Genomic DNA, 57,671 nt, shown 5'->3' with positions numbered 1-57,671 from the left:
CAACATCTTGGTCAAGCCCCAATCTCGTGTGTTTTTGTGAACGGGCGAACGGTCCGCTTGTGGATTTTTCTCCACGATAGGTTCGAGGGGTCGGAATACTGCGCCGCTGGTCAGGCTCGTGCGGCAGAAATCGGACCCTCCCACGGTGCAACCGAACGATGAGTGCTTGCGAAAAAGCACATTGCGCGTGACCTGCAAAAACACAATATGTAGTGTCGACCGTTCGGGCCTCTTACACTATCTAGTGAACAAGCTTGACGTATAGTAGGTACCCGGCGCTGCTCGCCATAGGGGTTCGGGCCCGTTGCACGGGTTTGAGGGCAGGCACCCGCATTCACGCAGGCAATCTACTCTGAGAGGTAGCGTACATGAAGATCATCAAGCGCAACGGCACCGAGGTGGCTTTCGACATCGACAAGATCTCGAATGCGATTCGCGGCGCCAATCGCGAGGTGAAGGAAGAGGAGCGCATGACGGAGCGCGAGGTCATCTTCGCGTCCCAGAATGTTGCCGAGGCATGCGAGAACGCCGGCCACACCGTGTCGGTCGAGGAGATCCAGGACCTCGTCGAGGACGAGATCATGGCGCTCGACCACTACGAGGTCGCCCGCCACTACATCATCTACCGCTACGTTCAGAGCCTGAAGCGTCAGAAGAACACCACGGACGACAAGATCCTGTCGCTCATCGAGTGCAACAACGAAGAGGTCAAGCAGGAGAACTCCAACAAGAACCCGACCGTGAACTCCGTGCAGCGCGACTACATGGCCGGCGAGGTCTCCAAGGACCTCACGCAGCGCGTGCTGCTGCCGCAGGATGTGGTCGAGGCGCATCGCGAGGGCCTCATCCACTTCCACGACTCGGATTACTTCGCGCAGCACATGCACAACTGCGACCTCGTGAACCTCGAGGACATGCTGCAGAACGGCACCGTCATCTCCGGCACGCTCATCGAGCGTCCGCATAGCTTCAGCACCGCCTGCAACATCGCCACGCAGATCATCGCCCAGGTGGCCAGCTGCCAGTACGGCGGTCAGTCCATCTCGCTCACGCACCTCGCGCCCTTCGTGGAGGTCTCCCGCCAGAAGATCCGCGGCCAGGTCGGCCGCGAGCTCGAGGAGCTGGGCGTCGACGCTACCGAGGAGAAGATCTCCGCGGTGGTCGAGGACCGTCTGCGCGACGAGATCCGCCGCGGCGTCCAGACCATCCAGTATCAGGTCGTGACCCTCATGACCACCAACGGCCAGGCGCCGTTCGTGACCGTGTTCATGTACCTCAACGAGGCCCGCTCCGAGGCCGAGAAGCACGACCTCGCCATGATCATCGAGGAGACCCTGCGCCAGCGCTACGAGGGCGTGAAGAACGAGGCCGGCGTGTGGATCACCCCTGCCTTCCCCAAGCTCATCTATGTGCTTGAGGAGGACAACATCCACGAGGATTCGCCGTACTTCTACCTCACGCAGCTCGCGGCCAAGTGCACCGCCAAGCGCATGGTGCCCGACTACATCTCCGAGAAGATGATGCGCAAGCTCAAGCTCTCCAAGGGCGAGACCGAGGGCAACGGCGATTGCTACACCTGCATGGGCTGCCGCAGCTTCCTGACGCCCGACCGTTCTGGCAACGGCTTCGATAACGTGGCGCGCGCCAAGAACTACGAGCCCGGCAAGCCCAAGTACTACGGCCGTTTCAACCAGGGCGTCGTGACCATCAACCTCGTGGACGTCGCCTGCTCGTCCCGTGGCAACCAGGACAAGTTCTGGGAGATCTTCGACGAGCGCCTGGAGCTCTGCCACAAGGCGCTCATGTGCCGTCACGAGCGCCTGAAGGGCACGCTTTCCGACGCCGCTCCGATCCTGTGGCAGTACGGCGCGCTCGCGCGTCTCGACAAGGGCGAGACCATCGACAAGCTGCTGTACGGCGGTTACTCCACCATCAGCCTTGGCTACGCGGGCCTGTACGAGTGCGTGAAGTACATGACCGGCGCCAGCCACACCGACGAGCGTGGAAAGGGCTTCGCGCTGGCGGTCATGCAGCACATGAACGACAAGTGCGCCGAGTGGAAGGCCGAGAGCAACATCGACTTCTCGCTGTACGGCACGCCGCTCGAGTCCACCACCTATAAGTTCGCCAAGTGCCTGCAGCGCCGCTTCGGCATCATCCCGGGCGTGACGGACAAGGGATACATCACGAACTCCTACCACGTCCACGTGAGCGAGGAGATCGACGCCTTCGACAAGCTCAAGTTCGAAAGCGAGTTCCAGCAGCTGTCGCCCGGCGGAGCCATCTCCTACGTCGAGGTGCCCAACATGCAGGACAACCTCAAGGCCGTCATCCGCGTCATGCAGTACATCTACGACAACATCATGTACGCGGAGCTCAACACCAAGAGCGATTACTGTCAGGTGTGCGGCTACGACGGCGAGATCCGCATCGTCGAGGACGACGGCAAGCTCGTGTGGGAGTGCCCCAACTGCGGCAACCGCGATCAGGAGAAGATGAATGTCGCGCGTCGTACCTGCGGCTACATCGGCACGCAGTTCTGGAACCAGGGCCGTACCGAGGAGATCCGTGACCGCGTGCTGCATCTGTAGGTTGCGACAAGATGGGGCCAGGTACAAACTTGTCGCCCTGTGCAGGAAGGCATGCGCGTGAACTACGCTGAGATCAAGTATTTCGATATCGCTAACGGCGAGGGCGTGCGTACCACGCTGTTCGTCTCCGGCTGCACGCGCGGGTGCCCAGGCTGCTTCAACTCCGGGGCCTGGAGCTTCGAGGCGGGAAAGCCTTTCACGCGCGAGGTGGAGGACAAGATCATCGAGAGCATGGCTCCCGATTATGTCGATGGCCTCACGTTGCTGGGCGGCGAGCCCATGGAGCCGCAGAACCAGGCAGGGCTCGTGGGTTTCGTCGAGCGCGTGCGTGAGCGCTATCCGCGTGGGTGCGGCAAGACCATCTGGTGCTTCACCGGCGATATGCTCGATGAGCTCATGCCGGGAGGACGTCACCACACCGAGGTGACCGACCGCCTGCTCGACTGCATCGATATCCTGGTCGATGGGCCGTGGGTGCAAGAGCTCTACGACATCAGCCTGCGCTTCCACGGGTCGTCCAACCAGCGCATCATCGATCTAAATGCCACGCGCGCCGCAGCGGCGGAGCAGGGGGTCTCGCTCGCGGACGCCGTGTGCCTCTGGCGTGACGAAGAGGTCTACAGCACCCACACGATGTGACGTGCATGACAGTTAGGACGGGGCCCAGTGTCATGTTTCCGTGGAAACATGACACTGGGCCCCGTCCTACCTGTCATGGTTCGCGGGCTGGCGGCATTCGAGCTTGTCTTGGGAAGTGGTGGTTAACGGAACCTGGACAATCTGACCAGATATGTACTATTTCCCGACTGTTCCCCGTTGTTGTGACGGGCGAAAAGGAGCACGAAGAGGCCCGTTGACAGCTTCGGGCCGTCCCGCCCTGTTAAATCGCAGCATCTTATATTGCGCCTGCCCGTTCCTTCGCCTTATGATGCCGGCAGAAAAGTACATATCTGGTCAGATTGTCCGCACGTGGCCGCCGCACTGCCGATACCGGGGCAGACTGGGGCGAATCGTCGGCGAGGCACGAGTGGGAAGGCTCCTATCCGGCGAAAGCCTTTGTTGAGTATTCTCGGGCGCCGCTATCAGCGTGGTACGATAGCGGGCATGTTACGCGTTTGTTCGGGAGGGTCCATGGTCGATCAGGAAAAGGTGCGACAGGCGGTTCGCCTGCTGCTTGAGGGCATCGGCGAGGACCCCGATCGCGAGGGTCTTCTCGAAACCCCCGATCGCGTGGCGCGGATGTATACCGAGCTCGCCGGCGGCATGGACCAAGATGCAGCGACGCATCTTTCCAAGACGTTTGCGGTCGATGCCGACGACATGGTCATCGAGCGCGATATCACCTTCTACTCGCTGTGCGAGCACCATCTGCTGCCGTTTTACGGCCGCGTGGCAATCGGCTACGTTCCCAACGGACGCGTGGCGGGCCTCTCCAAGCTCGCGCGCACGGTCGAGGTGTTTGCCCGTCGCCTGCAGCTTCAGGAGCGCCTGACCGCGCAGATTGCCGACGCGCTTATGGCGGACCTCGGCTGCGCGGGCGCCATCGTGTTCATCGAGGCGGAGCACATGTGTATGACCATGCGCGGCGTGCAAAAACCCGGCACGCAGACCGCTACCTGCGCGCGTCGCGGAGTCTTTGAGGACGACCCGACTCTCGAGGAGCGCTTCTTCCGCATGCTGGGACGTGCGTAGTGGGGGAGTGTCCGCCGCCGATGCCGCGCGTCGACGCCATCTGGCGGCATCCTGTGTACCAAGAGCAGCTCAAGCGCATCGATGAGCTCGAGCGTGATCGCGCTTTCTGCAGGCACGGCTTGCCGCACCTGCTCGACGTGGCGCGTATCATGTGGATCGACGCGCTGGAGGAGGGGCTTGCGGACGAGCTGCCCCGCGATGTCGTGTACGCCGCCGCCTTGTTGCACGATATCGGCCGCGCGACTCAGTACGAGATGGAAGAGCCGCACGATATCGCCGGCGTGCGCATCGCGCGCTCGATTATGGGTACGGTAGAAGACGGCTGTGCATTCTCGCCTGCAGAGCAGGATCTTATCGTGGGCGCCATCGGCGCGCATCGCGATGGCGCGGACGCGGCCTCGCCGCTCGCGCGTCTGCTGTATCGTGCCGACAAGCTGTCGCGCCCGTGTTTTGCCTGTGCCGCCCGTCCCGAATGCAACTGGCCGGAAGAACAACAGAATCTCGCCGTTCGCGTATAGGTGCCGCTGTCGTCTGCGCGCAATGCGTGAACGCGAGCACGAAGGAGACGATTCGCTATGGGCAAAAAGCATCAGAAGCATCTGCCGGAAAACGCCACGCCGGTCGAGAACGCCGAGCTCGCATGTCGCGAGACGGGTCTGCCGGCGACGCGCACCGCGCTCGCGCGCGTGACGCATGAGGACCTGTCGCGCGCCGACAAGATCCATATCGATGGGCTCGAGGTGTTCGCGAACCACGGTGTGTATGCCGAGGAGAACGCGCTCGGCCAGAAGTTCGTCGTGTCGCTCACCCTGTATGCAGACCTGCATGCCGCCGGCAGAAGCGACGACCTTGCGGCATCGATCGATTACGGCAAGGTGTGCCACGATGTCGATACGTGCCTGCGCGAGCATACGTTCAAGCTGATCGAGGCGGCCGCCGAGGGCGTGGCCGCGCAGCTGCTTTCGCGCTACGACGCGCTGCTCGGCGTGCGCGTGCGCCTCGAGAAGCCGTGGGCGCCCATCGGCCTGCCGCTTACCACCGTCTCCGTCGAGATCGAACGCACCCGATAGCGACAAGATGGGGCCAGGTTCAATCTTGTCGCGGTGACGCCTCGGCGCTCGCGACCTCGCGCGCGCTACGCCTGAGCAGCGCCGATGCCTCGCGGTTGCGCGGGCAGTAGGTATCGAGCAGCGCGTGGAAGCGGGCGTTATGGCTCGGTTCCATAAGGTGCACGAGCTCGTGAGCCACGACCATATCGAGGCAGAAGCGCGGGTAGGCGGCGAGGTTCGTGTTGATGCGAATGGCACGGGTCTTGGGCGTGCAGGAACCCCAGCGGCTCTTCATGCGGCGCAGGCTCCAGCGGCTTGCCCGCATGCCCGTTATCGCCTCGGCACGCGCGGTGGCTTCGGGTAGTGCGCGGGCAAGCTCGCGCCGGTAGAGCTCGGCGACCAGGCTGTCGTATGCCTCGGGGGAGAGCGCGGCGAGCTCATCGGCCTCCGCCTTGGGCGCAGTGCCGAACGTGCCCGGCCGTGCGGCGGCGCCGAAGCGAACCCCCGCGCGCTCGAGCGCATCCGCGAACGAAACAAGCTGGCCCCACAGCGGGACGGTCTGCAGGTCCTCCGCACGGCGTGGCACCTCGTTCGCCTGGCGTCGGCGGCTCACGCGCTCGGCGATCCACCTTGCCTTCCGGTCCAAAAACTCCTGCGCAGTCGCTACGCTCGTGCGCGTGGGGATGCTAAGCGAGACGGTGCCGTCGCCGTGGACGCGCAGGTTGAGGTTTCTCACGCGCTTGCGCGTGACGGTGACGGGGATGCGCGCACCGGCGGCATCGACATGCAGTGTGAATGTGGACGATGCTGCCATGCTCCTCCCGTCTCGATATCTGGCATCAGACTCAAGCATGTAAGTATAAGTGACAAGTTGGGGCCGGGTTCAATCTTGTCGACGATGGTTATGGGCCCTGCGTGCAGCGGGCGGGTCGGCGCGTGGCCGCGTGCCCGCTTGGGATCTGTAGCTATACAATGACTTGCTACGGTCATCTACGACAGCCGCTCCGCATCGCATGCCGGGGCTGCACGCGTTTCGAAAGGACACGTCCCATGATCAAGGTCGCCATTCTCTTCGGCGGTATCTCCACCGAGCACGATATCTCGCTCAAATCTGCGGACAACGTTATCGCGCAGCTGCCGCGCGATCGCTTCGAGCCGGTGCTGATCGGCATCGACCGCGACGGCGCGTGGTTCCACTACACCGGCGATGTCGCCGATGTCGTCACCGGTGCGTGGGAGGAGCACGACGCGAACCCGATCGTTCTTTTGCCCGGTCGCGGCGAGGGCATCGCGCGCGGTGGCATGCTCGAGCTTGTCGACAACGAGTTCGTCGAGCTCGAGGTGGACGTGGCGTTGCCGGTGCTCCATGGCCAGGGCGGCGAGGACGGCACGGTTCAGGGCACGCTCGAGGCCTGCGGCATCCCGTACGTGGGCTGCGGCGTTCTGGCTTCCGCCGTGTGCATGGACAAGGACGCCTCGCATCGCCTCGCCGCGGCTGCGGGCGTGCGCTCGCCCAAGTGCGAGGTGCTCTGGCGCGGCGCGTCCGAGGAGGATTGCCTTGCCGCGGTCGATACGTGCGGCGGCTACCCCGTGTTCGTGAAGCCGGCGCGCGGCGGCTCGTCGATCGGCGTTTCCAAGGCGGCTGACGAGGCGGCCTACCGCGAGGCGCTCGACGCCGCCTTCGCGCTCGACGAGAAGGTTGCCGTCGAAGAGGCCATCACGGGCGTCGAGGTCGGCTGCGCCGTCATGGGCGACACCGTGCACGGCATCAAGATGGGCGAGGTCGATGAGATCGTCATCACCGGCGACGGCTTCTTCCGCATTCATCTGGAGAAAGATCCCGGCGCCAACACCGAGTTGCGCTGCCCGGCCGATCTTTCCGATGACATCATGGCGCGCGTGCGCAAGGCGGGCACCACGGTCTACGAGGCGCTCGGCTGCTCCGGCTTCGCGCGCGTCGACCTGTTCGTGACGCCCGAGGGCGAGGTCGTCTTCAACGAGGTCAACTCCACGCCGGGCATGACCTACTACTCGCGCTTCCCGCAGATGATGCGCGTCGCCGGCCACGAGCTGGGTGAGGTTCTCGCCGAGCTCATCGACGCCGAGCTTGCGGAGTAGAAATCGCGTACCCCTCTTGGCCTCATTGGGGACGTAGCCAACAGGTGCCAATAGCGTCCTTCTCGGGCTGTCCTCTTTGGGGATGTGGCTCTGGCAGGGCGTAGCGGCATGCGTTTTCGGGTATAGTGACCACCACATGTCCGCATCCACGAGGGATGCGGCAGAGATAGAAACGAGGGACATACATGTCCAACAACGGCAAGAAGGTCCGTGCGCATTATCGCGGCACCCTTGACGACGGCACCCAGTTCGATTCCAGCTACGACCGCGGCGAGCCCATCGAGTTCACCTGCGGCGCGCACCAGATGATCGCCGGCTTCGATGCCGCGGTCATGGATATGGAGGTGGGCGAGAAGAAGACCGTCCACATCCCGTGCGCCGAGGCCTATGGCGAGCGTCGCGATGATCTGATTCTGCATTTCCCGGCGGCCCAGGTGCCCAATATCGAGCAGATCAAGGTCGGTGACCGTCTGTTCCTGTCCGGCCCGGGCGGTCAGCCCGTCCCGGTGACCGTGGTGGCGGTGGACGCTGAGGGCGTCGACCTCGATGCCAACCACGAGATGGCCGGTAAGGACCTCAACTTCGAGATCGAGCTCGTCGAGGTGCTGGGGTAACCTGAATTTCCATATGAGTGTATGAGTACACGCGCCCGCTTTGCCTCCATGCGAAGCGGGCGCTTTCTTGTGCAGGAGCGGTTCAAATCCGCGTTACGGTTTGACACGGTGAACTTGTTGGGTTAGGTTAGTTTTAGTTAACTATTCTGCCTACGGAGAGGACACGCCATGCGCTTGCGTGAATCGGGTGAGGACTACCTGGAAGCGATTCTGGTGCTGCAGCAGAAGAGCGGCGCGGTTCGCGCCATCGATGTCGCGGGTTACCTAGGAGTCACGAAGGCAAGCGTGTCCAAGGCGTCCTCCGTGCTGGAGGACAAGGGTCTTATCGAGGTCGTGAAGCGCGATGTCCGCCTGACCGAAGAGGGGTCGCGGGTGGCACACGAGATCCTGGAACGCCATGTGTTCTTCCGCGATCTGCTCATCGCCGCTGGCGTCGATGCCGACACGGCCGCCGAAGAAGCCTGCCACATGGAACACTGCCTCTCCGAAGACAGCTTCCAAAAGCTGCGCTCCCACCTGTCATAGCGTTTCCGACCAAACCGTGCGCAGCACACCCCACACACAAAGAGGGCGAGCCCAAAGGCTCGCCCTCACCATATTTGTTCCCGCCAGCTCGGTTCGGTGGATGGCCGATGGCGGCTTCGTCAACGTAGGGAGGCCCCACGTATTCCCCATGCGCGCAATCCCGCAGGCGAAGCCGAGGACGCGCGCATGGGGAATACGTGGGGCCTCCCGGTGGGGGCCTATACCCCCTTCACCCGCATAGCCCTCATCGCATTCAAAATCGCTATCATCGCCACGCCCACATCGCCAAACACCGCGAGCCACATGTTTGCAATGCCGAGTGCCGCAAGCACCAGGATGCCGATCTTCACCGCAAGCGCGAAGATGATGTTCTGCCACACGATGCGCATGGTCTTGCGCGCGATGCGGATGGCGAGCGAGATCTTGGACGGCTTATCGTCCATCAGCACGACGTCGGCGGCCTCGATGGCGGCGTCGGACCCCATGGCACCCATGGCGATGCCCACGTCGGCGCGCATGAGCACCGGCGCGTCGTTGATGCCGTCGCCCACGAAGGCGAGCTTGGCATCGCCGCGCTCAAGGTTGAGCAGGCGCTCGACGGCGCTCACCTTGTCGGCCGGAAGCAGCTGCGCGTGCACCTCGTCCAAGCCGAGCTGCTTGCCCACGGCCTCCGCGACATCGCGACGGTCGCCGGTGAGCATGACGCACTTGGCCACGCCGGCCGCGTGCAGATCGCGGATCGTCTGCGCGGCGTCGTCTTTCACCACGTCGGCGATCACGATATGGCCCACGTAGGTGTCGTCCACCGTCACGTGCAGGATGGTTCCCGTTAGCTCGCAATCGTGCCAATCTACGCCATGCTCCGCCATGAGCTTGTCGTTGCCGACCATCACCACGTGCTCATCCACCTGCGCAGAGACACCGTGTCCCGATTCCTCATGCGCATCGGCGATGCGCGCCTGGTCGATCTCCCCGGAGTAAGCCTCGCGGATGGAGACCGCGATGGGGTGGTCGGAGAACGCCTCGGCGTACGCCGCGTGCGAGAGCACGTAGTCGGGGTCAACGCCGGCTTCGGGGTGAATCGCCACGACGTTAAAGGTGCCGTTGGTGAGCGTGCCCGTCTTGTCGAACACGACGGTATCGACCTTCGAGAGCAGCTCGAGGTAGTTGGAGCCCTTCACGAGGATGCCCAGCTTGGAGGCACCGCCGATGCCGCCGAAAAACGACAGCGGCACCGAGATCACCAGCGCGCAGGGGCACGAGACCACGAGGAAGGTCAGGCCGCGCAAGATCCAGTCGGACCAGGCGCCCATGCCGAGGATGGGGGGCACCACGGCGAGCACCACGGCGGAGATGGTCACGATGGGGGTGTAGACGCGGGCGAAGCGCGTGATGAAGTTCTCGGTGCGCGCCTTCTTCTCGCTCGCGTTCTCCACGAGCTCGAGGATGCGCGAGACCGTGGACTCGCCGAACGGCTTGGTCGTGCGGATGTGCAGGATGCCCGTCATGTTGATGCAGCCGGAGATGATGTCGGCACCCGGTTCCACATGGCGCGGGACGGACTCGCCGGTGAGCGCCGCGGTGTCGAGCTGCGAGACGCCCTCGGTCACGATGCCGTCGATGGGCACGCGCTCACCAGGTTTGACGACGATGATGTCGCCGACCTGGACCTCGTCGGGATCAACCTCGACGAGCTGGCCGTCCTGCTCGATGTTGGCGTAATCGGGCGCGATATCCATCATGGCGCTGATGGATTTACGGCTCTGGCCCACAGCGTAGCTCTGGAAGAGCTCGCCGACCTGGTAGAACAGCATGACCGCGGCGCCTTCGGCCATGTGCGGCTCGGTTTCGGGGAACAGCACCATGGCGAACGCGCCGATGGTGGCCACGGTCATGAGGAAGGCCTCGTCGAAGGCCTGGCCGCGGCGGATGTTGCGCCACGCCTTGTAAAGGACGTCGTAGCCTGCGATGAGGTAGGGGATAAGGAAGAGCACGAAGCTCGCGTATACGTCGCCCGGCGTGCCGAACAGCGCGGTCAGGGTGCCGGTCTCCTCGAGCGCGAAGATGGCGGCGAAAATGGCGAGCGCGATAAGGATACGGTTCCTCCAGCGCTTCTGCTTCTTGTTCATGATTCGATCACCTGGGATGTTCTATACTCGATGGGTCAACGGTATGAGTTGTGCCGGTTGATTCGAAGCCGCCCGCGCCTGCCCGCGCGGGCGGCTTTTTGGTTCGCATGAAAGTTTGGGACCTGTCCTCAAACTTTCATTAGCGAAGGATCTCGCAGTCGGGTTCGATGTCGGCGGTGAGCTTGACCACGCGCTCGAGCACGTCATCGAACTGGTCGTCGGCGGCGGTGAGCGTGAGCTTCTGCGTCATGAAGTTCACGCTGGCCTTTTCGACGCCCTCGAGCTTGCAGATGGCGTCCTCGAGCTTCTGGGCGCAGTTGGCGCAATCGATCTCGTCGAGTTTGAATGACTTACGCATGGTGGTTCCTTTCTGTATTTGCTATTCGCAGATGTGGCTCATGCCCTGGTTGAGCATGGTGTAGACGTGGTCGTCGGCAAGCGAGTAGTTGATGTTGCGGCCGTCGCGACGGAATTTCACCAAGTGCGACTGCTTCAAGATGCGCAGCTGGTGGGAGACCGCCGATTGCGAGGTCGAGGTGGCCTCAGCGATATCGGCCACGCACAGCTCGCGGCCCATGAGGGCGTAGAGGATCTTGATGCGTGTGGTGTCGGAGAACACCTTGAACAGGTCAGCAAGGTCGTAAAGAAGCTCCTCATCGGGGAGGTCTTCCGGCGAGCAGCTGGTTGCGAGCTCATCGGGCTCATGGGCCATGGTGAAGGCCTGTTCCTCGCCGGAATGTTCTTGAGAAGCGTTCATTTGTGCCTCCTTTCAACATATGAACAATCGTTCATACTTCTATCATCTCCGATTATATGAGCGCATGTTCATATGTCAATGGTTTTCCGATTTCTTTCGCCGAACGGTTCCTTCGTCTGTGAAGGAGTGAAATCAAATGAAAAGATTTAATGATAGTCGTTAAATCTGGGTATACAGATAGCGAAACCCCATCGGGGGGGCAAACATGTTCAGCCCAACGAATTGGCAGCGCATCGACCTGCGCAAACTGGACCGCGCGCAGACGCTTGAGCGCATGGCGAAGGAGGTCGGCGGAGTGGCGACGGCATTTCGCGTCATGGGCGGGCTTCTGCTGCTCTTTCTTGCCTGCGGCGCTCTGTTCGTTGCGGCTCTGATCGTCCCGAAGCTTATCGGCGCCGGATGCCAGATTCAGGGGATGCCCGGTGGGGCGGATGATCCCTTTACCGGCATCGAGTTCGCAACTGCCACGCGCGATGCTACGTTTACGTTGGTATTTCCCGACGGACAGACGATGATTGCAGGCACTGGCATGTGGATATGCAGCATCGTTATCTGCCTGCGTGCCAGCAGGATGCTCCGCGCGATCGTTCAGACCAAGCGGCCGTTCGATGGTGGGCGCGTGCGCGATCTGATGGAAATCGGACAGCTGCTGATGTTCCAGGGCCTCGTGCTGCCCATAGCCGGCTCCGCTCTTACTTGGGCGCTGCTGCGGATTATCCAGTACCAGGGGAATCTCGAGCTGAGCATCATCGGTCCCTATCAGGGATGCTCCATCATCGTGGGCCTTGTGCTCATGGCCATCGCACGCATCTTCGAATACGGCTGCATCCTGCAGGATCAGGACGACCGACTGCTGTAGGATGGTCCCATGATCGTGACGAGACTCGACCGCGTGCTCGCGGATAGAAAAGTGACCAGTAAGGAGCTGTCGGAGCGCATCGGCATCTCACAGGTGAATCTGTCGCGCCTGAAGACCGGCAAGATCAACGCCGTGCGCTTCTCGACGCTTGAGGCCATCTGCCAGGCGCTCGACTGCCAGCCCGGCGATTTGCTGGAGTACATCCCCGATGAAGAGCTGTCGGAACGCCTGGGGATGACAGGGGAGTAGCGGCGTAGTATTCGGTCGATGCTATCCGGCATTCGATAGTATCGATCTCCAGTTTTCTGGAAATCCCATCGGCAGAAGGGATACGTCCGGACGCTGCTCGAATGCGTTCAAAAGGTCTTCGTATAGGTGCTATTGCATTCCACATCCAATTGCGGAGGTCGGCGTCAAGTTCATAGGTGTCCCAGATTTGCTCGAAAGTGACACCGGGTTTGAATCGGTTGTCTCCTTCGTAGGTAAGCCAGTAGCCACGAAGTCGGTAGTAATTCGATTCGGCGAGTCCTCTTGTTGCAAGAAGCCTGTCATTGACGATAAGGCCGCGGCCAATCATGAGGTCGAGCTGCTCTTCGAAGGACAGGGGCGGTTTCATCGAGATAGAAAACGACCCCGCCTGGTTCGCTCCATATTCATGGGTCGCGTGCGGGGTACTGTTCCCAAGAATAGTATGCATCCCGTCTCCTTCAAGCAATGCCGCTCACCGAATACGCAGAGCGTACGAATCAATTCTTGAAGATTATATATACTATATAATATGAGTTATCAATACTTAAAAAAGACTACTCTATCATTTATAGATACGGGGCCGGCTCCATATGAAGCCGGCCCCGCCAGAATGCGTTGTGTAACTGCAGCCTAAGCCTTGAACATGCTCTTCCTATTGAACTCTGCCTGCACGGTGCGCAGCATGAGGTCGGTGTCCTCGAGGCCCAGATGGCGCTCGTCGGCATCGGCGGCCAGCGTGCCGCGGCGGCGCGCCCAGTTCTCGAGCGAGGCCGGTGCGCTCTCGCGCGGAAGGGTGCGGACCTCCTCGTCAATGGAACGGCAGATCTGGCGCGTATCGATGGGGATGATCTTGCCCGCGCGGCGAAGCTCAGCGTAGCCGGGCAGGTGCATCATGAACCAGGAGTCCTCGAACGCGGCGTTGTGCGCCATGTAGGGATACTTCTTCATGAGCTTGAGCAGCGTCTTGTGAAGTGCCGTGTTCTGACGGAACGGGATCTTGCCGTCGATGTCCGCCCACTCGATGTGGTGGATATCGGCCAACGGCACGCCGGCTTCGCGGTACATCTCGGGCAGGCCGCAATAGTGGGCCTCGGCGTCGTGCGGCGTGGCGTCGCTGGTCATCTCCATGATCTCCCAGCCCACGTTGATGATGTAGCCGCGCTCGGGCGCGCGGCCGGTGGTCTCGATGTCGATGCCTAGCACGCAGCCCTTGATGGGCTTGCGCACCCACTCGACGGCGTAGGCGTCACGGTCGCCGCGGACGGCGCGCGCGATCACGTTGGCGCCGCGGCCCTGCAGCTTGCCGATGCCGGCGCAGGTGTCGTCGTCGGAAAGCGAGCGCGCGAGCAGCGGGGAGGAGAGGTTGCGCAGACGCGCCTCGCCGATCTGGTCGCACAGCTCGCGGTTGCGGTCGGCGAGTTCCAGGATCACGTCGAAGGAGAAACCGGGCTCGTCGTTCGCGCGCCACTCATCGATGAGGGCCTTCATGGCCTCCTCGCCGCGCTGGCGCTCGGATTCCATGGCGTCGTAGTCGCCATAGATGAACATGGGTATAAAGGGCTGCATCGAGTACTCGAGTGCCTGGTTGACGTTCACGCTTCATCTCCTGTTCTTGTGAATAGTTTGCCTTGTGAAACTAACGTAGCTACAATACCGGAACCCAAGCCGGCGGAGGAACTTCGCTCGCATTCCACACATGGCAGGCAAAAGGGGACTACCCTTATCTGCCGGGAAACGATTATACGAAAGGGAGCGCCGCTCCATGGAACATATAACCCATTTCGTTCTGCATGCATGGGAGGACACGCTGCCGCTCGTGCCGTTCCTGCTGGTCACCTACCTTGCGCTCGAGGCGCTTGAGCACGCGGCGGGCGATCGCGTCAACGCGGCGGTACGGCGCGCGGGTGCGGCGGGGCCTGTGGTGGGAGCGCTGCTGGGCATCGTGCCGCAGTGTGGGTTTTCCGCCATGGCGGCCACGCTGTATGCGGGTCGCGTGATCACGCTCGGCACGCTCGTGGGCGTGTTTCTGTCCACGTCCGACGAGATGCTGCCGATGCTTCTGGCCGAGCGCACCGATGCGGGCTCGCTGGCATTCGTCCTGCTGGTAAAGGCGGCGATCGCCGCGGTGACGGGCCTGCTGATCGATATCGTTTTGCGCGCGCTGCGTCGTAATGCACGGGCCCACGAGTCGCTGCGCCGGTTTGCGCGCGGTTCCGGTCGCGCCGGCGCCGCTGCCGACGAGGACCTGATCGACGAGATGGCAGGCGCCGGTGAGTCGGCTGACCATATCCACCGCCTGTGCGAGTACGACCATTGCGGCTGCGACGACGATGTCGCCGAAGAGCGCGACCGTGCGGGACACGATGATGCCCACGAGCATGCGGGGCATGACCATCATAGCCATGATCATGGCCATGGCGGCCTGCGCTCCATCGTGAAGAGCGCGCTTTCGCATACGATTCAGGTGAGCGTGTTCATCTTCCTGGTTACGTTTGCTCTGGTGGCGCTGCTCGAGACGGTGGGGGAGAACGTGCTTTCGGACTTCCTGTCCAGCAATGCGACGCTCGCCGTGTTCGCAAGCGCGCTTGTGGGCCTCATCCCCAACTGCGCTGCGAGCGTGGTCATCACGCAGCTGTACCTCGAGGGCGTGCTGGGTTTCGGTGCGCTCATGGCCGGCACGCTCGTGTCTGCTGGTGTGGGTTTCCTCGTCCTGTTTCGCACCAATCGCAACGTGCGCGAGAACGTCATCATCATCGTGATGCTGTACGTGATCGCAATCGTATGGGGGTTGATCCTCGGTGCGTGATGCGCCGGTCGGCGCCGCCGATCGCTTTCTATGCGGACTCGAGCCCTTCAGGGCTTGCCGAGGTGGTTGGAGGCGCGCCTTTGGGTCTGCCCGGGCGCTGCCGGAGTGATCCGAGGGCCCCCGCAGGCTTTATTTGGGCACTGAGTGGGTCAATATAATCAAGTTAGTTCAGATATGCGTTACCTACGTGGTCGATAGGCTGACAATCTCAGGCTGCAAAAGAGCATTTGGCCGTATCGTGGGCCCAAAAGGCGGGCGTTTCGAGCATCTAAGGTGCAGAAAACAGCCAATACGGTCTCGGTTATAATCCCATCAATCCGGTGTACTTACGCATATCTGAACTAACTTCAGCACAGGGCTCCTTTTCACTGGCAAGGTGCGCAACGAGAAGGCTCAATCAGCTCTTTTTTCGAGTGCTGTGCGCACCTGGCAACGCGAGATGCTGCGCTGCGGCCGGGCTACCTCAGCTCAAGAGCTCGGTGAGGTTGCGGACAAAACGCTCGCGATCCTCATCGGTAAATGCCGCGGGGCCGCGCGTGCGCCCTCCGGCGCGTCGGACCCTCTTTTCCTCGTGGCGGATGAAAAGGTCCATGTCGATGGTCGCGCGCGAGTAGATGCGCCCGCGCACGCCGATGGCGGCCGCCCCGCGGCCGAGTACCATGCTGGCAAGCCCGATGTCCTGCGTGACCACAACGTCATCGGGCTGCAGGCGCTCGACGATGGCGAAGTCCGCGCTGTCGGCGCCGATGGACACATCGAGGACCTCGACCCAGAAGCCGGCATGCGTCGCGTCGCGCCCGCGGGCGTGCTCGGCATCACGCGGGTCGTCGCGACGGACATGCCGCGCGAGGTTCTGCGTGGTGTTGCCGGCGATGACGGCGGGCACGCGCGCACGCCGCGCGCAGGCAAGCGCTTCCCGCGTGACAGGGCAGGCGTCGGCATCGATGTAGAGGGTGCGGGCTGCGCTCACGTTTGCTCCTTGCTCGGATGTATTCCCGAGGTATTCTCACATACCCGCGTGCGCGAGGATGGCGTCGCGCAGCCAGTCGGAGGCGCCGGGCGTGGCGCGATCGTAATAGGCGCGGAACCGCTCGTCGGCCACATAGCTCTCCGCGAGGCCGCGGTGCGCCTCGGGCGAGTAGGCCGGCCAGGTATAGCTGAGCCATCTGCGGTGCAGCTCGCAGATGTGGGCGCCCTGCGGGCCCGCGGGATCTTCGCCCTCACGCACGGCGTCGGCGAGCGCGTCGAGGATCTCGGTCTCGAGTACACGCCAGGCCTCGTAGTCGTCTTTGCTCATGTTCAACATCTTCCGGTTGCTCTCGTCCGCAGCGTCGTTTCCGTAGCGCTCGCGCGTCTCAGTGCCGTAGCGACGCTCGTTGTCCTCGACAAGCTCGCGCTTGAAGCCTTCGAACTTCTCGTTATCTGCCATGTCCATCTCTCCTTTCAGATGCGCAAGGGTGCGCTCGACGGTTTCGATCAGCTCATCCAGGCGGGTGCGCTCAGCCCGGAGCTCTGCGAGGTGTCGGCTGAGAGCCTGCCGCCGCTCGCCTGCAGACCTGCTCAGCAGCGGTCCGATATCGCGCACCGCCACGCCAAGATGCCGCAGCAGCAAGATTTCCTGCAGGCGGTCGACGTCTTCGCTCGTGTAGCGGCGGTACCCGTTTTCCGCCTCGCGCGCCGGTGCGAGCAGCCCTGCCTCCTCGTAGAAGCGTAGGGTGCGCACGGACACGCCGGAAAGCTGTGCGAGCTTGCCTATGGTGTAGCTCGTTTTCATCTCGACACCTCCTTGCGCATACGATAAACCCTTACGTAACGGAGGGGTCAAGCATCAGCGCACAGGAGAACGTGTTTTTAATCGAGCGTTTATTCGTCGCGCACGAGGTTGCGGTCGTAGTCGCGCATGAGCAGGATCGCGCACGCGACGCCGAGCGCAAGCGGGCGGGTAGCATCGTCGACGACTTCGAGCGAGAAGGCGAGCTGCGGCCCCGCCGGGAGCGCGCAGACGCGCACGAGTGGCCTGCCCTCCCGCGTCACGCCGAACTCCGGTCCCAAGACGTTGCCGTCGAAGGCGAGGGACTCGCCTTCGAGGCGATAGACCGTCGCGATGCCCTCGTCAACTTTGAGGTCGCGCTTGAGCTGAACGCGCCCGAAACCGTCCATGCGTATGTCGTAGTACGGGTAGAACAGCGCCCGGCCGCGTCGGATACCCCCGATGGAGCGCCCGCCTTCCTCCATGCGGTACCCTGCCGCGTTGAACCATGTCCAGCGACGGACAAGGCGGATCGAGTCCGCCGTGCCGCCCGGTTCGGTGATGCCGATGGCGGGATAGGTGTCCAAGATGGGGTTGTCGGCGGGGGACGGCATATCGACGCGCCACGCCGGCATGCCGTCCTCAGGGTTCCGGCCGACCTGGACCGCCGCGCCGCCGACCATCAGCAGATGGTTTCGATCGCGCTCCAGGGCGCGGGCCATGACGTTGGCGTCTTCGTTCACCATTGTGTCGATGGAGATGCCAAACAGTGCGCTCATAAGGACGAAGCTCTCGATATCTGGGGTCGTGGCGCCGCATTCCCAATTCGAGATCGTGTTGCGCGACACCCAGAGCGCCTGGGCGAGCTGCGCCTGCGACATTCCGTATTCCTCGCGACAGCTGCGGATCCGCTCGCCGATGTTCATGGTTGCCTCCCTTGTTCGTCATCCCGCACGGATCGTATATCCGCAGTATGCCCCGTGCGTCCCGGCCGCGGGGCGAGAGACGTGCCCAATGTCTTTGGCATGCGGGCGCGAACGCCGTCGGGCTGCTGTCGAGCTGCTGCCCGAGCGTCTTCGGGTCATCGTTGAGCTGCGGTCAAACTACTGCTGACACGTCCTCGGAGTGTCAGCGGGCCGCCGAAAACCGCCCGCATGCGATAATGGGACCACCTCTTATGAGTCGGTCCCTTTCGAGCGAGGAGGTGGGCTGTGGCAAGGCGGACGATTGGTCGATGGGTCGCGGTGGCCGTGGCGGCGCTGGCGCTCGCGGCCGTGCTCGCGTCCCTCGTCGGGGCGGGTCAGCTGTGCATCACCTCGGCCGCGCGACCGCCGGACCGTTATGCGGGGGCGATTCCCGCATACGTGAGTCTTTCGGACCGCGACGGCGACGGTATCGACGACCAGACCGATATCCTGCGCGGCGCGCTTGCCTACGTGCAGATCCGGCCGCACTACAAAAGCGTCTACTATGCGGGCGGGTATCCGGATGACGGGTACGGCGTGTGTACCGACGTGGTGGCCGCGGCGCTGCGCGCGGCGGGCTACGACCTCATGCGCCTGGTGGCGGACGATATCGCCGCGGCTCCGGAGGCGTATGGCATCGAGACGCCGGATGCTGCCATCGACTACCGGCGCACGGGCAACCTCGAGGTGTACTTCGCGCGCAACGCCGAGGCGCTCACGTGCGAGGTGTCCGATATCGAGGCGTGGCAGGGTGGCGACATCGTGCTGTTCGATGGACACGTGGGCATCGTGTCCGACCGGCGCGACGCGCGCGGCGTGCCCTACCTCATTCACCACGGGAGCCCGTTTCAGCTCGCCTATGAGGAGGATCGGCTGGATTCGTACGGTACGATCGTCGGCCACTATCGCCTGGGACGCTGATGCCCTTCCTGGGGAAGGGTTGCCCTCCCTCGCCCCATACCCAGAGAGGACGCGTGCTTGCCGTCGTTGAGGGAACATGGCACCTCTTCGGGACGGGCCGCGGGCACCTCGGTGCCTGCGGCCCGTCCTCGCCCTGCGGACTTCTGCGAAAAAGCTGGTGTTGTGGGTTTGTAATTGCAAAAACTCGGGACTTCGGATGGATTTTGAGGCTCGGGTCCGCATCGGCTCCTTTTCTGCCTGCGGAAACGCGAGGTCAAAAGGCCGCTTGTCTGGACCCGGGCGGAAAAATCCGTCCAAACTCCCGGGTTTTTGCAATAGCGACCTTCGTGGGACAATGGGAGCGTGTTTTCTCAGGAGGTTGCATGCCGTTCATCTTCAACATCCAGCGGTTCTCGACGCACGACGGACCGGGCATCCGCACGACGGTGTTTTTCAAGGGCTGCCCGCTTGCGTGCGCGTGGTGCCATAACCCCGAGTCGCAGACCTTCGAGCCGGAGCTCATGGTGGACGAGGAGCGCTGCACGGGCTGCGGGTCGTGCATCGCCGCCTGCCCCGAGGGGGCCATCGCGCGCGACGCGGCAGGCCGCGTGGTTACCGACCGCGCGCGCTGCACGGCGTGCGGTGCCTGCGTGAACGCGTGCACAGGCGGCCTGCGCGAGATCGCGGGCGACCAGCAGCCCTCGGCATCCGCGCTCGCACGCCGCCTGCTGGCAGATCGCATGTTCTTCGAGCGCTCGGGCGGCGGCGTCACCCTGTCGGGCGGCGAGGTCCTGGCGCAGGATGGCGTCTATCTGGAAGAGCTCTGCCGCACGTTGCACGGCGAGGGCGTCCACGTCGCTATCGATACCTGCGGGCAGGCACCTTGGGGGAGCATCGAGCGATTGCTTCCCTATGTCGACCTGTGGCTGTTCGACGTGAAGGCTCTGGATCCGGACGTCCATGCGCGCTACACGGGGCTCACGAACGAGATCATCCTGTCCAATCTCGAGCGGCTGGCGCAAGTCGGGGCGCGCATCAATGTGCGCGTGCCGGTCGTGCACCCCGTGAACGATAGCATCGAGGACATGGAGGCGCTCACGGCCTACGTTACGAGTCGGCTTGCCGGTGCGCGCGTGAGCCTGCTGCCGTATCATGCAACTGGAAACGGAAAGTATCAGCGGTTGGGACGCGAGGCGCATGGCGGCTTCGCGGCGCCGACCGACGAGCAGATGGAGCGGCTGCGCCAGTTGCTCATCGACCGAGGAGTCATCGATGTGGAAATCGGAGGATAGCGATATGTCGGATATCGAGACGCCCGCGTCTGCGCCCGCGCGCGACGGCGGCTTCGCGGGGCTTCACGACCACGCGCTCGTCGCCATCGAAGGCGCGCTCGCTGCCGTCCGCTCGCATGCGGCGCCCACGCGCGCGACCTCGCATGCCACCTGGGCGGACGACCGCGGCATGAACGAGCGCGTGAAGCGCTTGCGCCATCAGTCCGAGACCACCCAGCCCTACCTCGATATGGAGCGCGCGCTCATCGAGACCGCGACTTACCTGCAGCATGAGGGCAGCGTCTCCACGCCGGAGCTGCGCGGTCTGGTGCTGCGCGACTACTTCGCCAACAAGACCATCTCCATCGAGCCCGGCGAGCTCATCGTGGGCGAGAAGGGGCGTGGACCCCAGGCGGCGCCCACCTTCCCGGAGCTCTGCTGCCATACGCTTGCCGACATGCACAACATGAACGACCGCGAGCAGGTGAACTTCCTCGTCACCGACGACGATCTCGCCGCGCAGGAGCATATCGTCATCCCGTACTGGCGCACCCGCGCCTCCCGCGAGAAGATCATGCGCGCGCAGACCCCCGCGTGGCACGATGCCTTCGAGGCCGGCATCTTCACCGAGTTTTACGAGCAGCGCGCGGGTGGTCACACCTGCTTGGGCTCCGAGCGCGGTGTGAGCGCCGGGTTCGACGAGATCCGCGCGGACATCCAGGCGGCCGTCGACGCACTCGACTACATGGTAGACGAGGACGCCGTTGCCAAGCGCGATGAGCTCTCGGGCATGCTGATCGCCCTCGATGCGGTCACGATCTTGGCCGAGCGCTACGCGGAACTCGCCGAGCGCATGGCCGCAGGCGAGCCCGACGCCGCGCGCGCGGCCGAGCTCAAGCAGATCGCGGACAACTGCCGCACCGTGGCGCACGGCCGTCCGCAGACCTTCTGGCAGTGGATCCAGCGCTACTGGTTCATCCACCTGGCTATCACGAGCGAGACCAACCCGTGGGACGCCTACACGCCGGGCCGCTTGGATCAGCACCTTATCCCGTATTACCGTGCCGACGTGGACGCCGGCAGGCTCGACCGCGAGCATGCGCTCGAGCTGCTCGAATGCCTGTGGGTCAAGTTCAACAACCAGCCTGCGCCGCCCAAGGTCGGCGTCACGCTCAAGGAGTCCGGTACCTACAGCGACTTCGCCAACATCAACACCGGCGGCATCACGCCGGAGGGCGGCGACGGCGTGAACGAGGTGTCCTACCTTATTTTGGACTGCATGGACGAGATGATGTTCATCCAGCCCAACTCCAACGTGCAGATCTCGCGCAAGACGCCGCGCCGCTTCCTGCTGCGCGCCTGCGAGGTCGCGCGCGCCGGCTGGGGTCAGCCGGCGTTCTACAACACCGAGGAGATCGTCGACGAGCTGCTGGCGGCGGGCAAGAGCCTGGCCGACGCTCGTCGCGGCGGGTCGTCGGGCTGCGTGGAGACCGGCTGCTGGGGCTACGAGGCATACCCGCTGACCGGATACTTCAACCTGCCGAAGATCCTCGAGATCACGCTGCACGACGGCGTCGATCCGCGCACGGGCAAGCGCATCGGCCTGGCTACGGGCGACCCGCGCACCTTTGCGACCTACGAGGAGCTCTTCGAGGCCTACCTCGCGCAGATGCGCCACTTCATCGACATCAAGGTTCGCGGCTCGAACGTCAACACGCAGATCTGCGCGCGCGAGAATCCCGTGCCGTTCATGTCGCTCATGACGGAGGACTGCATCGCGCGCGGCCAGGACTACAACGCCGGTGGCGCGCGCTATAACACCACCTACCTGCAGGGTGTCGGCATCGGATCGATCACCGACGCGCTCGCGTCGCTCAAATGCAACGTGTACGATGAGGGCCGCATGACGATGGACGAGCTCATGGGCGCCCTGGACAGCGATTTCGCGGGGGAGGAGGGCGCCCGCATCCGCGGCATCGTGAGCCGCCGCACGCCTAAGTACGGCAACGACAACGATTACGCCGATGACATCATGCGCGCGGTGTTCGACGCCTTCCGCGATTACGTGACGGGCCGCCCCAACATGCGCCGCGGCGAGTGGCGCGTCGACATGCTGCCCACGACCTGCCACATCTACTTCGGCGAGGTCACGGGCGCATCGCCATCGGGGCGCCGTGCGGGCGAGCCGGTGAGCGACGGCATCTCGCCCGAGGCCCACGCCGATGTGTGCGGCCCCACGGCGGTCATCGCGTCGTGCGCCAAGATGGACCACGCGTCGACCGGCGGCACGCTGCTCAACCAGAAGTTCGCGCCTGCTGCCATCGAGGGCGAGCGCGGCCTGTCCAATCTGGCGGATCTCTTGCGCACGTACTTCGACATGGGCGGACACCACATCCAGTTCAACATCATTGACCGCGCGACGCTCATCGACGCGCGCGCGCATCCCGAGAACTACCGCGACCTCATCGTGCGCGTGGCGGGCTTCTCGGAGAAATGGTGCAACCTGGGGCGCGAGCTGCAAGACGAGATCATCAACCGTACGGAACAGGGGTTTTAGCGACAAGATGGGGCCAGGTCCAATCTTGTCGGAGAGGAGATCGATATGGCTAAGGAACTGGCGCTGATCGGCTGCGGCAACATGGGCAGCGCGATCGCGAAGGGCATCGTGGGCGCAGGGCTCATCGCGCCGGGCGACATCGTGGTGTCCGACGTTGCCGAGGCTTCCCAGCAGCGCCTGGCGACCGAGCTGGGCTGCACGGGCACCTGCGACAACATCGAGGCGGTGCGTGACGCCAAGATCGTGCTCATCGCCGTGAAGCCGCAGTATCTGGACGACGTCGTGCGCGGGTTCGCGCCGGCGGTGGCCGACGACGCGCTGGTGGTGTCCATCGCCGCCGGCGTGACGATCGCGCGCCTGGAGGGCCTGCTCGGCGAGGGCCGCAAGATCGTGCGCGTCATGCCCAACCTGCCCGCGATGGTGCTCGCCGGCATGAGCTCGCTTACGCCCAATGCGCAGGTGTCGGCCGACGAGATCGCGCATGTGAAGGAGCTGTTCGAGAGCTTCGGTCGCGCCGAGATCGTGCCGGAGCACCTGATCGATGCCGTTATCGCCGCCTCGGGCAGCTCGCCTGCGTATGTGTGCGTGTTCATCGAGGCGCTGGCCGACGCCGCCGTCGCTGAGGGCATGGCGCGCGCCCAGGCGTACACCTTTGCGGAGCAGGCGGTGCTGGGCACGGCGAAGTACCTGCTCGAGACGGGTTTGCATCCGGCGGTGCTGAAGGACATGGTGTCGAGTCCCGCCGGCACGACGATCGAGGCCGTCGCCGCGCTCGAGGCGGGCGGCATGCGCGCCGCGGTGATCGACGCCGCTCGCGCGGCAGCCGCGAAGAACCGCGCGATGTAACGGCGACGCGCTGACAGGCCGTTACGGGGCGGGCCCATCCGACCGACATGCATCGGTCCGATGGGTCCGCCTCGTTGTATGAACTTCTTGTGGGCGAGCAGTTGCTCTCAATGAATTTTGCCATCGCCAGGTTGTCTGCGCGCGGAAAGCGGGCATATACTGAAGCAAGAAATGCAAACGTTTGCATAGTGGGAAAACAGCGCGCGAGACAGGGGATCGAGATGGTGTTCGGAACGAATCGTTCATTCGGCTTCAGGTGCGCGCAGATGGTTGTCGGCCTGCTGTTCATCGGTGCGGGCATCGCGCTTGCCAAGGCCACCGCAACCGGAACGTCTCCCATCTCCTGCATCCCCGCCGTCATGACCGAGATCTGCATCCGCTACGACCTGCCGCGCATCTCGCTTGGCGTCTTCTCGTTCCTCTTCAATGCCCTGCTGCTCCTGGGCGAGATCATCCTGCTGCGCGGCAAGATCAAGCCGACCATCTTTTTGCAGCTCGTTCCGTTGGCCGTCATGACCGTTTCGATCGACGTGTGGGCGATCCCGTTCGGCTTGCTTCCGCTCGACAGCTACCTGAGCTGCCTCATCGCGCTGTTCATCTCGGTCGTCTTCATGTCGATCGGCGTGTTCCTCGAGGTGGACGCCGAGGTGCTCGCCGTGCCGGGCGACGAGTTCGTCAAGGTCCTCGCTCAGGTGACCGGCGAGCCGTTCTCGGTCATCAAGACGACGTTCGACTGCTCGCTCATGGCGTTTTCCGCCTCGCTTTCGCTCATGATGCTCGAGGGCCTGTTCGGCGTGCGCGAGGGCACCGTCGTGAACGCGATGCTCGTGGGCATCTTCATCGGGTTCTGGCGCCGTCTGTTCGGCCGCGAGGGCGGCAGGCAGACCGCCCAGGAGGCCGAGGCCCACGCCATGCTGGAGGAATCCTTCGAGGAGGCGTAAAGCCCGCCTTTGGACCCGGCCGCTTCGAGCCGTCATGCATGCCGACAGGGGCGATGTCGCGCGCAGGGGATTGGTGGTACCCCTGCGCGCGACATCGCCCCTGTTGCATACCGAGCGAAAGGGGGCGCACCCGGGAGTGCGTCCCCTTTCGCGCTATTTCGCGATTCGGTGGATAAACAGGCCGCTGCGCAGCTTGGGCTCGAACCACGTGGACTTGGGAGGCATGAGCAGGCCTGCGTCGGCCACGGCGAGCAGCTGATCGATCGAGGTGGCGAACATCGAGAACGCCACGCCGTCTGCGCCCGCGCGGCGCTCGAGCTCGTCGACGCCGCGGATGCCGCCCACGAAGCTGATGCGCGGGTCGAGGCGCACATCTCCGATGCCCAGAATGGGGGAGATGACCCGATCCTGAAGCACCGAGACATCGAGGGACGAGACCGGGTCCGCACCAGCGACCTCGGCGGCGAGTTCGTCGCCAAAGCTCATGCGCCACCAGCGCCCATCGGTATAGAGGCCGACAACCCCTGCGCGCTCGGGCTCGACGGCGCTCTCGACGGGCTCGACGACGAATCCGGCCTCACGTATGCGTGCGAGCAGCTCATCGACGGTCAGCCCCGCGCGGTCGGCGACCACGCGGTTGTAGGGCAGGATGGTGAGCTGGCTTGCGGGGAACAGGACGGACAGGAAGAAGTTGAACGGCTCCTTGCCGGTAAGGGTTCCCGCCGCGCGGGCCTCCTCGCGCATGGCTTGGGCGACCTTCACGGCCGACGCGGTGCGGTGATGGCCATCGGCGATATAGGCGCAGGGCACCTGCTGGAACATGGCGTGCACGGCCTCGACGGCGTCGGGGCGGGCAATCTCCCAAACGGTCTGGCGAACACCCTCGTCGTCAGTGAAACGGTAGAGCGGCGTGGCGGACTTGGCCGCACCGATGATGACATCGAGGACGGGCTGGTCGCGATAGGTGAGAAAGATCGGACCCGTCTGGCATCCCAACGCGCGCATGTGCTCGATGCGGTCGCGCTCCTTGTCCTCCCGCGTGAGCTCGTGGCGCTTGATCGTGCCGTCCTCGTACTCGTCGACGGCGCAGACGGCGACGACGCCCGTCTGCACGTGGCCGTCCATCTCGAGTTCGTAGACGTAATAGGAACGGTTGCCATCGGCGATGTACGTGCCATCGTCGATGCGCTCGCGCAGAAGCTCGGCGCCGCGCGCGTAGACTTCGGGTGCGTACATGTCCTGGTCGGGGGCGAACTGCGTCTCGGGGCGGTCGATGTTCAAAAACGACAGCGGGCGTTCGCGCACGTACGCGGCGGCCTCGGCGCGGTCGAACACATCGTAGGGGAGCGCTGCGACCTCGGCCGCATGCTCGGGGACCGGTCGAATGCAGGGGAAGGGGAGTACGCGCATGGCTTGCCTTTCATGCGAGGGGATGCAAATGCTGCTGCCCATGATACCGTAGTCGGTCCGGCGGCGTCCTTGTTTGGGTACATGCCGGCAGGGTGCGGAAATGCGTGGTTCACAATTGACCATCCGGTACTGGACGGCCATCTGGTCGCGCACCCATATGGTCGCGCAGGCGGTTCCAACGGAAAAGCGCCCAGCCCCGGAAGCGGAGCTGGGCGCCCAGGCGCTCAATCGACGCGTTTAGCCGCGGCGTCCACGCCGGCGCAGGAGTATGCCCGCGGCGACGATGACGGCACCCAGCGCGGCGACGACGCCCACGAGGACGAGCGCGGTGTCGCCGGTGGTGGGCATGGGCTTCGAAGAGGCCGTCGCGCCCGCCGTGGGCTTCTGTGCGGGACGGTTGCCCGTTGCCCCCGGCGTCGACTGCGCGGGCGTGCTTTCCGTCCCGGAAGGATCGTCGGCGCCTCCGCCTTGCTCGGTACCGCCGCCCTGCTCGCCGGTGGCCCGGAAGCGCGCGGTAAGCTCGGCGGCTTCGGTGACCTTCGTCGAGAACGTCGCATCGGTCGACACGCAGGTGCCCTCGGCGTCGTACCAGCCGTCAAACGCATAGCCGGTCTGCGGTGCCGCGCTCCAGGTGGCGATATCGCCCACGAGCGCGCGGTCGGTGGATGCAGCTGCTCCGAGCCCGTCGTTCACCGTGGCGATGCCGACGGTCTCGGCCTTCGCGTTGAGCGCGACGTCGGGTGCTCCGAGCTTGGAGGAAACCGCAGGGTCAACGACGTAGATGCCGGCGGCCCCCTCGACGTCAGGCTGTTGGCAGGCGAGATAGAGCGCATCGCCCGACATCGCCACGCCGCTCACGACGAGTCCCGAGGAGCTCGCGGCTCCCAACATGCCGAGGCTGTGCGCGCTGACGCTGTCGGCATCGATCGCAAAGAGGTCGTCCAACCCGTCGAGGCGGTTGCCGGCGTACACGGCTCCGGAGCCCGTGGTTGCCGCGAGGGCGCCGGGGAGGTTGGCGACATCGGTGAACGTGAGAGCGTCGGGGCCGTCGAGGGGCTGATAGTCCCACGTGCCGCTCTGCTCGTCGTAGCCCAGCAGGTCGAGTGTGGTTTCGGGCAGGTCGAACGAGACGGCGGAACCGATCGCCTTGAGGCTCTTGCCGCCGATCAGCTGCATGATGACGTCATCCATGTCGATTGCCGCGTGCAGGGAATGCTGGGCGTTGCCCTCGGTATCGATCGAGATGAGATGCGCTGCGTTGCCATAGGTGCCGCCGGCGTCGTCCATGATGTACTGGTGCGTGCTGGCGACAAACCAGACGCGGCCGTCGGCGGTTGTTGCCGATGCGGAGCGGAGGTAGGTGTCGGCGGGGCTGAGGATCTCCTCGCGATAGGCTTCGCGCCATGCGCTCCACGCCGTTCCGTCGTCGAGGTCAAGCGTGGCGACGTAGAACACGTAATTCATCGTCTCGTCGGTCGTTATCGGGTCGCAGGCGAATGCGTAGAGCGTGCCCGCGAGCTCGGCGTACACGATGTCGCTGCGGTAGGAATACGGCGCGTCATGCGTGTCCCAGGGCGTCTGCGCGGCGGGCAGCTGCTTCCAGCTCGCGTTCGCCTGCGCGGGATCGATCAGCTGATAGGCGTAGTCACCCTGGTTGCTCAGGTACAGCAGGCGGTCGGGCAGGCCCAGAAGGACGCTGTTCACCTAGTCGGTCGAAGAGTCGGGCAGCTCGGCGATGCGCTCGAGCGAGACTGCGTCGTCTTCGTCGAGCAGGGTGTACGCAGCCTCGTGGGTCTTGCCGGTTGAGGCGTCGATGACGGCGACCCGATGCTCGGCGCCGTCGATGACCGAGGCGCTCACGCGGGCCGTCACGTAGTCATCTGCCTGGTCGGTGACGGTCGCCGCGCTGCCATCGACGCTCACCGAGGCGTCGGCAAGCCCGCGGCCGTAGAGCGTGATCGTCTCGGCTTGGGCATCTGCCGTGGCCGACCACGTGTTCGCGCTGATGCCCTCCTCGTCGCCGAGGGCGGTCTCGAGGGAAAGGCTGCCGTCGGTCGCGATGTCGCGCTCGCCGGTGAGGTTGATCGGTTCGGTCGAGCCCACGATGCGCCCGCGCAGCTCGAGTGGGGTTTCGTCGGGGTAGCGGCTGGCGAGTTCTGCGACGGCGCCCGCGACGTGCGGTGCCGCCATCGAGGTGCCGCTCATGAAGCCATAGGGCTCGAAGTCCGACTTCTCTCCCGCGCCGAGGCCCGAGATCAGCAGGGTGCCCTGAGTGCTGTTCGCGTTCGTGATGGAATAGATGGTGACCTGGGCGGTCAGCTCGTCATATGCCGTGGGGTTGTCGGCAAGCGGCCAGTTGGCCGAGCCCACGGTATCGATGTCGACGCTCGTGAACGTCGCATACATATCGTTCAGGGGAACCTCCTCGCCGTCCTGGGTGGCGGTGAGGGAGACGAGCATGTTGGCGCTCGGCTGCGCGGTGGGCGACTGCCTGTCGGTTTCGGCCATGAGGCTCAGCAGGTAGCCGCTTCCGTCTTTCGTGGCGGTCTTCGACAGGTCGTCGGGGTCGACGTTCCAGGTGAGATCCAGGTAGACGAAGCCCGTGCCATCGTCCGGCAGGCCGGCGATCTTCGAGCTGTCCTCGAACACGCGCAGCGCCGGCTCTCCGGTCAGCGGGCTTTCATCGATGCTGAGGCGCACCGGGCTGCTCGCATCGCCCGCGCCTGTGCCCTCAGCGAGGGTTTCGCCGGAAATGCCGCCGTGCAGCCTCCAGGAGATGCTGTCGAGAAGGTCCGAGTCGAACGACTGGTTATAGGCGAGCTTGTCATCGGCGACAAGCGACGAGATGTAGAACGAGTCGGCTGCGGACGGCGAGACCGTCGAGATGATGGTCGAGCCCGGTGCCGCGAGGTCGACGTCGGTGGCGTTCCAGTTGGAGAAGGAGGACAGCTCGTTGCGCGCGTTGGACGACGCGACGACGATCGCGTAGGGGCTCTTGAGCCTGGCGGTGCCGCTCGATGTCGATGCCGCCGACTCGTCTTCAAGATCGGATCCATTGTTGCCCGCCGCGAAGTCAGAGAGGACGCCCGCCTTGCCCGCCTGGTTCACCAGGTAGTCGAGGACGGGCTGGTAGCCGCCGAAAGCCAAGGAGAGGTTGGCAGCGACGATATTCTCGCCGGCGAGTCGCGCCTGGATGATGTACTGGTACGCCTTGACGATCGACGCGAGGTACAGTGCGCCACCCGAGTTGTCCTCGGTGGCCTTGCACGCCATGATCTCCGTGCGTTGCGCTATGCCCGCCATGCCCGTGCCGTTGTCGGTCTCAGCGGCGATGACGCCCGCGCAGTGCGTTCCGTGCGATCCCGCAAGGGAGCTATCCGGCATGGGGTCGTCATCATCGGTGCTGAAGTCGTAGCCGTGCTTGCCGGGAAGCCCGATGTCGCCGGGGTTCGTCCACGCGACGTCAGCGAGGTCGGGATGCGAGAAGTCGACGCCCGTGTCGATGACGGCAACGATGTTCGCGTCGTCGTCGCTTTCGGTGTCACGCGTCTCCCAGAGGGCGTCGAAACCGATGCCCGTCTGCTCGTCGTTGAACGAGTACTGCCACGTATCGTAGAGCGGGTCGTCGGGGCTCGCCGCGATGTGTCCGATGGTGTTGGGCTGCGCCGCGACGACGCAGTCGAGCTGCTCGAGGTCGCCCACGAGCTGCTCGGGCTCGGCGTCACCCTCGACAAGTGCGATGCGGATGTCGTCTCCACTGGGGATGGAGCTCGTTGCCTCGCCATCGGTGCTCAGCAGCGATGCCTCGTTGGCATCGGTGTCGGAAAGGTCCCAGACCTGCTGGACGCTGACGCCCGCTGCCGCGAGCTGGCTTTCGCCCTCCGCGAGCAGGCTTACCGCGTCATCGTTTGTGGTGCGGTAGAGCACGAGGGCCTGTTGGGGCGCCGCATCGAGGTTCTCGTTGCTGCTTTGGATACCCTGAGCGATCGCCGGCGTCAGGCCAAGGAGGCAGACGAATGAGACCGCGAGGGGATAAGCCGGGTTTTATGTGCCATGGGGCTGCCTTTCGCGCTGCATCAATACGCAAAGTATATGGGCAGCCGCTCAAGCGGTTGGAACGTTGGGCACGAGAGGTCGGTTTTATGCGTGAACGGAGGGGTCTTGCGGCGCTTTCAGGCGGTCCGGGGAGGTTTAACTTGAAGCCGCTACCAGAGCTCCGCTTCGAGCAGGTGGGTGAGCACGCGCTCGACGCGTTCGATATCCGCGTGCGGAACGTGCTCGTCGGGCTTGTGCGCGAGCGCGAGCGAACCCGGGCCGTACGAGGCACAGGTCCGGTTGGCGCAGCGCCCCGCGATGACGGCGGTGTCGGTATAGCCGGTGAAGAAGCCGACCCCCGCGGGCGTGCCGCACGTGTCTACCGATGCGCGCTGGAGCGCGGCGACCAAGGGCGATGCCGGGTCGCGCTCGATGGCCGGGCGGTCGCCTGTGATCACGAAGCTGCCCGTGCAGCCGGGTACAGCCTCCTCCGCGCGGGCGATGGCGCGCTCGACGATGGCGCGCGCCGCCTGCGTGTCGGTAGGCGGCACGAGGCGCATGTCGATCCACACGGTGCAGGTGTCCGGAACCACATAGGGCTGGTATCCGCCTTCGATCTGCCCGAACGTGACGGTGGATGGCCCCAGCTCGTCGTGAGCGGGCAGTTCGTTGAACTCGCGCCTGATAGAGCAGATCGCCTCCGCCATCGCGGCGATAGCGTCTGCACCCTGCCAGGGCTGGCTTGCGTGCGCCGTTACGCCGTTCATGGTGAGCTCGAACCATGTGCGCCCCTTGTGCGCCACCTGGATTTGGCCGTCGGTGGGCTCGGTGTCGAGCACCCATTCGTCCGCGCCGACCCATCCGGCTTCGATGGCCGCTTCGGCGCCGCGCATCTGGTCCTCTTCGTCCACGGTGCAGATGAGCGAGAAGCTGCGCAGGGGGAGCGTGCCGTGATCGGCGATGGCGTCGAGCTGCGAAAACAGCGCCGAGATCGCGCACGCGAGTCCGCCCTTCATGTCGCAGGCCCCGCGTCCGTACAGCATCCCGTCGCGTTCGAGCGCTCCAAGCGGGTCGATGTCTGGGCTCCAGCCGTCGCCCAGCGTCACGGTGTCCATGTGGCAGATGTATACGAGGCGCGGCTCGTCGCCGGTGCCCGGAACGGTGACCATGAGATTGCGGCGCCCGGGCATGACCTCGAGCTCCTCGATGGCCACGTGCTGCGCTAGGTCCTCGGGTAGCGCCGATACCTCCTGCTCGACGATGTCCTTGATGCGGCGTTCGATCTCGTCCTCATAGGCCCCCGGATCGCTGCTGTCGATACGCACCAGCTCGCGCAGGAGCTTCCAAGCCACGCCCATGGTTCTCGATCCTCTCATCTGAGGTTGAATAGGTGGTCCGAACCCATTGTGGCACGCCCTTGCATCGCGGCGCTGGACATTTTGCCCAGATATGTACTAAGCGAACCCCGTAGATGCGTGTCCAAGGTCCCCAGGGTGCTCCAACGCGAGCTCCTCGGATAGAAAAGCAAGCATCAAGCTATAAAAGCGAAAAGCATTACGGTATAAATGCGCAGAGAAGTCCATCTCTCATGTTGCTCAAGGCTTCGAAAAAGTACATATCTGGGCAAAATGCCCCGGACGGCGTCCGGGGCATCATCAGTTCGAGCATATGTGTCGTTTGCGGATGCAGCGGACCGCGCCTAAGCACCCAGTCAGGCGATCCTACTTGATCACGCGCACGCGATAGACCGCGGGAATCCGCTTGAGCGCTTCGATGGTGGAGGCCTCCAGGTGCTCGTCGGTGTCGAACATCGTGTAGGCGTTCTCGCCGGCGCTCTCGTTGACCATGCGCTGCACGTTGGCGTTGTCGTCGGCCAGGATGCGGGTGATCTGACCGATCATGTTGGGCACGTTGGCGTGCAGGCAGGCGATGCGGCTCGCGGCGCGTGCCTTGCCCATGGAGCAGGCGGGGTAGTTCACGGAGTGGGCGATATTGCCGTTCTCCAGGTAGTCCTTGAGCTCGGAGATGGCCATGTCGGCGCAATTCGCCTCGGCCTCGCCCGTGCCGGCGCCCGAGTGCGTGGTGATGAACGTGTTGGGCATGAGCACCGTCTTGGGCGTCGCGAAGTCGCATGCGAACCACGAGAGCTTGCCGCGATGCAGGGCGGTGTCCACGGCGTCCTCGTCGATGATGGTCTCGCGCGCGAAGTTGATGAGCACGGCACCCGGGGCGAGCAGGTCAAGCTGCTCGGTCGAAATCATGCCCACCGTGTCTGCCTTGCTGGGCACGTGCAGGGTCAGGTAGTCGCAGCCGCGGCAGAGGTCCTCGAGCGTGCCCACGCGCTGCACGTTCTGCGAGAGCGCCCACGCGTGCTCGACGGAGATGAACGGATCGTAGCCGTAGACGTCCATGCCGAGGGCGACGCAGGTGTTGGCGACCTTGGAGCCCACGTTGCCCAAGCCGATGACGCCCACGCGCTTTCCCTTGAGCTCATGGCCCACGAACGCCTTCTTGGCCTTCTCGGCGTTGACGAGGATGTCCGGGTCGTCGGCGTTGTTGCGCACCCACTCCATGGACTGCACGATGCCGCGGCTCGACATGATCATCATGGCGATGACGATCTCCTTGACGGCGTTGGCGTTGGCGCCGGGGGAGTTGAAGACGACGACGCCCTGCTTGGCGTACTCCTCGACGGGGATGTTGTTCACGCCGGCGCCGCAGCGGGCGATGGCACGGATGGACTCGGGCAGCTCGTAGCCGTGCAGGTCGGTGGAGCGCATGAGGATGGCGTCGGCGTCCTCCGTGTTCTCGACGAACTCGTAGCCCTCGCCGAACTCGACGTCTCCGTCCTTGGTGATGTCATCGATGGTCTTGATATAGCGCATGGAAAGATCTCCTTCGTGCGAATCGGTATGGTGGAAAGCCGCACGCGGTATCGGCGATACTGTCATTCACCTCGGCGGCTTCGCACCTGGCAAAGCGAACAGCGCCGGGACGATGCAGCCCCGGCGGAGATGGGAGAAGGCCCGCGAAACCTGCGGGCTACAAAGATCGCCCGCCCGCCATCTGCTTCGCTTCGAATTCGCGCATATAGGCGGCAAGGGCCTCGACAGACTCCATGCTCACGGCGTTGTAGATGCTCGCGCGCATACCGCCCACCAGGCGGTGGCCCGCGATGCCCTCGATGCCGTGCTCGCGCGCACCCGCCACGAAGGCGGCGTCGAGCTCCTTGCTGCCGGTCGTGAACGTCACGTTGGCGATGGAGCGCGACGCGGGCTGCGCGGTGCCGCGGTACAGCCCGCTTGCGTCGAGCACATCGTAGAGCACGTCCGCCTTGGCGCGGTTGCGCTGTTCCATGGCGGCAAGGCCGCCGGTGGCCTCGACCCAGGCGAACACCTTGCCGCACAGGTAGATGCCGAAGGTGTTGGGGGTGTTGAGCATCGAGCCCTTAGCGGCCTCGGTGCGGTAATCCAGGTAGCTCGGGCAGATGCCCAGAGCGGGGCCGTCGGCGATGAGGTCCTCGCGTACGATGACGACGGTCACACCCGCAGGGCCGGCGTTCTTCTGGGCGCCGGCGTAGATGAGGCCGTAGCGCTCGACATCGAGCGGGAACGAGAGGAAGCAGCTGGACACATCGGCCACGAGGGGGACATCCCCGGTGTCGGGGAGCTTGTGGTACATCGTGCCGAAAATCGTGTTGTTCTGGCAGATGTGGACGTAGTCGAGGTCGCCCGCGGCGCAGCGCTCGGCAACGGGAGCGAGGTCGGGGATGCGGTCGAAGTTGGTAGCCTCGCTCGTGGCAAGCGCCTCGGCCTGGCCGTAACGGCCGGCTTCCTCCCACGCCTTCTTGGCGAAGTTGCCGGAGACGACGTAGCCCGCGTGCTTCGTGCGCATGAGGTTCAGCGGGACGGCAGCGAACTCGAGGGTGGCGCCACCCTGCAAAAACAGGACACGGTAGGTGTCGGGAATGTTCAGGACGCGGCGCAGGCAGCTCTCCGTCTCGTCGAAGATCTGCTGGTAGGCAGCGGAGCGATGGCTCATCTCGAGCACCGACATGCCGCAGCCGCGGTAATCGACAAGCTCGGCCGCGGTCTCGGCCAGAACGCTTTCGGGCAGGGCAGCGGGGCCCGCCGAGAAGTTATGCACGCGCGCCATAAACGATGGCCTCCAAAACGTCGATCAGGGCTCTGATACCCAGGGGTCCGCCGGCAGGCCAACCGCGATGCGGCGCGGCATGGGCGCTCGCCGGTGGTCCTTTACTCTAGCATAGGGGCCATATGCCCTGCATTCCTTAACCTTCGTGAAACCTCGCCTGCATAAGCGCTACAGGTCGGTGGCGGGGGAGCGCTGTCGCGCCTGTTGTCGAAAAAGGATAGCGTTACCGTGCAGATTCGCATATCGGGCGCTCTGGCGGTACAATAACGTTCAACTTGAGCTTTAAGGATTAAGGGGACAGCGGCATGGCGACGTACGTCACATCGGATGCTCACGGGCACGTGCGCGCGCTCGACCGCGCTCTCGAGCAGATCTCGTTCGGGGACGATGACGAGCTGTACGTGCTGGGCGACATGATCGACCGCGGTCCCGACCCGGTCGAGGTGCTGCGCCTCGTGCACAGCCTGCCGCGCACCTACGTGCTCATGGGCAACCACGAGAGCATGATGCTCTCGACGCTTGCCACCGGCGACCAGGTTGACCTGCTCACCTGGGAGATGAACGGCGGCTCCACCACCGCTGCGGGGCTCGACGCCTGCGGGCATCAGGAGTACGTGGAGCTCGTCGACTGGATCGATAACCTGCCGCTCTACGACGTGGTCGAGGTCGGCGGCAGGACCTACCTGCTCGTGCACGCGGGTATCGATGCGCTGGCGCTGCGGGGCTACCTTGCCACAGCGGGGTTCGGCCCGAGCGAAGGGTACGGCAGCGTGCCCGCTGACGTGCTGCGCGAGGCCGTGTCGCGCCAGGACCCGGACGACCTGCTGTGGATTCGTGGCGAGTTCTGGGGAGAGCCGACGGGCCTCGTGGGCCCGGACGGCAAGGGCCCGGTGGTGATCGCGGGGCACACGCCTACGGTTCTGCTCGCCCGCTACGCGCAGGGCATGAGTCGTCGCGTGCTCGACGAGGACGGCCACGCGTGCATGGTCGAGGTCGGCGCGAGCTGGGACACGTTCGGCGTGGCCGACCGCATCGATATCGACTGCTCCGCCGCGGCCGGTGCCCCCGCGGGGCGCGTGGGTATCCTGCGCCTGGACGACCGCCGCATCTTCTACGGCGCCATCGAGGCGGGGGAGTAGCGGTTTCGCGCTGCGGGAGCGCCCCGGAAGCGCCCCACAGCGGCCTTTTACCGGTTCGATGGCAGTTTATGTAGCTTAAGCATTCGTAAGGTACCTAAGCCCTAGCGTTCGCGCGGCCTTATGAGCCCTTTTCTGCCAATTACCGGCAGAATATCGCTCCATCTGGCTGAATATAGGGTGTCGGTAAAATGCTCAAGCTGCAAGTTTAGCCAGCGTCGGTGCGGAAGACCCTACTCGGCGTGCACCTGAAGCTCCTCAATACCCGCGAAGGGGTCCTGCGCCTGCGTGATGTCGAGGCGGATGTGCACGTACTGCCAGACGAGCAGGCCGAGCAGCAGCACCATGACGGCAAGATAGCTTACGACCGCGCCGGTGAGGCCGAACAAGTTCACGAGGATCAGGGGCGCCACGACCGAAGCCGCGAGCGCGATGAGATAGAGCCGCATGACGTCGCCCGCGCGGCGCAGCACCGTGACGATGGCGTAGAGGAAGTCGATGGCGGCGGTCACGCCGCCCGCGCACACCATGAGGTAGGCGAGCACGCGGAAGCGTTCGAAGTCGAGGCCGTACATGATGCTCATGAGCGAGATGCCGAGCCAGCCCATGAAGAAGGCGACGCCGATGCAAAGCGCGAGGATGACGGCCATGACGGCGATGACCACCAGGTCGAAGCGGCGCCGCTTGCGCGGGTTCGCCCAGATGCTCGCCAGGCGCACGAGCTGCGGCTTGTAGATGAAGCCCGTGGCGAGCAGGATGCCCTGAGCGGGGAAGTACAGCGCGTTGAAGTAGAGCTGGTTCTCGTAGGCGATGGCGCCCTCCATGACGAACTTGGGCATGCTCTCGATGAGGTTGAAGATGAACAGCGCTGCGAATAGCGGGAAGCCCTGCGCAAACAGGTGCCCGATCTCGCGCAGGGTGGCGCGCCGCGATTTCTCGGTTTCGAACAGCGCGAGCGGCACGGTGACGAGGAGGAGCGAAGCCACGGCGACGAGAGCCATGCCGATGGAGGCGATCTCGAGGCTGCGGAACACGAACAGCAGGATGGAGAACGCCGCCACGGCGGCAACCGATCGAAGCGCCTGGCTGATGCCCGCCAGATAGAGCTTATCGGCCTGCTGTAACCTTCCTTCGTACACGTCGGCGACGCCGTCCACAACCTTATAGACGAACACGCCCTGGCAGATGGCGATCATCTGCGGGTCGTAGCCGCGCAGCGCGCAGTACAGGGCGCCGGCGGCAAGCGCGATCGCGCCGGTGATCCAGCGGTTCGCCTGATAGGACGCAAAGGCGCAGCGCTCATCGATATCCGACACCTGGTAGTTGCGGATGCCGTAGTTCGAGGCGACCATCAGCAGCGTGCCCACGACGAAGGCGAGCGAGAACATGCCCGCCCCCTCGGCGCCGGCAAGCTGCGTGGCGACGATGGTGAGCAGCGGGAACGTGAATCCCCAGATGGTCGTTCCGATTGTGTTCCATAGGTAGTCGCGGCCGGTGCTGCCCTCCTGGTATTGGGCCTCCTGCTCGGAAAGCGAGCCCTGGTAGACGGCTTCGAGCAGCCTTGTCCACCACCGGTTCACCAGCTGCGCGAGGGGTCCGGGTGCCCGGCGAGGCCGGTCGGCACGGCTGGAAGCGCCACCTGCGGCACCGGCCGGCGACACGCGGAAATGGGGGCTTTGGGTGCCGCCCGTCTTGCGCTTACGGAAGGCGGGGATGATATCGAGCGGGGATCGGGGCAAGCGTCTCACCTTATCTGGTATCTCGTGCACGCGTCGGTGCACGGAGCGTTCGCGGTATCGGTCGATTATAAGGCTTTACCCTAGGGGGCCCGCTGCACCGATGCGAACCTTCCCGTATTCCTTGAGGGGACATGGAAGGGGCGCGGCGTAGGCGGGCGTTGTTCCGTTGAGCGCACTTTCATTGTTCTTTCACCGCTTCGGGACTGTACGCACGGCAACCGATGCGGGTATGATTTGGACGGTGTGTCAGCGAACTCGCCGAATGCACCGTCCCATCATCGGGTTATATGGCATGGGGCGCGTGGCCGCCTGGGTGCGCGCCGGATGTATGAAAGGCAGTATCTATGATCGAGACTATCCTGCTGGAGTCCGGCATCGATTGCGATTTCGATCGCGTGCATGTCGACTGGAGCCCCGCCAAGCTCATCGAGCACGCGATCTCCCACCACGAGGCGTATCTGACCTCCACGGGCTCCCTGTCCGTGAGCACGGGCGCCTTCACCGGCCGCTCGCCTGAGAACCGCTACATCGTCGACGCCGGCGATGCCGAGCGCAACATCAACTGGAGCAGCCCGACCAACAAGCCCATCGACGAGAAGACCTACAAGCGCGTGCGCAAGAACGTCGCCCGCTACATGTCCCAGCGTCGTCACCTGTTCATCGTCCGCGGCTACGCGGGCGCCGACCGCCAGTACGCGCGCAAGGTCATGGTCGTGTGCGAGCGCGCCCACCAGGCCCTGTTCATCCAGAACATGCTGGTCCGCCCGACCGTTGACGAGCTCGAGGTCTTCGGCCGTCCTGACATCCTGGTCTTCGCCGCGCCCACCTACGTGTGCTCGCGCGACCGCGACGGTGTCGAGCCCGCTGCCGTCATCCTCGATATGAACAAGAAGAAGATCGTCGTCGCCGGCACCGGCTACTGCGGCGAGATCAAGAAGGCCATCTTCACGATGATGAACTACCTTCTGCCCATCGAGGACGGCGTGCTGCCCATGCACTGCTCCGCCAACGTCGACCCCAACACCGGCAAGACCTGCATCCTGTTCGGCCTGTCCGGCACCGGCAAGACGACGCTGTCCGCCGATCCCGAGCGCCTGCTCATCGGCGACGACGAGCACGGCTGGAGCCCGCGCGGTGTCTTCAACATCGAGGGCGGCTGCTACGCCAAGACCATCGACCTCACCCGTGAGCGCGAGCCGGACATCTTCGACGCCATCCGCTTCGGCTCGGTGTCCGAGAACGTCAAGCTCGACCGCCGCACCCGTGCCGCGATCTACTCCGATAGCTCCATCACCGAGAACGGTCGCGCCGCCTATCCGCTCGAGCACATCGAGCGCGTCGTCGAGTCTGGCACCGGTGAGATCCCGAGCGTCGTGCTGTTCCTGACGGCTGACGCCTACGGCGTGCTGCCCCCGATCTCCAAGCTCTCGCGCGAGCAGGCGATGTTCCACTTCCTGACCGGCTACACCGCCAAGGTCGCCGGCACCGAGCTGGGCGTCAAGGAGCCGCAGCCCACGTTCTCCGCGCTGTTCGGCGAGCCGTTCATGCCGCTCGACCACATGACCTACGCCTACCTGCTCGGCGAGAAGATCGCGCAGAACAACACCCGCGTCTACCTGGTGAACACCGGCTGGACCGGCGGCCCCTACGGCGTCGGCCACCGCATCGCGCTGTTCCACACCCGCGCACTCGTCAAGGCCGCTCAGACCGGCGAGCTGGATGTCGCCGGCTATCGTCACGACGACGTGTTCGATGTCGACGTGCCGATCGCCTGCCCGGGCGTTCCCACCGACCTGCTCATTCCGCGCAACACCTGGGCCGATCCCGAGGCCTACGACCGCGAGGCCCAGAGCCTGGCCGAGAAGTTCAAGGAGAACTTCAACAAGCGCTATCCCGGCGTTCAGCTCGAGGATCTGGCGAACATCAAGCGCTAAGCTTGATGGGATCCCGCAAAAGCGGGATGACATGACATAAACGCTCCCGTCTCCGGATGGGAGCGGCGCACGAGGGGCGTCCGCGTGCCGGTACCGTAGGACTTTGAAGGTAGCCGGCGTGTGGGCGCCCTTTGGTTCAAAGGCCTCGCATCCGCTCCGCGCTGACGCGGGTGCAACGAAAAGGAGAGTACTATGAAGCGTTTTGTGACCGAGGATTCGTTCTGGCAGCTCTTTCCCTCGGCGGCGATCGGCATCGTGGTCGCCGAGGGCATGAAACCCGCCTTGGAGGTGGATGAGGCGCAGAAGGCCGAGCTCGAGGCGCTGCTCGACCGCGCCAACGTGCTCGCCGAGCGCCATCTCACGAGCGATACCATCTCCGAGAACGAGCCGGTCAAGGCGTGGCGCGAGGCGTATCGCGCGTTCAAGACCAAGAAGGGCGCCCGTTGCTCGATCGAGAACCTGCTCAAGCGCGTGCTCAAGGGCAAGCCGGTGGGGCCGATCACGCCGTCGGTGGATATCTATAACGCCATCTCGCTCAAGTATGCCCTGCCTGTGGGCGGCGAGGATATCGACGCCTTCGTGGGCGACCTGCGCCTGACCGTGACCGAGGGCGGCGACGCCTTCCTGCCGCTCGGCGAGGACGAGGCCGAGGATCCCACCCTGCCCGGCGAGCTGTGCTACCTGGACGATGCGGGCGCAGTCTGCCGTTGCTGGAACTGGCGCGATGGCCAGCGCACGGCGCTGACCGACGATTCCCGCAACGCCTTTTTGATCATCGAGTGCGTCGAGCCGGCTCGCGTGGACGATTGCCGTGCCGCCATCGACGAGCTTGCGGAGCTTGTCGAGCGCTACCTGGGCGCCACGATCGCCGTCAAGGATGTGATCACGAGCGATCACCGCGAGGTCGTGATTGCCCAGTAGCCCGCAGGAGGTTACTTCACCTTTGCCTGTCGGCCGTTCGGAGGTGGGTTCTTCGGACGGCCGACGCATATTGATACCATGGGTTTTAGGTGGTTACGCGAAGCGATGGCGCTCCGTGTCGGCCGACAGGACCGCGCCAGCGTACAATGTTAACCAGTTGACATCTATATGCGTGGAGGCCGTGATGGAGAAGGCGAGATTCGAGGATTTCGTAGGGCTCATATCCCTCATCTCCAAGGAGATCCAGCGCATCAAGACGGTGGAGGCCGGCAAGCTCGGCCTCAAGGGCTCCGACATCATGTGCCTGTACTACCTGGGTGAGCATGAGGAGGGCCTGACCGGTGCCGAGCTCGCGCGCGAGGCGGAGGTGACGCGCGCCGCGGTTTCGCGCACGCTTTCGCGTCTCGAGGAAGAGGGATTCGTCGAGGTCTGCGGCGAGGAGGCAACCGGTTCGCGCTATCGAGCGCCCGTGCGCCTGACCGAGCGCGGTCAGCGCGTCAACGCGGAGGTGGGCGAGATCATCCGCCGCGTTGTGATCGAGGTGGGCGAGGAGCTCGGCGATATCCAGCGCGTCCAGATGTACCGTTCGCTCAATGTGATCCTCGAGCGCCTTAAGGGCATCTCGCGCGAGTAGCCGGTTCGTTCGGAAGCACATCGACCAAACTTGGAATCCATAGCAGGCAACACGGGTTGCAACGAGCGCTCGGGATGCCGGGCGCGGGGAAGGAGACAGCATGTCCGTGCGTATCATCACCGATTCGGGAAGCGACATCGTCGGCAACGCGAATCCGAATCTCACCGTCGTGCCCCTGTCCATCGCCTTCGGCACCACCGTGTACCAAGATGGCGTCGACCTATCGCATGAGCATTTCTACGAGCTGCTCGTGGAGGGGTCCGACCTCCCCACGACCGGCCAAGTGACGCCCTACGCCTTCGGCGAGGCGATCGATGCCGCCCAGGCCGATGGCAGCGAGGTCGTTATCATCACGCTTTCCGGCAAGCTGTCGGGGACCTATGAGAGCGCGGTCGCCGCCGCGTCGGAGCGTGCCGGCGTGTACGTCGTGGACAGCAAGAACGTGACCGTGGGCGAGCGCATCCTCGTGGATTACGCGCTGCGCTTGGTCGATGAGGGCATGGGCGCTGCGGAGGTCGCTGCGAAGCTCGAGGAGGCGCGCGAGCGCGTGAACCTTATTGCGCTGCTGGACACCCTCGAGTACCTGCGTCGCGGAGGCCGCATTCCCGCAGCGGTCGGCGCCGTGGGAGAGCTGCTTTCCATCAAGCCGGTCGTGTCGATCGTCGAGGGCGAGGTCGCGATCCTCGGCAAGGCGCGCGGCTCCAAGAACGGCCGCAACCAGCTGCGCCAGCAGATCGAGAAGACCGGCGCGATCGATTTCGACATGCCGGTCGCGCTCGGCTATACCGGGCTTTCCGACGCGCTGCTGCAGAAATACCTCGCCGACAACCGCGAGCTGTGGGAGGCCCATCTGGGCGCCGAGGCCCTGCCCATCCACCGCGTGGGCGCGACGATCGGCACACACGCCGGCCCCGGCGCCATCGTGGTGGCATACTTCCATAAGGCATAGAGGGGCTTCCATCTGGCCCCTTCATCCGATGGGGGCGGCCCTAAACCATAAAGCAACGCGCCCCGCGCTCGCCTAAGAGGGAGCGTGGGGCGCGTCATCGTTACGCGCATTGTCCGTGCGCGGCGGCTAGTTCGCCGTGTTCGCGAGCTTCTGCTGGCACGCGGGGCAGATGCCCTCGAAGATCGTGCGATGGGTGGTGATGGCGTAGCCGGTGCCCGTCGCGACGGCGTCATCGGCATCGCGGTCGTAGGGAACCGTCGCGTCGACGACTGCGCCGCACTCGGTGCAGACCACATGCGCGTGGTCGTCGAGGCGCAGGTCGAAGCGGTCGCCACCGGGTGCCTTCACGCAGGTGATGGCATGCTCGCCCTCAAGAAAGCGCAGGTTGCGGTAGACGGTCGCACGGCTGACCCGGTCGTCATGCGCGCGGACGTCGAGATAGATGTCCTCTGCGGTCGGGTGGTCGCGGCGGTTGCGTACTGCCTCGAGCACCAGGGTGCGCTGCCTTGTGTTTCGGCGCTGGATAGCCACAGACGACCTCCTCATTGATATCGATTCCTATTTAATTTCATCAAATCGGAACCCCTGAATCAAGCGGCTGACGTCGTCTCCACAAAACGGCATGTCATTTGGCGTATGACGCCGGCAAACTCCTGCCCGTCAGTCGAGGTCCGCCTCCGAGAAGCCCTCGTCCTCATAGCGCGGCCCGTTGTCCGCCGCGGTGGTGGCAAGCTGGTCGCAGCGCTCGTTGAACGTGTGTCCGGCATGGCCCTTGACCCAGACGTAGCTCACGGAATGCGGCTCCATGGCGGCAAGCAGGCGCTTCCAAAGGTCGGGGTTCTTCACGGGCTTCTTGGCGGCGGTCTTCCAGCCGCGCTTCTTCCAGCCGTCGATCCAGTGCTTGTTGAACGCGTTCACCACGTACTGCGAATCGGAATGGACCTCGACGTCGCAGGGGCGGTTGAGCACCTCGAGGGCGGCGATCACCGCCATGAGCTCCATCCGGTTGTTGGTCGTGCGCTCGTACCCGCGCGAAAGCTCGAGCACGTGAACCTTGCCCGAGGGGGCGGTGTAGCGCAGCACGGCTCCGTACCCGCCGCGGCCGGGGTTGCCGCGGGCGGCGCCGTCGGTGTAGATGGTGACGTTCAAGCGGAGGGTCCTTTCACGGGGCGATCAGCCGGACCATTATAGGTCGATGCCGGGTTCGTAGCGCGCCTCGAATTGCCCCTCGCCGTCCACCGCGGCCAGCAGGACCTCGCTCTCGAGCCAGATGCGATTGCGAAAGCGCTGGTAGTAGGCGTGGATCTCGTCGAGATGGCGGATGATCTGGCGGGGCGTCCCCTGAACCTCCATGAGGACCGAGCCGTCGTCGAGGTTGCAGACCCAACCGGTGATCCCGATGTCGCGGGCGATCCACGTGTTGTTCCAGCGGAAGCCCACGCCCTGGACCTCGCCGGTGAAGCGCAGGCGCAGACGCAGGGGCGTCTGCTCGCGGGCGGGATCGCCGAGGAGCTCCTGCAGGCGCTCGATGAGCTTGCGCTCGAGCGGGCTGCGCTCCGTGGGCGTCGGGTCGGCGTCGTTGCCGGCTCCCCAAGCGCGGATGCGATCCATGAGACCCATGGCCTACCTCCGTATCGTCTGTGCTGCTGTGGGCTTTCGAGATTCAGTGTACCCGGCTGGGCTTAAATGGGAACAGCGACAAGATGGGGCCAGGTACAAACTTGTCGGGGATTTCCCGTGCGCGCGAGGTATAGGGAAAATCCGCTCTGGGGGATAATGGAGGGAAGAAGCAACAGGGAAGGGCCTCGATGGAGATTCTGGTGTATATCGCGATCCTGCTGGTGATCGCAGCGGTCATATCGCTCGTGTTGTCGTTTGTGGGCACGGTGCTCGTGGGCGCGCTGCGTCTGCTGCCGATCGTCTTCGCCGCGCTGGCGATCGCCGTGTTCGTGCGCTGGTACCGCGACAGGCAGTGACGCTTGCGCCCGGCATGCCGGCTTTCCGCCCGCGGTGTGTTCATTATTTGAAGTGGTTTCCCATGGCTAACTATATGCGACAATGATGGTCGCAATTTAACGACACGAGGGGACGACATGGGAAAGACGGTCATCAAGTTCTGCAAGAAGTGCTCGGGTATCAAGCCGAAGGACCTCAAAGGCGTCATCGACAAGGACTTCTGGAAGGAAGGGTGCGTGCACGCGTGCGTCAAGAAGGGCTCCGATTCCGGCCGCACCTTTGCGCGTATCGACGGCAAGCTCGTGGTCTGCCCCTCGAAAAAGGAGCTCATCAAGAAGATGAAAGAGGCGGTGGGGTAGGCCTTTTTCCTGCGGGCGCTTAGGCGCGGTACAATGGCTCGCATGCTGCGGTGACGCCGCGGCAGTGGGTTCGGCGAAAGGATGCCCGTGCAGTACCGGATAGACCCCAAAAGCGGCAATCGCATCTCGGCGCTCGGCCTCGGGTGCATGCGCCTGCCCGGGTTCGCGCTAGGTAAACCCGACGCTCGTGCCGCCGACGCCATCATCTCGGAGGCGGTGGCCCAGGGCGTCAACTACCTCGACACGGCGTATCTGTATCCGGGAAACGAGGAGGCGGTCGGCGCCTCGCTCGAGCGCTTGGGCCTGCGCGACCGCGTGTTCGTGGCAACGAAGCTTCCCCATGCCTCGTGCAAGCGCTATGAGGACTTCGACCGCATCTTCGACGAGCAACTGCGCCGCTTGCGCACGGACCATATCGACTACTATCTCATGCACAACATCACGAGTCCCGTGCAGTGGGAGCGCGTCTGCTCGCTCGGTATCGAGGGGTGGATCGCCAAGCAGAAGGCCGCGGGCCGCATCCGTCGGATCGGGTTTTCCTTCCATGGCAGCTCGGTCGACTTCCCCGTGCTGCTCGAGGCCTACGATTGGGATTTCTGCCAGATCCAGTACAACTACGCCAACGAGACCTACCAGGCCGGCACCACCGGCCTCAAGGCGGCGGCTGCGCGCGGTATGGCGGTCTTCGTCATGGAACCGCTGCTCGGCGGAAGGCTCACCGACAAGCTGCCCGGCGCGGCGAAGCGCCTGCTCTCGCAGACGGCCGACTCGCAGCTGACCACGCCTGCCGCCTGGGGCCTTTCCTGGGTATGGAACCATCCCGAGGTCACGATGCTGCTCTCGGGCATGACGAGCGCCGAGCAGGTGGCCGGCAACGCGGCTGTGGCCTCAGCGGCGCTGCCCGGGTCCATGACCGCAGAGCAGCTGGCGACGATCGCGCGCGTGGTCGAGCTGTTCGAGCGCGCGAACCGCGTGCCGTGCACGGGCTGCAGCTATTGCATGCCCTGTCCGCACGGGGTGAACATCCCGGGGTGCTTCGCCGCCTATAACGTGAGCTACGCCCACAGTTGGTTCACGGGCATGCAGCAGTACTTCACGGCGAGTGCCATCCGCACGGGGCAGCCGCGGCTGGCGAGCAACTGCGTGGGATGCGGCGCCTGCACGCGCCATTGCCCGCAGCATATCGATATCCCCGCGCGTCTGCGCGACGTCCAGCGCCGCCTGCAGCCCGGGCCGATCGGCCTTGCGCTCAAGGTGATGACCCGCTCCAGGTAGGGCCGGGCCCCGTTTCGCTTGCGCTGGCGGGATGCCGCCTCCAGCGTGGTCATCCAGTACCAGATGCTTTTTGGGTCCTTTGCGGGGCCCCGTTTTGGCATTTCGGTACCAGATGGCCACGGCCGATTGGCCGTGCAAAAGAGGCCCTCGATGCCGGATGGCCGCTGCGCGCGCGGTATCATGGTTGAACGTGAACGCTACGGCAAAGGAGTCTCCATGGCCAACGACCATGACGACCTGTTCAGGATGCTGCGCATGATGGGCATCCCCGCACCCGATACGTCGGACGAGGACGCCATCCCCGTCGATGCCGTCATCGGCGACCCCGACGACGAGGGGGCATCCGAAGGCAGTGTGCCGCCGGACAAGAAGGGCAAGGGTTCCGGAAAGGGCGGCCGTCGCGGCTCGCGCATGCGCTCGGGCAACGACCTGCTCGACGCTATCGCCCGCTGGAGCAAACGGGCGCTGATCATCGCGCTCATCGTGCTCGCGGTCGTGCTGGCGGCGAGCTACTGGTGGTTCCATCCGGCGCTCAACCTGCAGAGCCCGATGGTATGGAGCTGGATCATCTTCATCGCGCTGATCGTCGCGGTGGTGCTCAAGGTCCTGTCGCTGCGCGCGAGCAAGCACGCGATGCTCCTGCGCCGCCTGATCATCCTTCCCGCGGCGGTGCTTGTGGCTTTCGTGGTGGGCGTGATCGCCGGCCTGCCGATCATCCCCGGCAACGCCGAGCGCTATGCGACGGTGCTTGAAACGACCGATGGAACCTTCTCGGACGACATCGAGGAGGTCGACTATTCCGAGGTTCCCGTGATCGACCGCGCGTCGGCCATCCTGCTGGGTGCCCGCGCGATGGGTTCCATCCCCGAGTACGTGAGTCAGTTCGAGATCTCTGACGCGTATAGCCAGATCAACTACCACGGGCGTCCGGTGCGCGTGAGCCCGCTCACCTATGCGGACCTGTTCAAGTGGCTCTCCAACCGCAACGAGGGCATCCCGGCGTACGTGCTCGTCGACATGGTGACGCAGGAGGCCGAGGTCGTGCGCTTGGATGAGCCCATCAGGTACAGCGAGTCCGAGCCGCTTGCGCGCAATATCGACCGCTACGTGCAGCTCAAGTACCCCACGTACATGTTCGACCAGAAGTCGTTCGAGCTCGACGAGGAGGGTACGCCCTGGTGGGTGTTCCCGGTGCAGCGCCGCACGATCGGCCTGTTCGAGGGCACGACCATCCGCCGCGTGGTGCTCGTGAACGCCTGCACGGGCGAGACGCTCGACTACGACATCGAGGAGGTGCCGACCTGGGTTGACCGCGCCTACCCGAGCGACCTGCTGATCCAGCAGTACAACTGGAGCGGCATGTACGCCAACGGATGGCTCAACTCGTGGCTGGGCCAGCGCGACGTCGTGCGCACGACGAGCGGCACCGACGGCATGCTCGGCTATAACTATCTCGCCCAGGGCGATGACATCTACCTGTACACGGGCGTGTCGAGCGTGACGGCCGACAGCTCCATCATCGGCTTCATCCTGGTGAACCAGCGCACGGGCGAGTCGCACTTCTACCCGGTTGCGGGCGCTACGGAGGACTCGGCCATGGCGAGTGCCGAGGGCGAGCTGCAGAACCTGCGCTACCAGGCGACCTTCCCGCTGCTGCTCAACGTGGCGGGCGAGCCGACGTACTTCATGTCGATGAAGGACGACGCCGGCCTCGTCAAGATGTACGCCATGATCAACGTCGAGCATTACCAGAACGTGGCGACGGGCAGCACGGTCGCCACCTGCCAGGATGGTTATCTGGCGATGCTTGCGGCCGACGGCACGCTCTCCGACGAGCAGGCGGCGCAATCCGGTGCGCAGGAGAAGGTCGAGGGCAAGATCGCCACGATCGCGCAGGCGGTCATCGACGGCAATTCGCACTTCTACGTGACGCTCGAGGGTTCGAGCGAGATCTACGATTTCGCCCTGCCCGAGATGCTTGCGATTGTGCGCTACCGCGTGGGCGATGCGATCAGCTTCACATGCACGGCGGAGGAGGCAGTGGCTGAGTCCGAGGAGGATGTCGACGCGGATGCTGCCGGCAGCGAGGCGCTTGTGCGCCCGGTGACCGCGATCGAGTAAGGGGCAGCACGGGCGCTCTGGGGCTTAGCGGCTCTGGCACGCTCCGATGTGCGCCTTCGGAACACCCGTTGAGCTATGGCTGTGCGCTTTGGGAACATATTTCGCCGAGATGTGTTCCCAAAGCGCACAGCCGTTTCGTATGGATGTTCCCTTTGCGCTCAGCCGCTTGAGGAGGGGCGGAGGCGCAGAGGCTAAAGGCGAGGGTCGCTGGACAGACGATCTTTCAGGATGAGGACGGCGCCCAGGTCCGGTTCATGTGCGGGGGCGACGAGCCGGCAGCAGGAGGGGAGTGCGGCTGCGAGCGGCTCCAGGATGAGCCGCCCCGCCCGAAATGTTCCGCCGATGTAGGTCACGGGGACCGACCCGGGCGTGTCGGCAAGATCGCCGAACAGGGAGCGCACGAGTGCGGCGACCATATCCGCCTCCTCGTGCGCGGCGCGGCGGAATATGCCGAGGGCACTGGCGTCTCCAGCTTCTGCAGCGCGGCTTACCAGCTGGGACAGCGCGGCGATGCGCGTGCGGTCGGCGATGTGCGCCTGCGCGAAGGCGATGATGTCGAAGTCATCGGCAAGGGCGAGCTCCTCGCGCACGAGGTCGTAGAGCGGTCCGCGCTCGTCGCGCCCATCGGCCTGACGGGTGAAGGCGCGCAGCAGCTCGCGCCCCATCCAGCCACCGCTTCCCTCGTCGCCGATCTCGTAGTCCCAACCGCCGCAGCGCTGGCGGCGCTCGCCGCGCACGCCGAGAGCGATCGATCCGGTGCCGGCGATCAGGGCGATGCCGTCCGCCATGTCGAGTCCTGCCGCCCAAGCGGCCTCGACATCGTTTACCAGCGCGAAGGGATGGCCGTCTGCAAGATCGCGCGCGGTGTCGGCAATCGCTGCGTCCGCTTCGGCGTTCTCTCCGTAGCCGCAGATGGAATAGCCGATACCGTACGGAGCGCCTAGCAGGCCTGCGTCGTGCGCCCAGGCGGTACCCTGCGCCAACACGTCGCGCATACCGTCGATGCCCGCCTGCGCGTAATGGCAGGTGGGCAGCACGAGCCGATCTGCCGCGACGAGTCGCTCGTCATACACCGTGAACGCGGTCTTGGTCCCACCGCCATCGACGCCAAGCCAACGCATAACCATTCCTTTCTTCGTGACAACCAGGTCAGGTCCCAGGGGGCGACAGCCAGGGCGGGGCCGGGGGCGACAGCCGGGGCTGTCACGCGCTGGGGTCCGTCCGAGATGCCGTATCTTACGCGGGCGTGCCGTCGCCGAACAGCAGCTCGTGCTCGGGGCCGGTGAGCGCGGCGCGCGCTTGGTCGCGCAGCTCGTTCAGGCCCGAGAGGAACTGTCGCTGCATCACGAGGGCATAGTAGCGGCCCTTGGGCGTCAGGGTGAGCTCTTCGGGGGTGTCGGTCGCAAAGGCGCCGTTCGCGCGCATGAAGGCCATCTCAACAGGCAGGCCGCGCTCGACGGTCTCGCCGAAATCGGCCTCGAAGCGCTTTTTGTCGAGCCGCAGCGAATACAGATCCTGCATGAAGCGGTAGCGCATGAGGTCGCGCTTGCTCATCTTCGTCTTGCCCATGAGCGACATGTGGCCGGCCTCGATGTCCTCGTTGTACTGCTTGAGCGAGAACGTGTTCACGTAGATGGTGCCGTTCAGGTGCGTGACCGCGCCGCTGCCGATGGCGGGGTATTCCTCGTAGGTCACGCCGAACTCGTCGACCGGAACCTCACCGCATGCGTGCAGATCGTGTCCGCGACGGTTGAACGTCCACACCGTGCGTCGGTCGAACGCCGCGTCCGGACCCTCGGCAAGCGCCTCGTCGAGCATGAGGTAGTACTCGTACTCGCGCGCGTAGGCCGGGCTTCCCAGCGTGTCGAGCATCTTCTTGGTCGTCGCGCGCGAGAAGTACAGCGGCGAGAACGTGGTCTGCTGGCAGCCGCAGGCGCGGATCATCTCGACGTCGTGCATGAGCACCTCGGGCGTCTGCGAGGGGAAGTTGAAGATCATATCGACGTTCAGGATGTCGAAGTAATCTTTGGCCTCGCCGATGCGCTCGAAGATTTCGGCGCCACTGCCGTATTTCTCGTAGCGGTCCATCTGGCGCAGCAGGTCGTCGTTGAAGCTCTGCACGCCGACGGACAGGCGCTGCACACGGCCCTTGAGCTTTTCCAGATACGGGCGGGTGAGGTGGTTGGGGTTCGTCTCGCTCGAGACCTCCTGGATCGAAAACAGGTCGCGCGCGAGGTCGAGCGTCTCGCAGAGCTCGTCGATCATGATGGTCGGCGTGCCGCCGCCGCAGTAGATGCTCTCGAAGTCATAGCCCAGGTCCTTCAGCATGAGCATCTCGCGGCGCAGGTTCTTGAAGTAGGGCCGCGCGATCTCCTTGCGGAAGGGGTAGCGGTTGAAGCTGCAATAGGGGCAGAGCCGCTGGCAGAAGGGAATATGCATGTAGAGCATGTAGTGCATGCCGGGCTTGGGGCCGGGCATCATCTTCTCGGTGACGGGCTCCATCTGGAGTTCGTGCTTGGTCATGGTCTTGATGACGCCGGTGAGCATGCGTTCTGAGAGCAAAGCCGGGTCCTTTCGATGAGGGATGCGCATAAGTCGCGGGCGGAGGCGGGACGAACGTGCCCGCATGACCGCCCGCGACGTGCGAGGTTACAGAATGAACAGCGCGATCGCTACGATGATGAGGATGATGACGATCGCGACGGCGATGATGCCGATGAAGCGCATGCGCGACTCGCGCGTGAGCTCGCGGACCGACGCCTCGGCTGCGGCGAGGGACTGCACCTGCTGGAGCTGATCGTCGTGCTCGGCGGTGTCGGCGGCAAGGGCGGAGGCGATGCGCTCGGTAACGTCGGGGTTGTCATGGATGCTCGCCGCGTCGGCGATGATGCGGTCCGCCTCGGCGATCTCGGCCTCGGCGGAAGCCTGGGCCTCCTGCTGCTCCTTGAGGTCGTGCTCCTGGTCGGAGATCTTGGACTTGAGGGCCTTCTGGCGGCTCGAGGCATCCTTGCGGGCGGCGTCGAGCGCCTCGCGCGCGGCGGCGGTCTGGTCGGTTACGGCGCGGAACGCCTCCTTCGCCTCGGCGATGGGGCGCTCGGATTCGGCGACGGCCTCCTGCGCCGCCGCAAGCGACGCCTCCGCATCTGCCTGCACACGGGGAAGCTCCTCGTTCGCGCGGCGCAGCTCCTCGGTGGCATCGGCGATCTCGGCGGCAAGCTCGTTGTCGCGGATGCTGTAGGCGGCGGAGTTCGCCGACGGGTTGCGCTGGATCTCGGCGTATTCCTCGCGCAGCGTGTTGAGGCGCGCGGTCGCGGCCTCGACGGCGTGCTGGGCGGTCTCGACGCTCGACGCGCCCGCCTCGCGAGCCTTCTCGACGCCGCGCTGGGCATCGGTCAGGCGGCGCTTCATGCGGTTGGCGGACTCGCGCGCCTCCTCCTCCTTGCGCTCGGCAGCCTCGAGGGCCGACTTTAGGCGCTTCTCGGTGGCGGCATCGCTCGCCTTCATGTCGTCGAGCTGCTTTTTCAGCGTTTCGATCTGGCTGGCGATGGTCTTCTGGAGCGCGATGGCGGCGTTTGCGGCTGCCTGCGCGCCCTTCTTGCGCGTGGTCTGCTCGTTTACGATCTCCGGATAGCGCTCGGTGACGTCGCGGCGGTAGGCAAGCTCCTCGGTCTGGCTGGCGATGCGCTCCTCGAGCTCCTCGAGCATGTCGCGCGCCTCGGCGTGGGCGCGCTTGGCGTGGCGCATCTCGCGCACGGCGCCGACGCCCTGCTGGATGTAGGTTCCCACCGTGCTGGCGGCCTCGGCTGCATTGTGCGCGAAGGTCTCGGCGGCAGAGGGGCCCTTGGGCTCGGTGGGAGCGGGTGCGGTATCGGACTGCGGCTCGGCGACAAGGCTGCCGTTTGCCGGGACGCCCCCGTCGATCACCTCAAAGCCCTCGGGCAGAGGCTCGGGGTCGTCTCCGAAGTTGCCGTTTTCGTCGCGCGCGAGGAACTCGGGCAGGACGCCCTCGTAGGGTTGATCTTCGGCGGTAACCTCAGGGTCGGCGCTTTCTAGAGTCTCCGCGACGGGTTCCAGCTCCTCCGCGCCGAGAATGTCGGCCGTGGGCTCGACATCGGCGCTCTCGAGGTTGGTTTTCTCGTCGGCTGCCTCCAGCGGGGCCTCCTCGTCCGCGCCGGCATCGTCTGCCTCGATGACCTCATCGGCAGCGGACTCGAGATCGGCAGCCTCGGGCTCCGGTTCGGGCTCGGGCGTCGCTGCGATATCGCCCTCCGACTCCGCGCTCTCGTTCTGCTCGGTGAGCTCCTTGGGCTCCGTTTCGCTTGCTATCGCTGTATCCTCGTCCTGGACGCCGGGCTTTTTCTCGATTCGCTCGTCGCTCATGGTGGCTCCATTCATATGCGCGGGCCGCTGTCCGCGCCTCGGTTCACCCGTCCATGATATACCCTTGGGCAGACAGGTAGGAGGGTTTTGGCCCATGGTCACGCTACGTTTAAATCGTGTTCGGGTTGGGGTCCTTTGCCGGCGGCGGAGGATCTGTTTTTGCGGCGCCTGCGGTCGCAGCCCGGACTGCTGTCGACCATAGGGGGCGCGGGTATTCCAGTTTTCGGTTTCTACTGGGGTGGGCTGCAGAGGTAATGCCACGCAATAATAGACGGCGCGTCGCTTATTCGCTCAGTTGGGCGGCGGCAGCGCTCTCGATCAAGAACAAAAAGACCCCCGGTACCAAATCTGCGACTTTTGAGATATCTCACCAAAATGATGGGCTGATCTAAGCGCGAAGCAGGTTTGGTTTTATGCACTCAAGTTAGAATTCCGCAGCACGGCGAGCTCAGTTGATACATTTCCATAAGCGATACAGCGTCACTTATCTGAAACCCTCTCAAAAGTCGCAAATTTGGTACCGCGACCTGTTGAGCAGGCCCCATTAGAGCTCAAAATACCCTTCGCGCGAGGGCCGAACGGGGTCGACGCACTCCCTGTACCGTTTCCGATCGCTCGCCGGCCTCCGCTCTGCAATCCCGAAAGCCCCCGAACCGCCCCAGTTTTGCTTTTCCCGCGCATACGGCATGCGGCCGGTATACTGGGTGGCTGAAAAACCACGACGTCGCGCCGCCCGGAGGCGCGCAAGAACGGATGCCCCATGGACCAGAAGCTCTTCACCTACGACATCGTCGCCGAGGACCCCAAAACGCATGCGCGCGCGGGTATCCTCCACACTCCGCACGGCGACATCGAGACGCCCATCTTCATGCCGGTGGGCACGAAGGCCAACGTGAAGGGCATTCCGACCGAGACTGTGAAGGAGCTCGGTGCCCAGATCGTGCTCGCCAATACCTATCACCTGGCCATGCGCCCGGGCGAGGACCTTATCGATGAGCTCGGCGGCCTGCACAACTTCATGAACTGGCACGGTCCCATCCTTACCGATTCGGGCGGTTTCCAGGTCTTCTCCCATGGCGATGCCGTCAAGCTCACCGACGAGGGCGTCCGCTTCATCGCAACCGATTACGATGGCAGCCACGTGTTCTGGACTCCCGAGGACAACATGGCCATCGCGCAGAAGCTGGGTTCCGACATCTGCATGCAGCTCGATCAGTGCCCGGGCTATCCGGCGACGCGCGCCTATGTGGAGCGCGCCGTCGAGCTCTCCAGCATGTGGGCCGAGCGCTGCTACGTGGCGCATACGCGTCCCGACCAGGCGCTGTTCGGCATCGTGCAGGGCGGCATGCACCTCGATTTGCGCCTGCGCAGCCTGCGTCACCTGGAGGAATGCGGCGACTTCCCGGGCTACGGCATCGGCGGCTACTCGGTGGGCGAGGACCACGAGACGATGTTCGAGTCGCTGACCCCGCTCGTGTCCGAGCACATGCCGCGGACCAAGCCCCGCTACCTCATGGGCGTGGGCAACCCCACGACGCTCGTGCGCGGCGTGGGCATCGGTATCGACATGTTCGACTGCGTGCTGCCGACGCGCACCGGCCGCATGGGAACGGCGTTCTCCCACGAGGGGCGCCTGAACTTCCGCAACGCCCGCTTCGCACGCGACGCCGGCCCCATCGATCCGCAGTGCACCTGCCCGGTATGCACGGGCGGCTACAGCCGTGCACTCATCCGCCACATGGTCACGCAGAAGGAGATGCTCGGCGGCATCCTGCTGTCCATGCATAACATCTACTTCCTGCTCGACCTCATGCGCCAGGCGCGCGCCGCCATCATCGAAGGTCGCTACGCCGAGTTCCAGCAGCGCTGGATGGACAGCCCTGCCGCGAAGGACTACTAGGTAGCGCGTGCCACGCCGCGCTGCGGCGACGCCAAGGACGACTGAGCGCTATCGGAACATCGTCGAAGCAAAACTGTGCGCTATGGGAACACCTTGAGGCCTCAAGGTGTTCCCATAGCGCACAGTCATTGTGCTGCGGGGGATGCGGAAGCGCTCAGCTGGCGGGCGCGGGACTTTCCGTCACTCCGATCCGTCCGAAAGGTCGGCATCCGGTTCATTGGGCCTCCAAAACGTCAGCAGCGTCTTGCCGTAGAGCGTTTGGGCGCTTGCCTTGAGCTCCCACCCTTGGGCTTCCATGCGGTTGGCCTCGGTGTCGATCGCCTCGGCGATTCGGCCGGCGGTCATCTTGTTCTCTATGACGACGGTGCGGTACATGGTTCCTCCTCGATGAAAGATCGGGACCCGTCCCCAAACTTGCAGCTACGCGAGCTCGCCGCGTTCGATCTTGGTGCAAAACAGGTCGTAGTCGGCCTCGTTCTGGTCGGCGTAGGCCTGCGCGAAATCCCACAGCGCGTCGTCGAAGGCGTCGCCGTCGCCCAGGTAGGCCGCAATGGCGATGCCGTCGCCGGTGCGCGCGTGCGCATGCGCGAGCGACCAGGCGCACAGCCGGCTCGTGCTGGCAAGGCCTTCGGTGCCGATGCCCTCCAGGTCGATCGACCCCTTGCCGTTCCACAGCTGGCGCACGTAGTAGTCGCGCGTGCCGGTGCCGGGCAGCTCGATGCTGGTCCAGCCGAGCAGCATGTCGCTCGTGGACTGGATGAGCCGCTGCCCCTGCACCACGCGCTCGCCATGGCTGGTAAAGGGCGCGCTGCCATAGAAGCGCTCGATCACCGACTGCTGCGCCTCCTTCATCTGCAGCACAAGCGGGTCATCGACATCGCGGCCCTCCATGAGCGCGATCCAGGCGCGTGTACCCACGCTGCCCACGCCCACGACCTTGCGCGCGATATCGACCGGCGTGTAGCGGTTGACTAGGCAGCGCACGTCGTACGAGATGTTATCGAGATAGCGGGCGTACAGCTCCGCGATGCGCTGTGAAAGCTCGTCAGCGCCGGCTCCCTCGAAGCCGCCAAGCTCGCTGAGCGGTACCAGCGCCGGGGGCTCCACATTGAAGCGGAGGTGTCCGTCTTCGCCGATGTGGGCGAGCTTGTCGGCGGCACGAACGCTGTCCTTCGCCGCTGCCTTTTCCATCGCGCGGCGCAGGGTGCGGCTCTGCTTGCCGCTGAGTTCGTCCTCAAAACGCGCGACGGTGCTTTCGAGGTCCAGATGCGCATGCCAGATGTCGAGCTCGCGCATCTCGGCGAAGCGCGCCATGGCATGGCGGTACGCCTTCGCGCATGCGCGCACGGCGGCCTTCCGGTCCGATTTGCCGAAGCCTCGGTCGCGGCCGCAGATCTCGACACTCGCGATCAGCCGCTTGATGTCCCATTCCCACGGGCCGGGCGCCGTTTCATCGAAGTCGTTGATGTCGAACACCAGGTGGCGCGTATGGCTCGCGAAGATGCCGAAGTTGCCGATATGCGCGTCGCCCACGCACTGGACCTCGATGCCGGTTGTCGGCGTGGTGGCAAGGTCGCGCGCCATGATGATCGCCGTGCCGCGATAGAACGTGAAGGGAGAGACGCACATGCGCTCGTGGCGAAGGCCGATGAGGTCGGGAACACGGGTCGCGTTCTGCTCGACGAGCAGCCCGATGGCGTCCTCGCGACCCTCGTGAACCTCCCAGATGCCGTGGGAGCTGCGCGGGCATGCCTCGCGCGCCTGCTTGCCGCGCTGCCGCCGCGCATCGACGTCGCCGCGGTGGCGGCGATCGGGCGTAGACAGGTGCTTGCCTTGGGTGTCTTTCGGCATGGGGCCTCCAGGTGGAACGGATCCGCTTGCCGCGGACCCGACCGCGGCGCTTGCATCCGATTGTGCCATAGTCCGCGCATCGGTGGCCGCACGCTTCGTCCAGGAGGTCTCGCCTGCGACCTGAAGCCGACCGTTCGCGGCGCGTGGCTTTCGCCTGTCTTCGTCGCCGTTGCCCTGCTGGGTACGATGACCTCGATAGTCATCCCAGCGAGGGGAGGAGGCGCCATGGCGAAGTACCGGTGCCCGCTGTGCGGTTGGGTCTACGATGAGGATGCGGAGTGCGCTCCGTTTTCGACGCTCGAGCGCTGCCCGATGTGCGGTGCCGCCGCCTCGGAGTTCTACCGGGTGGAGGATGACGGCGTGACGCCGGTGCCGGACGCGCCGAGTGACCCCGAGCCCCTTGCCGCACCCGTCGATACCGGGGGCGGAGAGTCCCTTGCCGTTCCCGCTGAGCTGCGCCGGGCCGATCCCTCCATCCGCCACATGGACACCATCCACGCGCTCGCGGAGCATGGCAAGCTTGCCGACGGCGCGATGGCGACCACGCTTCCTTTGCCAAAGTGGGAGGATATCCTGGTGCTCGGCGCGCAGCTCGACCCCATGCCGCTGCAAGAGGAGGACGTGCCGGATATCTCCGTGACCATCGGTGCGCAGGCCGTCCGCCCCCTCGTGCTCGAGGGGCCGGCGTTCGTGTCCCACATGTCGTTCGGCGCCCTGTCGCGCGAGGCTAAGATCGCCCTTGCGCGCGGTGCCGCGGCGGCGGGTACGGCGATGTGCTCGGGCGAGGGCGGCATCCTGCCCGAAGAGCTCGAGGCCGCCGGCAGCCGCTATATCTTCGAGTTCGCACCGCTGCGCTATTCGGTGACCGACGAGAACCTGCGTGCCGCCGCAGCCATCGAGATCAAGATCGGCCAGGGAACGAAGCCCGGCATGGGCGGCCATCTTCCCGGCGAGAAGGTCACCGACGAGATCGCGCGCATCCGCGGCCGCCAGCCGGGGGAGGACATCATCTCGCCCTCGACCATTCCAGGTGTGGAGGGCGTCGACGACCTGACGGCGCTCGTGGACGAGCTGCGCGAGCGGAGCCTTGGCGCGCCCATCGGCATCAAGCTCGCTGCGGGGCATATCGAGCGCGACATCGCCGTCGCGGTGGAGGCCGGAGCGGACTTCATCACCATCGACGGACGCGGGGGCGCAACCGGTGCCTCGCCCGTGATGCTGCGCGACGCGAGCTCCGTGCCCACGATCTTCGCGCTCGCGCGGGCGCGTCGGGCGCTCGATGACCTGGGCTCGCCCGCGAGCCTCATCATCACCGGCGGGCTGCGCGTCGCCTCCGATATCGTGAAGGCCCTCGCCATGGGCGCCGACGCCGTCGCATTGGCGAGTGCGTCGCTCATGGCGCTCGGCTGTCAGCAGTACCGCATCTGCGGAAGCGGCATGTGTCCCATGGGCATCGCCACGCAGGATCCCGAGCTCCGTGCGCGGCTTGATATCGAGTGCGGAGCGAAGCGCGTCGAGAACTTCTACCGTGCAACCTTCGACGACCTGCGCATGTTCTGCCGCGTGATGGGGCATCGCAGCATCGGTGGACTTGGTCTGGATGACCTGGTGACCTGTGACGTCGTTCTGGCGGAGCGGTGCGGCATCCCCCGCGCGTAAGGCGGAATCGGGATACCCGTCTGCTCACTGGGTATAACGGTCGTGATGGCAACTTGTCCGCACGGCTCCTTACGTAACGATGACCCGGGTGCGCGTGAGAGCTGATGCGCCCGGGTCATACTGTGGATAGACGATGCGAAAATCAAACGAGGTGATGTGATGGCAAACGAGATAGACCCTGACCGCGTGGATGAGGCTCCGCGTGAGATTCCGGAGAATCACGAGGCGGGCGACGATGCCCCGTTGGGCAATACCTACCACAAGGGCCCGGTGATCCTGCGCGGATCGATGATTCCCGAGCAGACGACGACGGGCAACCTACTCGCCACGGAGGATTCCACCGACTGGCTGCATATGGACCCCTGGCGCGTGATGCGCATCCAGGCCGAGTTCGTCGACGGCTTCGGAGCCTTGGCGGAGCTCGGGCCGGCGGTTTCGATCTTCGGCTCGGCGCGCACGAAGCGGCACGACCCCATGTATCGCGCGGCGCGCCAGGTGGGAAAGATGATCGCGGCGAACAACGTGGCGGTCATCACGGGCGGCGGTCCGGGCATCATGGAGGCGGCAAACCGCGGCGCTGCGGTCGCAGGCGGCACATCGGTTGGTCTGGGCATCGAACTTCCGCATGAGCAGGAGTT

General features: G+C 64.7%; 51 protein-coding genes and 1 pseudogene (1 of these 52 only partly in view). 28 read left to right on the top strand and 24 right to left on the bottom strand.

The features are described from left to right. Positions 1–368: 368 nt before the first annotated feature. The 5 genes from nrdD to folB all read left to right on the top strand — a co-directional run bounded on the left by nrdD (position 369) and on the right by folB (position 5,353). Positions 369–2,591 (top strand): anaerobic ribonucleoside-triphosphate reductase, encoded by a 2,223-nt coding sequence (gene nrdD / locus H6A16_RS04320; protein ID WP_204616442.1) that lies wholly within the window; start codon positions 369–371, stop codon positions 2,589–2,591. A 57-nt stretch (positions 2,592–2,648) separates the two neighbouring features. Next, the gene (gene nrdG / locus H6A16_RS04315) at positions 2,649–3,230 is read left to right on the top strand and encodes an anaerobic ribonucleoside-triphosphate reductase activating protein (protein ID WP_204616440.1); all 582 of its coding nucleotides are present in this window, start codon (positions 2,649–2,651) and stop codon (positions 3,228–3,230) included. 492 nt (positions 3,231–3,722) lie between these two features. Next, entirely contained in the window at positions 3,723–4,283 is a 561-nt protein-coding gene (gene folE, locus H6A16_RS04310) for a GTP cyclohydrolase I FolE (RefSeq protein WP_204616438.1), read from the top strand. Between the two features lie 20 nt (positions 4,284–4,303). Further along, positions 4,304–4,801, top strand: coding sequence for an HD domain-containing protein (locus H6A16_RS04305; RefSeq protein ID WP_204616436.1), 498 nt, complete (start codon positions 4,304–4,306; stop codon positions 4,799–4,801). A gap of 57 nt (positions 4,802–4,858) precedes the next feature. Beyond that, complete coding sequence (gene folB / locus H6A16_RS04300; RefSeq protein WP_204616435.1) at positions 4,859–5,353, top strand: dihydroneopterin aldolase; 495 nt, start codon at positions 4,859–4,861, stop codon at positions 5,351–5,353. A gap of 19 nt (positions 5,354–5,372) precedes the next feature. Here folB and H6A16_RS04295 read toward each other — a convergent pair whose 3' ends face one another. Next, the gene (locus H6A16_RS04295; protein WP_204616434.1) at positions 5,373–6,146 is read right to left on the bottom strand and encodes a M48 family metallopeptidase; all 774 of its coding nucleotides are present in this window, start codon (positions 6,144–6,146) and stop codon (positions 5,373–5,375) included. Positions 6,147–6,382: 236 nt separating this feature from the next. On the opposite strand from H6A16_RS04295, the gene H6A16_RS04290 reads away from it, so the two are divergent. The 3 genes from H6A16_RS04290 (at position 6,383) to H6A16_RS04280 (ending at position 8,589) form a co-directional block, all read left to right on the top strand. Further along, the gene (locus tag H6A16_RS04290) at positions 6,383–7,450 is read left to right on the top strand and encodes a D-alanine--D-alanine ligase family protein (RefSeq protein WP_204616433.1); all 1,068 of its coding nucleotides are present in this window, start codon (positions 6,383–6,385) and stop codon (positions 7,448–7,450) included. 185 nt (positions 7,451–7,635) lie between these two features. Then, complete coding sequence (locus tag H6A16_RS04285) at positions 7,636–8,064, top strand: FKBP-type peptidyl-prolyl cis-trans isomerase (RefSeq protein WP_204616432.1); 429 nt, start codon at positions 7,636–7,638, stop codon at positions 8,062–8,064. 168 nt (positions 8,065–8,232) lie between these two features. Beyond that, positions 8,233–8,589 carry a metal-dependent transcriptional regulator gene (locus H6A16_RS04280; protein ID WP_204616431.1) on the top strand — a complete coding sequence of 119 codons (357 nt, stop codon included), beginning with the start codon at positions 8,233–8,235 and terminating at the stop codon, positions 8,587–8,589. Positions 8,590–8,807: 218 nt separating this feature from the next. On the opposite strand, the gene H6A16_RS04275 is transcribed toward H6A16_RS04280, so the two are convergent. From H6A16_RS04275 to H6A16_RS04265, 3 genes are all read right to left on the bottom strand, one after another. Then, positions 8,808–10,718 (bottom strand): heavy metal translocating P-type ATPase, encoded by a 1,911-nt coding sequence (locus H6A16_RS04275; RefSeq protein WP_204616429.1) that lies wholly within the window; start codon positions 10,716–10,718, stop codon positions 8,808–8,810. Positions 10,719–10,857: 139 nt separating this feature from the next. Beyond that, the gene (locus H6A16_RS04270) at positions 10,858–11,076 is read right to left on the bottom strand and encodes a cation transporter (RefSeq protein ID WP_204616427.1); all 219 of its coding nucleotides are present in this window, start codon (positions 11,074–11,076) and stop codon (positions 10,858–10,860) included. A 21-nt stretch (positions 11,077–11,097) separates the two neighbouring features. Continuing rightward, positions 11,098–11,430 (bottom strand): ArsR/SmtB family transcription factor, encoded by a 333-nt coding sequence (locus H6A16_RS04265; RefSeq protein ID WP_204616488.1) that lies wholly within the window; start codon positions 11,428–11,430, stop codon positions 11,098–11,100. A gap of 250 nt (positions 11,431–11,680) precedes the next feature. Between H6A16_RS04265 and H6A16_RS04260 the strand changes: the two genes are divergently transcribed. Beyond that, entirely contained in the window at positions 11,681–12,334 is a 654-nt protein-coding gene (locus H6A16_RS04260; RefSeq protein ID WP_204616425.1) for a hypothetical protein, read from the top strand. A gap of 9 nt (positions 12,335–12,343) precedes the next feature. Further along, entirely contained in the window at positions 12,344–12,583 is a 240-nt protein-coding gene (locus tag H6A16_RS04255; RefSeq protein WP_204616423.1) for a helix-turn-helix domain-containing protein, read from the top strand. 133 nt (positions 12,584–12,716) lie between these two features. Here the strand turns inward: H6A16_RS04255 and H6A16_RS11065 are convergent. Next, a pseudogene (locus H6A16_RS11065) lies at positions 12,717–12,911 on the bottom strand (Abi family protein); the annotation flags it as partial. Positions 12,912–13,213: 302 nt separating this feature from the next. Next, entirely contained in the window at positions 13,214–14,179 is a 966-nt protein-coding gene (locus H6A16_RS04250; RefSeq protein WP_204616421.1) for a 3'-5' exonuclease, read from the bottom strand. Positions 14,180–14,345: 166 nt separating this feature from the next. Here H6A16_RS04250 and H6A16_RS04245 point away from each other — a divergent pair, with 166 nt between their 5' ends. Beyond that, complete coding sequence (locus tag H6A16_RS04245) at positions 14,346–15,389, top strand: putative manganese transporter (RefSeq protein ID WP_204616419.1); 1,044 nt, start codon at positions 14,346–14,348, stop codon at positions 15,387–15,389. Between the two features lie 463 nt (positions 15,390–15,852). Here H6A16_RS04245 and H6A16_RS04240 read toward each other — a convergent pair whose 3' ends face one another. From H6A16_RS04240 to H6A16_RS04230, 3 genes are all read right to left on the bottom strand, one after another. After that, positions 15,853–16,359, bottom strand: a complete 507-nt coding sequence (locus H6A16_RS04240; protein WP_204616416.1) for a DUF188 domain-containing protein — start codon at positions 16,357–16,359, stop codon at positions 15,853–15,855. 36 nt (positions 16,360–16,395) lie between these two features. After that, entirely contained in the window at positions 16,396–17,163 is a 768-nt protein-coding gene (locus H6A16_RS04235) for a MerR family transcriptional regulator (protein WP_204616414.1), read from the bottom strand. Positions 17,164–17,252: 89 nt separating this feature from the next. Further along, positions 17,253–18,065 (bottom strand): helix-turn-helix domain-containing protein, encoded by an 813-nt coding sequence (locus H6A16_RS04230; RefSeq protein WP_204616412.1) that lies wholly within the window; start codon positions 18,063–18,065, stop codon positions 17,253–17,255. A gap of 285 nt (positions 18,066–18,350) precedes the next feature. Here H6A16_RS04230 and H6A16_RS04225 point away from each other — a divergent pair, with 285 nt between their 5' ends. From H6A16_RS04225 to H6A16_RS04205, 5 genes are all read left to right on the top strand, one after another. Next, complete coding sequence (locus H6A16_RS04225; RefSeq protein WP_204616410.1) at positions 18,351–19,025, top strand: DUF1287 domain-containing protein; 675 nt, start codon at positions 18,351–18,353, stop codon at positions 19,023–19,025. A gap of 362 nt (positions 19,026–19,387) precedes the next feature. Next, the gene (locus H6A16_RS04220; RefSeq protein ID WP_204616408.1) at positions 19,388–20,296 is read left to right on the top strand and encodes a glycyl-radical enzyme activating protein; all 909 of its coding nucleotides are present in this window, start codon (positions 19,388–19,390) and stop codon (positions 20,294–20,296) included. Positions 20,297–20,300: 4 nt separating this feature from the next. Then, positions 20,301–22,832 (top strand): trans-4-hydroxy-L-proline dehydratase, encoded by a 2,532-nt coding sequence (hypD, locus tag H6A16_RS04215; protein WP_204616406.1) that lies wholly within the window; start codon positions 20,301–20,303, stop codon positions 22,830–22,832. A 45-nt stretch (positions 22,833–22,877) separates the two neighbouring features. Continuing rightward, positions 22,878–23,678, top strand: coding sequence for a pyrroline-5-carboxylate reductase (proC, locus tag H6A16_RS04210; RefSeq protein ID WP_204616405.1), 801 nt, complete (start codon positions 22,878–22,880; stop codon positions 23,676–23,678). Between the two features lie 221 nt (positions 23,679–23,899). Beyond that, positions 23,900–24,619: a YczE/YyaS/YitT family protein gene (locus H6A16_RS04205; RefSeq protein WP_204616404.1), complete on the top strand. Its 720-nt coding sequence runs from the start codon at positions 23,900–23,902 to the stop codon at positions 24,617–24,619. 153 nt (positions 24,620–24,772) lie between these two features. Here H6A16_RS04205 and H6A16_RS04200 read toward each other — a convergent pair whose 3' ends face one another. The 6 genes from H6A16_RS04200 to serC all read right to left on the bottom strand — a co-directional run bounded on the left by H6A16_RS04200 (position 24,773) and on the right by serC (position 34,219). Continuing rightward, a complete protein-coding gene (locus tag H6A16_RS04200; RefSeq protein ID WP_204616403.1) occupies positions 24,773–26,029 on the bottom strand; it encodes a DUF1015 domain-containing protein in 1,257 nt (418 codons plus the stop codon). A gap of 237 nt (positions 26,030–26,266) precedes the next feature. Then, positions 26,267–27,733: an InlB B-repeat-containing protein gene (locus H6A16_RS10985; protein ID WP_204616402.1), complete on the bottom strand. Its 1,467-nt coding sequence runs from the start codon at positions 27,731–27,733 to the stop codon at positions 26,267–26,269. Next, entirely contained in the window at positions 27,734–29,956 is a 2,223-nt protein-coding gene (locus H6A16_RS10890; protein WP_204616401.1) for a S8 family serine peptidase, read from the bottom strand. A 278-nt stretch (positions 29,957–30,234) separates the two neighbouring features. Next, the gene (locus H6A16_RS04185; protein ID WP_239458187.1) at positions 30,235–31,422 is read right to left on the bottom strand and encodes a M20 family metallopeptidase; all 1,188 of its coding nucleotides are present in this window, start codon (positions 31,420–31,422) and stop codon (positions 30,235–30,237) included. A 363-nt stretch (positions 31,423–31,785) separates the two neighbouring features. Next, entirely contained in the window at positions 31,786–32,949 is a 1,164-nt protein-coding gene (locus H6A16_RS04180) for a phosphoglycerate dehydrogenase (protein WP_204616397.1), read from the bottom strand. A gap of 157 nt (positions 32,950–33,106) precedes the next feature. After that, entirely contained in the window at positions 33,107–34,219 is a 1,113-nt protein-coding gene (gene serC, locus H6A16_RS04175; RefSeq protein WP_204616396.1) for a 3-phosphoserine/phosphohydroxythreonine transaminase, read from the bottom strand. 305 nt (positions 34,220–34,524) lie between these two features. Between serC and H6A16_RS04170 the strand changes: the two genes are divergently transcribed. Next, positions 34,525–35,358 carry a metallophosphoesterase family protein gene (locus H6A16_RS04170; protein WP_204616395.1) on the top strand — a complete coding sequence of 278 codons (834 nt, stop codon included), beginning with the start codon at positions 34,525–34,527 and terminating at the stop codon, positions 35,356–35,358. A gap of 230 nt (positions 35,359–35,588) precedes the next feature. On the opposite strand, the gene H6A16_RS04165 is transcribed toward H6A16_RS04170, so the two are convergent. After that, a complete protein-coding gene (locus H6A16_RS04165) occupies positions 35,589–37,094 on the bottom strand; it encodes a lipopolysaccharide biosynthesis protein (RefSeq protein WP_239458186.1) in 1,506 nt (501 codons plus the stop codon). A 344-nt stretch (positions 37,095–37,438) separates the two neighbouring features. Here H6A16_RS04165 and pckA point away from each other — a divergent pair, with 344 nt between their 5' ends. From pckA to H6A16_RS04145, 4 genes are all read left to right on the top strand, one after another. After that, complete coding sequence (gene pckA / locus H6A16_RS04160; RefSeq protein ID WP_204616394.1) at positions 37,439–39,028, top strand: phosphoenolpyruvate carboxykinase (ATP); 1,590 nt, start codon at positions 37,439–37,441, stop codon at positions 39,026–39,028. Between the two features lie 192 nt (positions 39,029–39,220). Continuing rightward, complete coding sequence (locus H6A16_RS04155) at positions 39,221–39,949, top strand: B3/B4 domain-containing protein (protein WP_204616393.1); 729 nt, start codon at positions 39,221–39,223, stop codon at positions 39,947–39,949. A 184-nt stretch (positions 39,950–40,133) separates the two neighbouring features. After that, the gene (locus H6A16_RS04150; protein ID WP_204616392.1) at positions 40,134–40,583 is read left to right on the top strand and encodes a MarR family winged helix-turn-helix transcriptional regulator; all 450 of its coding nucleotides are present in this window, start codon (positions 40,134–40,136) and stop codon (positions 40,581–40,583) included. Positions 40,584–40,683: 100 nt separating this feature from the next. Further along, the gene (locus H6A16_RS04145; RefSeq protein WP_204616391.1) at positions 40,684–41,532 is read left to right on the top strand and encodes a DegV family protein; all 849 of its coding nucleotides are present in this window, start codon (positions 40,684–40,686) and stop codon (positions 41,530–41,532) included. Positions 41,533–41,658: 126 nt separating this feature from the next. On the opposite strand, the gene H6A16_RS04140 is transcribed toward H6A16_RS04145, so the two are convergent. The 3 genes from H6A16_RS04140 to H6A16_RS04130 all read right to left on the bottom strand — a co-directional run bounded on the left by H6A16_RS04140 (position 41,659) and on the right by H6A16_RS04130 (position 43,152). Continuing rightward, on the bottom strand, positions 41,659–42,063 hold the full coding sequence (locus H6A16_RS04140; RefSeq protein ID WP_342589712.1) for a transcriptional repressor: 405 nt from the start codon (positions 42,061–42,063) through the stop codon (positions 41,659–41,661). A 129-nt stretch (positions 42,064–42,192) separates the two neighbouring features. After that, entirely contained in the window at positions 42,193–42,681 is a 489-nt protein-coding gene (rnhA, locus tag H6A16_RS04135; RefSeq protein ID WP_204616388.1) for a ribonuclease HI, read from the bottom strand. A gap of 36 nt (positions 42,682–42,717) precedes the next feature. Beyond that, positions 42,718–43,152 carry an acylphosphatase gene (locus tag H6A16_RS04130; RefSeq protein ID WP_239458185.1) on the bottom strand — a complete coding sequence of 145 codons (435 nt, stop codon included), beginning with the start codon at positions 43,150–43,152 and terminating at the stop codon, positions 42,718–42,720. 188 nt (positions 43,153–43,340) lie between these two features. Between H6A16_RS04130 and H6A16_RS04125 the strand changes: the two genes are divergently transcribed. From H6A16_RS04125 to H6A16_RS04110, 4 genes are all read left to right on the top strand, one after another. Beyond that, positions 43,341–43,508 carry a hypothetical protein gene (locus H6A16_RS04125; RefSeq protein ID WP_204616386.1) on the top strand — a complete coding sequence of 56 codons (168 nt, stop codon included), beginning with the start codon at positions 43,341–43,343 and terminating at the stop codon, positions 43,506–43,508. A gap of 117 nt (positions 43,509–43,625) precedes the next feature. Next, the gene (locus tag H6A16_RS04120; RefSeq protein WP_204616384.1) at positions 43,626–43,847 is read left to right on the top strand and encodes a hypothetical protein; all 222 of its coding nucleotides are present in this window, start codon (positions 43,626–43,628) and stop codon (positions 43,845–43,847) included. Positions 43,848–43,934: 87 nt separating this feature from the next. Beyond that, positions 43,935–45,122: an aldo/keto reductase gene (locus H6A16_RS04115; protein WP_204616382.1), complete on the top strand. Its 1,188-nt coding sequence runs from the start codon at positions 43,935–43,937 to the stop codon at positions 45,120–45,122. A gap of 216 nt (positions 45,123–45,338) precedes the next feature. Further along, entirely contained in the window at positions 45,339–47,243 is a 1,905-nt protein-coding gene (locus H6A16_RS04110; RefSeq protein WP_239458184.1) for a Tat pathway signal sequence, read from the top strand. Positions 47,244–47,434: 191 nt separating this feature from the next. Here the strand turns inward: H6A16_RS04110 and H6A16_RS04105 are convergent, their stop codons facing one another. The 3 genes from H6A16_RS04105 to H6A16_RS04095 all read right to left on the bottom strand — a co-directional run bounded on the left by H6A16_RS04105 (position 47,435) and on the right by H6A16_RS04095 (position 51,623). Next, positions 47,435–48,364 carry an N-acetylglucosamine kinase gene (locus H6A16_RS04105; RefSeq protein WP_204616380.1) on the bottom strand — a complete coding sequence of 310 codons (930 nt, stop codon included), beginning with the start codon at positions 48,362–48,364 and terminating at the stop codon, positions 47,435–47,437. Positions 48,365–48,479: 115 nt separating this feature from the next. Then, on the bottom strand, positions 48,480–49,805 hold the full coding sequence (locus tag H6A16_RS04100) for a coproporphyrinogen III oxidase family protein (RefSeq protein WP_204616378.1): 1,326 nt from the start codon (positions 49,803–49,805) through the stop codon (positions 48,480–48,482). Positions 49,806–49,892: 87 nt separating this feature from the next. Continuing rightward, on the bottom strand, positions 49,893–51,623 hold the full coding sequence (locus H6A16_RS04095) for a hypothetical protein (protein WP_204616376.1): 1,731 nt from the start codon (positions 51,621–51,623) through the stop codon (positions 49,893–49,895). 760 nt (positions 51,624–52,383) lie between these two features. Between H6A16_RS04095 and tgt the strand changes: the two genes are divergently transcribed. Continuing rightward, entirely contained in the window at positions 52,384–53,523 is a 1,140-nt protein-coding gene (tgt, locus tag H6A16_RS04090) for a tRNA guanosine(34) transglycosylase Tgt (protein ID WP_204616374.1), read from the top strand. A 180-nt stretch (positions 53,524–53,703) separates the two neighbouring features. Here tgt and H6A16_RS04085 read toward each other — a convergent pair whose 3' ends face one another. Together H6A16_RS04085 and H6A16_RS04080 are read right to left on the bottom strand one after the other, a co-directional pair. Continuing rightward, complete coding sequence (locus tag H6A16_RS04085) at positions 53,704–53,898, bottom strand: hypothetical protein (RefSeq protein WP_204616372.1); 195 nt, start codon at positions 53,896–53,898, stop codon at positions 53,704–53,706. Positions 53,899–53,943: 45 nt separating this feature from the next. Then, on the bottom strand, positions 53,944–55,374 hold the full coding sequence (locus H6A16_RS04080; protein ID WP_204616370.1) for a DUF2252 domain-containing protein: 1,431 nt from the start codon (positions 55,372–55,374) through the stop codon (positions 53,944–53,946). 225 nt (positions 55,375–55,599) lie between these two features. Between H6A16_RS04080 and H6A16_RS04075 the strand changes: the two genes are divergently transcribed. Further along, on the top strand, positions 55,600–57,033 hold the full coding sequence (locus tag H6A16_RS04075; RefSeq protein ID WP_204616368.1) for a glutamate synthase-related protein: 1,434 nt from the start codon (positions 55,600–55,602) through the stop codon (positions 57,031–57,033). Positions 57,034–57,192: 159 nt separating this feature from the next. After that, positions 57,193–57,671: the 5' portion of a TIGR00730 family Rossman fold protein gene (locus H6A16_RS04070; protein ID WP_204616366.1), read on the top strand. It continues 334 nt past the right edge of the window; only the first 479 of its 813 coding nucleotides appear in the window; it begins with the start codon at positions 57,193–57,195; the stop codon falls past the right edge of the window.

The sequence above is a fragment of the Collinsella tanakaei genome, from assembly GCF_016900375.1.
Taxonomy (GTDB): domain Bacteria; phylum Actinomycetota; class Coriobacteriia; order Coriobacteriales; family Coriobacteriaceae; genus Collinsella.
This window is presented reverse-complemented; position numbering and strand designations above follow the sequence as displayed.

Coding starts and splice junctions, on each gene's coding strand:
- serC (WP_204616396.1), bottom strand. CDS start 34,219: ATGGCGCGCGTGCATAACTTCTCGGCGGGCCCCGCTGCCCTGCCCGAA.
- H6A16_RS04075 (WP_204616368.1), top strand. CDS start 55,600: ATGGCGAAGTACCGGTGCCCGCTGTGCGGTTGGGTCTACGATGAGGAT.
- H6A16_RS04110 (WP_239458184.1), top strand. CDS start 45,339: ATGGCCAACGACCATGACGACCTGTTCAGGATGCTGCGCATGATGGGC.
- H6A16_RS04235 (WP_204616414.1), bottom strand. CDS start 17,163: ATGAAAACGAGCTACACCATAGGCAAGCTCGCACAGCTTTCCGGCGTG.
- H6A16_RS04120 (WP_204616384.1), top strand. CDS start 43,626: ATGGGAAAGACGGTCATCAAGTTCTGCAAGAAGTGCTCGGGTATCAAG.
- H6A16_RS04255 (WP_204616423.1), top strand. CDS start 12,344: ATGATCGTGACGAGACTCGACCGCGTGCTCGCGGATAGAAAAGTGACC.
- H6A16_RS04260 (WP_204616425.1), top strand. CDS start 11,681: ATGTTCAGCCCAACGAATTGGCAGCGCATCGACCTGCGCAAACTGGAC.
- H6A16_RS04095 (WP_204616376.1), bottom strand. CDS start 51,623: ATGAGCGACGAGCGAATCGAGAAAAAGCCCGGCGTCCAGGACGAGGAT.
- H6A16_RS04205 (WP_204616404.1), top strand. CDS start 23,900: ATGGTGTTCGGAACGAATCGTTCATTCGGCTTCAGGTGCGCGCAGATG.
- proC (WP_204616405.1), top strand. CDS start 22,878: ATGGCTAAGGAACTGGCGCTGATCGGCTGCGGCAACATGGGCAGCGCG.
- nrdD (WP_204616442.1), top strand. CDS start 369: ATGAAGATCATCAAGCGCAACGGCACCGAGGTGGCTTTCGACATCGAC.
- H6A16_RS04275 (WP_204616429.1), bottom strand. CDS start 10,718: ATGAACAAGAAGCAGAAGCGCTGGAGGAACCGTATCCTTATCGCGCTC.
- hypD (WP_204616406.1), top strand. CDS start 20,301: ATGTCGGATATCGAGACGCCCGCGTCTGCGCCCGCGCGCGACGGCGGC.
- folB (WP_204616435.1), top strand. CDS start 4,859: ATGGGCAAAAAGCATCAGAAGCATCTGCCGGAAAACGCCACGCCGGTC.
- tgt (WP_204616374.1), top strand. CDS start 52,384: ATGGACCAGAAGCTCTTCACCTACGACATCGTCGCCGAGGACCCCAAA.
- H6A16_RS04245 (WP_204616419.1), top strand. CDS start 14,346: ATGGAACATATAACCCATTTCGTTCTGCATGCATGGGAGGACACGCTG.
- H6A16_RS04220 (WP_204616408.1), top strand. CDS start 19,388: ATGCCGTTCATCTTCAACATCCAGCGGTTCTCGACGCACGACGGACCG.
- H6A16_RS04130 (WP_239458185.1), bottom strand. CDS start 43,152: ATGGGTCTCATGGATCGCATCCGCGCTTGGGGAGCCGGCAACGACGCC.
- H6A16_RS04265 (WP_204616488.1), bottom strand. CDS start 11,430: ATGGCCCATGAGCCCGATGAGCTCGCAACCAGCTGCTCGCCGGAAGAC.
- H6A16_RS04200 (WP_204616403.1), bottom strand. CDS start 26,029: ATGCGCGTACTCCCCTTCCCCTGCATTCGACCGGTCCCCGAGCATGCG.
- H6A16_RS04155 (WP_204616393.1), top strand. CDS start 39,221: ATGAAGCGTTTTGTGACCGAGGATTCGTTCTGGCAGCTCTTTCCCTCG.
- H6A16_RS04180 (WP_204616397.1), bottom strand. CDS start 32,949: ATGCGCTATATCAAGACCATCGATGACATCACCAAGGACGGAGACGTC.
- folE (WP_204616438.1), top strand. CDS start 3,723: ATGGTCGATCAGGAAAAGGTGCGACAGGCGGTTCGCCTGCTGCTTGAG.
- H6A16_RS04305 (WP_204616436.1), top strand. CDS start 4,304: ATGCCGCGCGTCGACGCCATCTGGCGGCATCCTGTGTACCAAGAGCAG.
- H6A16_RS04280 (WP_204616431.1), top strand. CDS start 8,233: ATGCGCTTGCGTGAATCGGGTGAGGACTACCTGGAAGCGATTCTGGTG.
- H6A16_RS04285 (WP_204616432.1), top strand. CDS start 7,636: ATGTCCAACAACGGCAAGAAGGTCCGTGCGCATTATCGCGGCACCCTT.
- H6A16_RS04170 (WP_204616395.1), top strand. CDS start 34,525: ATGGCGACGTACGTCACATCGGATGCTCACGGGCACGTGCGCGCGCTC.
- H6A16_RS04125 (WP_204616386.1), top strand. CDS start 43,341: ATGGAGATTCTGGTGTATATCGCGATCCTGCTGGTGATCGCAGCGGTC.
- H6A16_RS04085 (WP_204616372.1), bottom strand. CDS start 53,898: ATGTACCGCACCGTCGTCATAGAGAACAAGATGACCGCCGGCCGAATC.
- H6A16_RS04230 (WP_204616412.1), bottom strand. CDS start 18,065: ATGAACATCGGCGAGCGGATCCGCAGCTGTCGCGAGGAATACGGAATG.
- H6A16_RS04105 (WP_204616380.1), bottom strand. CDS start 48,364: ATGCGTTGGCTTGGCGTCGATGGCGGTGGGACCAAGACCGCGTTCACG.
- H6A16_RS04270 (WP_204616427.1), bottom strand. CDS start 11,076: ATGCGTAAGTCATTCAAACTCGACGAGATCGATTGCGCCAACTGCGCC.
- H6A16_RS04150 (WP_204616392.1), top strand. CDS start 40,134: ATGGAGAAGGCGAGATTCGAGGATTTCGTAGGGCTCATATCCCTCATC.
- H6A16_RS04290 (WP_204616433.1), top strand. CDS start 6,383: ATGATCAAGGTCGCCATTCTCTTCGGCGGTATCTCCACCGAGCACGAT.
- H6A16_RS04295 (WP_204616434.1), bottom strand. CDS start 6,146: ATGGCAGCATCGTCCACATTCACACTGCATGTCGATGCCGCCGGTGCG.
- pckA (WP_204616394.1), top strand. CDS start 37,439: ATGATCGAGACTATCCTGCTGGAGTCCGGCATCGATTGCGATTTCGAT.
- H6A16_RS04080 (WP_204616370.1), bottom strand. CDS start 55,374: ATGCCGAAAGACACCCAAGGCAAGCACCTGTCTACGCCCGATCGCCGC.
- H6A16_RS04185 (WP_239458187.1), bottom strand. CDS start 31,422: ATGGGCGTGGCTTGGAAGCTCCTGCGCGAGCTGGTGCGTATCGACAGC.
- H6A16_RS04145 (WP_204616391.1), top strand. CDS start 40,684: ATGTCCGTGCGTATCATCACCGATTCGGGAAGCGACATCGTCGGCAAC.